Source organism: Synechococcus sp. BS56D (assembly GCF_004332405.1).
GTDB lineage: Bacteria > Cyanobacteriota > Cyanobacteriia > PCC-6307 > Cyanobiaceae > Synechococcus_C.
The window spans coordinates 372,769-425,721 of sequence record NZ_PHQU01000001.1 but is presented as its reverse complement, the minus strand read 5'-3'; the positions used below and the strand labels follow the sequence as shown (position 1 = coordinate 425,721).

Below are 52,953 nucleotides of genomic sequence, written 5' to 3'. Positions count from 1 at the left end.
CTTCGCCCACGGTGCGATCTTCTTCATCCGTGACTACGACCCCGAAGCCAACAAGGACAACGTCCTGGCCAGGATGCTCGAGCACAAGGAAGCGATCATCAGCCACCTGAGCTGGGTCTCCCTGTTCCTCGGTTTCCATACCCTCGGCCTCTACGTCCACAACGACGTGGTCGTGGCTTTCGGTACTCCTGAGAAGCAGATCCTGGTGGAGCCCGTCTTCGCTCAGTTCGTCCAGGCCGCTTCCGGCAAGGCGATCTATGGCTTCGACGTGCTGCTCTCCAACGCTGGCGGTGTGGCTGCCAACGCCAACGCTGCCTACATGGGCGGTTGGATGGATGCCATCAATAACGGTGGAAACGACCTGTTCCTTCCCATCGGTCCTGGTGACTTCCTGGTCCACCACGCCATCGCTCTTGGACTCCACACCACCACCCTGATCCTTGTGAAGGGTGCGCTGGACGCCCGTGGTTCCAAGTTGATGCCTGACAAGAAGGACTTCGGCTACTCCTTCCCCTGCGACGGCCCCGGCCGTGGCGGTACCTGCGACATCTCGGCCTGGGACGCCTTCTATCTGGCCGTCTTCTGGGCTCTGAACACCGTGGGTTGGCTCACCTTCTACTGGCACTGGAAGCACCTCGCCATCTGGCAGGGCAACGTGGCTCAGTTCAACGAGTCCAGCACCTATCTGATGGGTTGGTTCCGCGATTACCTGTGGCTCAACAGCTCGCAGCTGATCAACGGCTACAACCCCTTCGGCAGCAACAACCTCGCCGTCTGGGCCTGGATGTTCCTGTTCGGCCACCTGGTGTGGGCGACAGGCTTCATGTTCCTGATCTCCTGGCGTGGTTACTGGCAGGAGCTGATTGAGACCATCGTCTGGGCTCATCAGCGCACGCCTCTGGCCAACTTGGTTGGCTGGCGCGACAAGCCTGTGGCTCTGTCAATCGTTCAGGCCCGTGTGGTGGGTCTCGCCCACTTCACGATCGGCTACATCCTCACGTATGCCGCCTTCCTGATCGCCTCCACATCCGGCAAGTTCGGCTGATTGCTCAGCTGAATCCATCTGGATTCCCCAAGAGTCGTTCCTCGACCCCGCCCGGTTAACCGGGCGGGGTTTTTACTTGGGATCCAAAGTTGACGGGGCCTTGTGTGGTCGACAGTTACAGCGCTCTCATCGCTGAAGGCTTAGCGTCACGATCCTTTCGATCTCATCGATGACGAGTCAGTGGGAGAACTTTCTGCGCAATCTCGGTGAGTGGCATGGCACATTTGCGTCACTTGATTCTCAGCAGCGAGAGTTGTCTCGTACCAGTTCGATTCTCACCTTGGAACAGGGAGATGGTGAGCGCCTGGTGCGCTTTGGGTTGCAGCGCTGGGAGGATCCGTCGCTTTCCGGCTCGGCGGCTGATCGCGGCGCACCCACTAGCTCCATGCAGCAGGACTATCGAACACTGGGGCGTCAGGTTGTGTTCTTCCCTTCAGGCACGTTCTGCAAGGGGTCTCAGCAGCTTGCTCCTGGGACTGCTTTTGGTGGCGAATTCGGTTTTATCGACGCCGACCGGCGTCATCGCCTGGTGATTCTTTTTAGTGAGTCCGGAATATTTGAGCGATCTGTTCTGATTCGGGAGTTTCGAGCCGGAACTGATTCGCCTGAACGCCCATCCCTCTCGCCTGAGCAGCTGAGTGGTGAATGGCATGGCGAGGAGCTGACGATCACGGCGGACTGGCCTGAACCATCCCTGGCCTCTGTGCAGTCGTGCCTTGGAGTTCAGGATCTTGCTGGAGTCCGTTGGCTGCCCGATGGCGGTGCTTTTCGCGTGCCTGAGCAAGTTGGCCATCGCGCTTCTTTTTGCGTGGAAGCCTGGTGGATGCCGGCTGATGGACAGCTTGAGCAGTTGATCCGTCGCTATGACAGCACTGGTGCCTGGCAGTCAGTCACCCAGCGGCGTCTCCGTCGCTAGACCCCCTGAGCTGCTGAACAGGATGTCGAGAGTGCGCAGATAGGTGTGCAGGCCGGCATCTTGAATGGGAAGCACATAGGCATCGGCCCCGGATTCGTTGTGGTGCGAATGCCAGTAGCCGGGCGGTGTCACGAAGGAAGCCCCTTCAAGCCAATCCTCCCGATGGGGATTGAGAATCTTGCCATCATCATCCAGCTGCGTGCCGATCAGGGTGTAACAGCCTGGTTGGCAGGCCACGGCGAAATCAAGCGCAATGGATTGGTGGCGGTGTGGCTTCTGCTCCTGTCCCGCCGGCAGGATCCCCAGCATGGCCCAGAGTGTGGGGCTCACCGTGCGCGTTTGAGGGAAGGCGCTGTTGCCCAGGAGCACGCTCACCCGATTGGCCTTGGCACCGGAGGGACTTTCGGCGATTTCAGCTAGATGGCGCTGACTGTCGCGGTGGCTGTAGAAGGTTGGTTTAAACCGGCTTTCGCTTGGTGTGACTCCGAGATGACGCAACAGTGGTGCGTCGTGAACCCAGTAGATGGCAGCCTTGTGGGCGCAGGTGTGGATGGCGTCTCCGCCGGCCGGCAGCACAAGGATGTCGCCTTTGCTCCAGGCGAAGCGTTCACCACAGGCCGCGGTTTCTCCCTCGCCCTCGGCCACGAAGAACAACTGGCTGGTCGCTACGGCGGCGGTTCGCAACTCGCCTTGATCCAGGCGGATGAAGTTGGCACACAGAGACGGACCCGTGGCGGGGCCTGCGCAGCCCAGCTCCTCACTCAAATCCAGCGGCAGCACCGCGCTACCAGGCTCCTGGAAGAAGGCAGGTGAGAAGGATCGATAGGGCACCAACGCTGTCAGGCCACTGCGAATCGGGTTGGCGGCTTCGCCATAGGAGAAGAATTGCGCCTGCTCCGAGGAGGTGCGCTGGGTCGATGCACTGCTGACCATGACGGAGACACCACACGACAAGGAGGCCTACACCTTACGAATCGCTGCGCCCCGGTTCCGTATACATCGCGTCACTGTTGGGTGGCGATTCAGTCACATTTGGGCCTTGGCTCCGCGCTCCACTGGGCAGAGCCTGCGCAGTTGCTTCTCATGCCCCCTTCCCGCTGGCCATCGATCCCTCCCAAGCTCGAGTTGGTGCTTCTACTGGCTGCCGCCACCACTACGTACAACCTGGCCATGCAGATGCTGCCCAGTCAGCGCATCGACCTCGCGCAGGTCAGGCTTGATGAACCGGTTGCTGCCCCATCAAGGGTGGCAAAGGCTCCAGGCGTGAGCTCCGTTGTCCATTCCTCCAGGCCTAAGGAACGTCCGGACGCTGGTCCCTGCAGGGTTCCGCCCGGGGGTGGTCCTGCTCTGAATGCCCGCTTTGAGCCCTGCTGAGGATCATCCATCCAACTGCGGAGCAGTCTCCTGCCGCACTCCGCGCCAGCGCTTCAGCAGCAGATACATCGCCGGCACAACAAACAAGGAGAGCAGGGTGGACACGAGCAGGCCACTGAAGACCACCGTGCCGATGCTGATACGACTGGCGGAGCCAGTGCCGCTCGCCAGGAGCAGTGGCAGGAAGCCCGCCAGAGAGGTGACCGCCGTGAGCAGGATCGGTCGCATGCGGTTGATTGCGGCCCCTTCGATCGCATCAAGCAGAGCCATCCCCTGCTCCAGCCGCTGGTTGGCGAATTCCACGATCAGGATGCCGTTCTTGGCAGCCAGGCTCACCAGCACCAGCATTCCCATCTGCCCGTAAACATCGAGGGGCAGTCCGCGCAGCTTGAGGCCGATCAGTGCTCCAAGCAGGGCCATCGGCACCGTGAGCAGGATGATCAACGGATCGAGGAAGCTTTCGTAGAGACCGGCCAGCAGCAAATACACCACCAGAATCCCCAAGCTGAAGAGGATCCATGACACGTCTTCTGCCTTGGTTTCCTCCTTGGCTAAGCCCGTGAATGCCAAGCCAAGACTGGTGCCGCCCGTGCGCTCACTGATGTCTTGCAGTAGGTCGATCGCCTGACCGCTACTGACGCCATCGTTTGGAATCGCCGTGATGCTGATGGATCGGTTCTGGTTGTAGTGGTTGATGCTGTTGGCACCTTCGGCCGGCTTGAGTTGGGCCACGTTGGCGACCGAGACCAGATCTCCTTTGCGATTGCGCACCATCAGGCTGGTGAGATCTCCTGGATCACGGCGGTTGGCTGCATCGAGCTGCAGATAGATCGTGCGGATCTGCCCGCCTTCGAAGGTGTCATCGATGTAGCGGCCGCCGATGGCCGTGCCGATGTCCCGCAGGGTCCGCCCAACGGGTAGGTCGAGCGCTGCCATCTGGCTGCGGTCGATCTCCAGGCGCCAGCGCGGTGAGCTGGCATCGAAGCGGGTGCTCACCCGCTCGAAATCTCCAGTGGCCTCGGCAGCGCGGATGAAGCGCTGGGCCTGCTCCTCAAAGTCCGCCAGGCTGAGCTGGCCGGCGCTGCGATCAAGCAGCTCCAGCTGAAGGCCCGACTCACTACTGAAGCCACGCACTGTGGGGGGGGTGGTGACCACCACGCGGGCATCCTTGATGCGCCGTCGTAGGGCCCTGTTCAGGCGTTCCTTCACGGCTTCGCTGCTGTTCTCCGCCCCCGGTCGATCCTTCAGAGGCACCAGCCGCAGATAGAACGATCCCTTGTCTTCACCACTCTGTCCGAAGGATCGTCCCGCGTAGAAGTTGCCGGTGCGAATCAGCGGCTCGCCAGCCACCACCTGTCGGATCTGTTCCATCACCGCTTCGGTGCGCTCCAGGCTGGCTCCGTCTGGGAGGGTGAAGTAGCCACGCACCTGACCCTGATCTTCATCGGGGATGAAGGCGGTGGGCATCGTCGCCAGCCCAATCCCTGTGATCATCAGGCCCGCCAGCAGCAGGGCGATCACCATGCGTCCCCGGGGGAGCCAGATTGCCAACAGGCGTCCATAGCGCTCCTGCAGGTTGCTCATCCCTCCACGCAGGCTGGCGCTGAGCCGTTTAATCGGACCGGGCAGTCGGCCGCCACCGGGGCCGAGCACCCTGGCGCAGGCCATCGGGGTGAAGGTGAGTGCATTGAAAGTGGAGAACAGGATCGCGCCACTAATCGCCAATGCAATCGGCTGATAGAGGCGGCCGATGGAGCCAGGAATCAGCAGCACCGGCACGAAAACGGCCGCCAACACCAGCGAGGTGGCGATCACAGCACCGGCAAGTTCTGCCATCGCATCTTCTGCAGCCCCCTGTGGTTCTGCGCCTCGCTCAATGCGACCAGCGATGTCTTCACTCACCACGATCGCGTCATCGACCACGATGCCTGTGGCCAGCACCAGGCCAAAGAGGATCAGGCTGTTGAGGTTGGAACCGCTCAGTTTCACGATCACCAAACTGCCAACCAGGGCCACCGGCACGGCGATCCCAGGGATCATCGCTAGACGCCAGCGGCCAAGAAACAGCACCAACACCACCAGCACCAGCAGCACCGCATCCCTCAGGGTGTCGGTGGTGCGGTCGAGGTTGGCCTGAACCGTCTCGGCCACATCCACGATCACCTGCATGCTGAGCCCTGGGGGGAAGTTCTCCTGCAAACGGGTCAGCTCGGTTTGCACCGCTCGGCTCACCTCAAGAGCATTGGCACCGTCGCGCTGATAGATCCCCACAGCCACGGCACTCTCCCCCTGGAGATTCATGGCGCTGCTTCCGTAATTCTCTTTGCCGAGTTCCACCCGGCCCACATCCTTCAGTCGCACGAGCCCACCGGCGGCGGTGCGTTTCACGACCATGGCCTCGAAGTCAGCCTTGCTGAGTAGTCGGCCTTCCGCATCCACCGGAAGGCTCAACATCTGGCCGGCAGGAGCCGGCGCCTCGCCCAGGCTGCCCAGGGCGGCCAGCACGTTTTGCTCGGCCAGGGCTTCGGTGATGTCGTTGCTCGTGAGGTTGTATTGCTCGAGCTGTGCGGGGTTCAGCCACAGGCGGAAGGCCAGTTCGCTGCTACCGAAGACCCGGATATCGCCAACTCCCGGCGTGCTGCGCAGCGACTCACGCAGGGTCTGGTCCAGCCAGCCCCCTACGAAGGTGGGGGCATAAAGATCTTTGGGGGCACTGAAGCCAAGGATCAGCAGGATGTCATCCGACGATCTGCGCACGTTGAGCCCCTGGCGGGTCACGGCCTGCGGCAGTCGGCGATTCGCCAGGTTGACCTCGTTCTGAACCTTGATCGCATTGAGCTCCGGGTCTCCCCCTTCAAAGCGCAGAGAGATGCTTGCGCCTCCTTGGCGACTGCTGGAGCTCATGCTCTCGAGACCCTCTAGCCCGTTGAACTGTTTCTCGAGCACGGCGGTCACGCTCTGCTCCACCACCTCCGGCCCTGCGGCTGGGAAGGTGGCGCTGACACTCACGCGGGTGGGGGCAAGCTGGGGGAGATCCTCCAGTCCAAGACCCACCAGGGCAACAAGGCCGGCCAGCAACACCAACAGGCTGCACACGATCGTGAAGACAGGCCGGCGCAGAAACGGCTGTGAGATGGACCGCAAGGCAGCACCTGCTGCAGAAGCGCAACGATCTTGACAGCGAAAAGCCCCTGATGGAGGCCAAGACCTCCATCAGGGGCAATCAAGGAATGAACAGGGATGACTGGAAAGTCAGACTGATCTGATTAGCTGACGCTCCAGACGCCACCAGCGATGTTGACCAGGGGGGCAACGATGGCAGTGCCAGCCAGGAACCAGGCGAAGGCGGCACCGCCGCAACCACCCAGCCAGAAGCCGCTGGCGAACTCAGCCCAGCCGGCCTTCGTGAACAGATCGGCAGGGGGGTTGTCGATGGTCGCGTCGGCAGGCTGCACATTGGGGCCGTTGCCGGCGGTGCCGTAGATCGACAGGCAGACGGTCAGGATCGAGACCAGACCGATGGCAGCCAGCAGACCTGCGGTGGCGGCGTAGTCGGTGTTGCGCAGGGGGCCGCAGACGGCGAAGGGGCCGTAGAGGAAGAAACCATGGGCCATGCCCACTTCCAGGCCACGGCGGTTGGGGGACAGGGCCGGACGGTAGGCGGGCAGCGCGTTGAGGAAGGCCTTGGCGAAATAGCTGCTGTTCACCGGGGTGGCCAGGTTGCCGACGGTGGGATCGGCGACGGGGGTCACAGTCATGGGAGGAATCGGAATGACGGTTTGGGAAGCGAGCGGTGCGACTCAGTCGCGAGCTTCGATCACGTTGAAGAGCAGTGCCATGGCCACAGCCGGGCCCATGATTCCCACCAGGGGCACGAACACGGAGGGCATCCAGGCGGCGACGAAATCTCCAGTCATGGCGACGGCCTAAGCCAAAAAGGTCCGCCGTTACTGTAGGGATCGCTTTTCTTAGCGCCCGCCGCCGGCTTTCGCGGCGACATAAAAGTTCAATCCCCCGATGTCTCAGTTCTTTGCTGGTGGCGCTGCCATCGTTCTCGCGCTTCTGCTCTGGGGAATGGGCCGTCGGCCCCGCAAGACCCTGTTGCGAAGCACCGACGCGGCTGCCGTTGCCGCCCTTAATCGCGCTCAGGTGGAGCTTGTGCAACAGGCGCAGGCTGAGCTGGCGCCGGTGGGCCTCGATGGTGAGCCTTGGTCGCCGCCATCCACAACGGCGGAACGTCTGACCCTGGAAACCGAGCTACGCCGCCTGATTTCCGGTGACCCGGAGCAGCGGTTGGAGGCGGTGCGCCTTGCGGCCCTGTGGGGGCACAGTGCAGGACTGCCTGTGTTGCGGCGAGGGCTTCGCGATCCAGATCCACGCATCGTGGAAGCGGCTGCAGCGGCGATGGAGCGCCACCGCGGCGCTCCAGGGCGCCGCAGCGTTCAGCTGGCGCGCCCGCCGCGCAACGTGGCCCGGATGCGATAGATCGGCCGACCCTGGCTTTCGTGATACGTGCGGATCAGTAGCTCTGCCAGCAGGCCGAAGCAGAACAGCTGCACGCCCGTGAGCCCCAGCACCACCGCGAGGGTGAGCAGGGGGCGGTTGCCAATGTCCGCACCCATCAGCTTGATGGCCAGAAGGTAGGCGCTGGCCACAAGGCTGGCGGCGATCGCCACCAGGCCACCGAAGCCGAAGACATACATCGGTCGGGTGAGGAATCGCTTCATGAACCACACCGTCAGCAGGTCCATCAGCACGCGGAAGGTGCGGTCGATTCCGTATTTGCTGCTTCCGTACTGACGGGCGCGGTGGTTGACCTTCACCTCTGTGATCCGGGCTCCTTCAATGAAGGCCAGGGCGGGCAGGAAGCGGTGCAGCTCGCCATAGAGACGCATGTCGCTGAGCACTTCGCGGCGATAGGCCTTGAGTGAGCAGCCGTAGTCATGCAGGCGCACGCCTGTGACCCGCCCGATCAGGCGATTGGCGATTTTCGAGGGCAGCTTGCGTTGCAGTGCTGCATCTTGGCGCTGATGCCGCCAGCCGCTCACCAGGTCGAAGCCCTCGCGCAGGGTGGCGAGCAGCAGCGGGATATCGGCGGGATCGTTCTGGAGATCACCATCCAGACTCACGATCACTTCGCCGCGTGCCACGTCGAAGCCGGCTGCCATCGCTGCGGTTTGGCCATAGTTCTTGCGCAGCAGCACCCCCACAAGCTCTGGAATCTCCAGGCTCAGATCCTCCAGAACCTGGGCCGTGCCATCGCTGGATCCATCGTTGACCAGCACCAGCTCGAAGCGCTCGCCTGTGGGGCGTAGGGCCGTGAGCAGCTGCTCCACCAGCTCGGGCAGGCTTTCCTCTTCGTTGTAGAGAGGCACCACCACCGAGAGATCGAGCGGAGCCTCGCCCGCATCGAGGGCAGTGGCTGAGGGTGCGGCGCTGAGGGACATCCCGGTGCGGTTCGATGGGGGCAACCTAGATCGGGCTGCTAGGGCAGAGGCTGCTACGGCCGAGCCTGTGATCGTTGGGGCTGTTACGGCAATGAGGTTCCGTCGTGGCAGCGATGCACGCGGCCGGCCCCGCGCAGTTCCGCTCGGTAATGGCAGGCGACCGGGTGCTGATCACGGGGATGAATGCAGTCGCTGCCGATTCCGTTGCGGCCATGTTGCTGTCCTGAGCTGTGCCAGTAATGGCCTCCACCCCTATGAATGCCCACATGGGTGCAGCGCTGAGGTGTGCCGAAGAACAGCAGGTCCCCGGGGCGCAGCAGCCTGTCATCCCCGGGGCGCACGGCGACTGGCATGCAGAACCGCTCCTGCTGATAGGCGTCCCGTGGCAGCCAAATTCCGGCGCTTGCAAAGGCCGTTTGCACCAACCCTGAGCAGTCAAGATCTGGCCCGACCGTGCCACCCCAGAGATAGACATTCGGCCTGGCCGCAGCAGCGGTGACCCAGCTGAGCACTGCCGGCAGCCGGTGGACGATCGCCTTCTCATCGAGCAGCGTCGGTCTCCATGGGGCGCTGCTGCGGGCCTGGCCGACGATCTCTGTCAGCGCCATCCAGCAGGGATAGCCATCCTCCAGCAGCACAACGCGCAAGCGCCCAGGGTGGGCCTGTTCTGGGCTGTCCAGCACCCGGAATCGGCGGCCCGCCGCTGCTTGGGTCGCCAGACCATCGCCCGCAGCACGGGCGTAACCGTTAACGCTTCGCGTCAGTTGCCAGACGCTTCCTGCTTGGAGCAGTTCAGGGGCGAGTGGGGTGCCTAGGGTCGGCATGGATCAGCGGCCAGCTTCATGGCGTTCTACCGTCCCGACCCGGCGATGCAGGAGCATCTGTCCTCCCTCTTGCGCCGACTGGAGTCGGAGGGCCGGCCTGGACTCACTGAGCAGGTGGCCATCACTTGGGTGCGCTACGACCAGCAGGCTCCGGCTGCCGGCACTGGCCTCGGAGCGGCCTGGGCGGATCAGCGTCTCCTCTATCCCGCCAGTGTGGTGAAGCTGTTTTATGCGGTGGCGGCTGAGGATTGGCTGCAGCGCGATCTCCTGGTGGACAACGACGAATTGCGTCGGGCTCTGCGGGACATGATCGTGGACTCCGGCAACGACGCCACCGGTCTGGTCGTGGATCTGCTCACGGCTACCACCAGCGGCCCCACCTTGCGGGGGCAGGCCTGGAGCCAATGGCAGCAGCAGCGGCAGTTGGTCAACACCTGGCTGCAGACGATCGGATGGCCTGAGCTGGAACGCATCAACTGTTGCCAGAAAACCTGGAACGAAGGGCCCTATGGCCGCGAACGTGACTTCTACGGGGTCATGAATGACAATCGCAATGCCCTCAGCACTGCCGCTACGGCCAGGGTGCTGGAGGCTGTGATGACCGATGCGCTGCTGTCCCCTCCGGCCAGCCGTCGTTTACGCGATCTGCTGGAGCGTTCCCTCGATCTGGCCCAACGGGCCGCCGATCCTGAGAATCAGGTGGATGGATTCCTGGGGGAAGGGCTGCCTGCAGAGAGCAGGGTCTGGAGCAAGGCCGGCTGGATGAGTCAGGCCCGTCACGATGCCGCCTGGTGGAGCTTGCCTGATGCCTCACCGTCCCTCTTGGTGGTGTTCAGCGACGGCCAGGAGCGTGCGCAGGACACAACATTGCTTCCTGCTCTGGCAAGAGAGCTCGCAGCGTTTGCGATCGATTAAGTCAACGGAGAGGGAGGGATTCGAACCCTCGACAGAAGTTGCCTCCTGTAACTCCTTAGCAGGGAGCCGCTTTCAACCACTCAGCCACCTCTCCAGCGGCTCGCCCACCTTACCAAGGAGTGGGCCCAGAAGGTCAGATCACGACCCTTGGCAGACGGTGTTTGAAACCGCACAGCACCTCCCAAGGGATGGAGCCGCTTTGCTCACTCCAATCACGGGGGGTGATCCTCTCAGCACCGTCTTGGCCCAGCAAGGTCACCACGCTGCCGGCTTCCAGCTGGGGATGGTCGGTGGCATCGAGGATCAGTTGATCCATGGTGATCGCTCCAACCTGGGGTAGACGCCGACCCTGGTGCAGGGCGTCGATCCGACCCGAGAGCGCTCGGCTCACGCCATCGGCGTAGCCAATCGCCACCACGGCCAGTCGGCTGGGGCGCTGGGTGATGAAGCGATGCCCATAGCTGACCCCAACGCCGGCGGACACCTGGCGAATCAGCGTCACGCGTGCTTTGACTGCCATGGCCGGCTCCAGGGCTATGGCTCCATCCAGATGCGGGCTTGGGCAATGGCCATAGAGCGCCAGGCCAACGCGGACTAGGTCGTGATGGAGAGCCTGGCTGCGCAGCGTCCCGGCCGAGTTGGCGAGATGACGCAAGGGGCCGCCGGTGGGCAGGTGTTGCAGAACCGTTTCAAACCGTTGTTGCTGCAGGGCTGTGACCCGGTCACCGTCCCCTTCAGGCTCGCCATCGGCGAGGGCCAGGTGGCTGTAAACCCCGCTGAGTTGGATCTGATCCAGCTGCCCAATCGCCGCTGCCAGCCGTGGTCCTTCTTCCCAGTCGCAACCCAGGCGCGTCATTCCCGTATCCAGTTTCAGCTGGACACGGAAAGGACGCCCACTGCCACTGGCGAGGTTTTGGCAGAGCAGCGCTTCGCGCATGCTGCTCAGGGTTGGCATCAGTTGCCAGTGCAGGCAGGCTCGCAGCTCCTCCGGTTGGGTGAGGTTTCCCAGCACCAGAACGGGCTGATCCAGTCCGGCCTTCCTGAGTTCGATCCCTTCCTGCAGCGTGGCCACACCGAGCTGGCTGGCGCCGCCCACTAGGGCTGCACGGGCCACGGTGACGGCTCCATGGCCATAGCCATCGGCCTTCACGACCGCCATCAGCGCGCAGGATGGCAGCAGCAGGCCGCGAAGGGACCGGGCATTGGCTTCGATGGCCGCTGGTGATACCTCCAGCCAGGCCCTCTGACGGGGATCGGGCGCTTCCGTGTCCCGCAGGGGCGTCATTGGCTCGGTCGTGAAGGACACCTTGACAGGGGTTGGATGCCGATAGCATGCCTCTTAATCAGGGGGCTGGCATGAGCCAGGTTCTCGTTCTCAATGCGTCCTACGAGCCGCTGAATATCACCACCTGGCGTCGGGCCATGGTGATGTTGCTCAAAGGAAAGGCCGAGGGCCTGGAACATGACCCTGACCACTGCGTGCGTGCCGACCTGCTGGTGCCGACGGTCATCCGGTTGCGCCAGTTCGTGCGCGTTCCGTTCCGTCAGTTGCCGCTGACCCGCCGCAACCTGTTTCAGCGCGACAACCATTGCTGCCAATACTGCGGAAGCCGTGGCGATCAGCTTTCGATCGACCATGTTCTGCCCCGCAGTCGCGGTGGGGACGACACCTGGGAGAACGTGACCACCGCCTGTTTGCGCTGCAATGTGCGCAAGGGAAACCGCACTCCTCAGGAGGCGAACATGCCCCTGCGCCGGGTGCCGCGTCGGCCCTTGAGCAGCCTCAGCTTTGAGGCCACCCGTCAGATTGATTCAGGCCGTCGCAGCGAGTGGGCCAAATATGTGATCGGTGCCTGAGTCTCAGGCGTCCGTGTCGTCACTGAGGGCCTCGAGCTTGGCGCGCTGTTCCTCAGCGATGCAGGCGCCGATCACGTCTTCTAACTGACCCTCCAGCACCGGATCAAGACTGAAATTGCGCCCAAGCCTGTGGTCGGTCACTCGGTTGTCCTTGGCGTTGTAGGTGCGAATTTTTTCGCTGCGATCGCCTGTCCCCACCTGAGCCCTGCGGGCTGAGCTCTCCTTTGCGTTCGCTTCCGCCAGCTGTCGCTCATAAAGCTTGGCGCGCAGGATCTCCATGGCCCGTTCCCTGTTCTGAAGCTGGGAGCGCTCCTGGGTGCAGAACACCCGGATCCCAGTCGGTTTATGGAGCAGGTCCACGGCCGTTTCCACCTTGTTGACGTTCTGGCCGCCGGCTCCGCCTGAGCGCGCTGTGCTGATCTCAAGTTCGGTGGGATCGATCTGCACCTCCACCGGGTCCGCTTCTGGCATCACGGCCACAGTGGCGGTGGACGTGTGGACACGGCCCTGGGATTCGGTGGCGGGCACCCGCTGCACGCGATGGACCCCAGCTTCGAATTTCAGCTGGCTGAACACCGCATCCCCCTTGACCGAGAGGATGAGTTCCCGATAGCCGCCGAGATCGGCGATGTTGGCGCTGACCGGTTGCACGGTCCACTGCCGGCGGCTGCCATAGCGCTCATACATCCGAGCCAGATCGCCTGCCCAGAGGCAGGCCTCATCGCCGCCGGCACCGGCGCGAATCTCCAGCATCACGCTGCGCTCATCCCGTGGATCGCGGGGAAGCAACGCCAGGGTGACCCGTCTGACCAGCTCGTCATGGCGGTCCTGGAGGGCCTGCAGCTCCTGCTGAGCGAGCTCCTCCATGGCGGTATCGCCGCGGCTGTCCCGCAGGAGTGCACGGGTCTGATCGAGCTCCGCCTCGATCTGATTCAGGCTCGCGTAATCCTGCACCAGGGGTTCCAGTCGCGCGCGCTCCCTGGCGATCGTCTCCAGGCGTTTGGGATCTGCAGCCACATCTGGATCCGCCAGCTGACGCTCCAGGGTTCGGAAGCTGGTGCTGGCGGCTTCCAAGCGGCTGATCAGGGTTGAGCTGTCCATCCCCTCAGGCAGGCGGTGATCAAAAGACCCCCGACCTCAGACGCTTGTCCGGGGCCGGGGGTGGTGAATGCAGGTGTCATCAGACCCTGGACAGGGAGGCCTTGTTCAGGCGTCGGCAGCAGCTTCGTCCTTGCTGGCAGCATCGGATTTGGAGCTGTCAGCGGCTTTCTTTTCGCCAGCAGCCTGTCCGGCGCCACCCATGCCGTATTTGCGCATGAAGCGGTCCACACGGCCCTCGGTGTCGAGGATCTTCTGGGTTCCGGTGAAGAACGGATGATTGCCGCTCCAGACGTCGACGTGAATCTCCGGCTGGGTGGAGCCAGTGGTCATGACCACCTCTCCATTGCAGATCACCTTGGCGTCGGGATACCAGGTGGGATGAATCTCGGGCTTGGGCATGACAGGGATCAGCGCTTGGAGAACTGAGGAGCCTTGCGGGCTTTCTTGAGGCCGTACTTGCGACGTTCCTTGGCACGGGGGTCGCGGCTGAGGTGACCCTCAACTTTGAGGGGTTTGCGGTTGTCTGCCGACAGCTCGCAGAGGGCTCGGGCTGCACCCTGCTTGATGGCGTCGGCCTGACCGGTGAGGCCACCACCACGGACATTCACCAGCACGTCATATTCGGCGGTGAGGCCGAGGGTCTGCAGAGGAGCCTTGACGGCGGCGATGTAGGCCGGGTTGTAATTCAGATAATTGTCACCCGGGCGACCATTGATGGTGATCGTGCCGTTGCCGGGGACGAGGCGGACGCGGGCCACGGAGGTCTTGCGGCGACCAGTGCCCCAGTAGACGACGGAATTAGAAGTGCTCATTGGGCGGAAGCGGCGGGATCGAGCGCGAGGGGCTTGGGCTGCTGAGCGGCATGGGGATGCTCGCTGCCTTTGTAAACCTTGAGCTTGCGGAACAGCTGGCGGCCCAGAGCGTTGTGGGGAAGCATGCCCTTGATGGCTTTCTCCACGATGCGCTCAGGCAGGCGCTCCTGCAGGTGAGCGAAGGTTTCAACCTTCATGCCGCCCGGACGTCCGGAGTGACGGCGATACAGCTTCTGCTGGGGCTTGTTACCGCTGACACGCACCTTGTCGGCATTGATGACGACCACAAAATCGCCAGTGTCGAGGTGTGGGGTGTAGCAGGCCTTGGTCTTGCCGCGCAGGACAGATGCCACCTCGGTGGCGAGTCGGCCGAGGGTCTGATTCTCAGCGTCCACCAGATACCACTGGCGTTCGATCGAATCGATGGAGGGAACGGATGTCTTGTTCATCACGCCGGCATGCCGGTTCGGGTATGCCCCACCTGAGCTGGCGGAGCTGGGCAGATGGGATCAGATAGCGTCACCGCCCTCTGATCCGAGCTCAAACAAAGAGCTTACCTCGTCGTGGATTCCTCCCTGGAACAGGGCTGATTGCTGATGAGGTGGCGGGCCGTCCTGGCCGGTGCAGCGAACGAACACTGCTTCCGGAATGGTTCAGTGGCGTTCTGGCATGGAAGGAGGATCCGGTGGCGGATCGCTCGATGCCAGAAAATACCGCGGTTGGCAATCGTACCACCCACCCTCACTGAAGATTGCCTCGGCATAGCCAGCTCGCAGCAGGCAGAGGCCCTGGGATGGCGCGGCCTCTTTGACTTCGTGGCGACGCCGTTCCCGCCAGCGTTGTTCGAAGGCGGAAGGGCTGAGTCGATGTTCTCCCACTGCCACGAGTTGTGCGGTGAGCAGTCGCACCATTCCATAGAGAAACCCACTGGCCTGGATGTCCATGACCACCAGGTCCCCTTGCCGTTCCAGGTTCACATCCTGAATCGTGGTGCGGGCATGGGCGCGGCGGCTGCCGGCACGCATGAAGGCTGAAAAGTCATGCAGTCCCAGCATTCCCTCCAACGCCTGGGCCATCGCGCTCTCGTCGAGGCGCAGCTGGTAGCGGTGCCACGTCCAGGGGCTGAGGAACAGGTTCGGACGGCGCCCGTTGTAGATCGTGTAGCGATAGCGCCGGTAGGTGGCTGAGTGGCAGGCATGCCAGTCCAGAGGGCGTTCCACGGCTTCACGCACGCGGATGCTCTTGGGGAGGCGCCCATTGAGTGCCGGCGCCCAGCGGCTCGCAGGAATCGGTCCGCAGCAGTCGAAATGCACCACCTGGCCAGCGGCGTGAACTCCTGCATCGGTACGACCGGCAGCAACGGCCTGGATCGGGCGGAAGGGATCCAGCTCAGCGATCGCGTTCTCCAGGACCCCTTGCACGCTGGTGCCTTGGCGTTGCCGCTGCCATCCACAAAACAGGGAACCCTCGTACTGCACACTGATGGCGATCCGTTTCCGGATGGGGCCGTCAGAGACAGACGAGGGTTCGACAGTCGAGGGTTCGGAGATCAGCGCTGATGTCTGGATCAGACCAATTCGATGATCGCCATCTCGGCGTTGTCACCACGACGGGGCACCGTGCGGGTGATTCGGGTGTAGCCCCCGTTCCGGTCGCCGTAGCGATCCTGAGCCTTGTCGAACAGGGCATGAACGAGTTGCTTGTCAAAGATGTAGCCGATGGCGCGGCGGCGGGCTGCGAGGCTGCCGTCCTTGGCCAGCGTGATCATGCGCTCGGCCTCATCACGCAGGGCTTTGGCACGGGCCTTGGTGGTGGTCACACGACCCTCACGAATCAGCTGGGTGGTGAGGCCACGGAGCATGGCCTTGCGCTGGTCAGCCGGACGACCCAGCTGGGGAACTCGACATTGGTGACGCATGGTTCAGGTGCGGAGGTGGGACGAACGGATGGAATCAGGCGCTGGTGCGGCTCTGGGGGATCGAGATGCCGATGCGCTCGAGGGCTTCGATCACCTCATCGGCTGACTTGGAGCCGAAGTTCTTGATCTCAAGCAGGTCTTCGTAGCTGAAGCCCATGAGATCGGAGACGGAATTGACCTGGGCACGCTTCAGGCAGTTGTAGGCCCGAACCGAGAGGTTGAGTTCCTCGAGGGGGATCTGGGCCTCTGCGGATGGCTCGGGCTCGAGTCCGGGCTCCTCCACCATCGTGACCGTGGCCAGAGGCTGGAAGAGTTCGATCAGCTGGTTAGCCGCCTGAGCAATGGCGTCATCGGGAGTGATCGAACCGTCGGTGACCACCTCCATGCGCACCCGCTCACGAGCAGATCCACCTTCGGCAACGGCCGTTTCGTCGATGCTGAAGTTCACCCGTTGTACGGGCATGAACACGGCGTCGATCTGAAGCAGATCGATGGCACTGGTGTCTTCGTTGTGGCGGTCAACGGGGCGATAGCCGATGCCGCGCTCCACATGGACTTCCAGCTCGAGGCTGTGACCATCACTCACCGTTGCGATCGGTCGCTCCGGATCCACCACCTGCACCTGGGAGGAAAACTGCAGGTCACGGGCTTTCACTTCAGCGGGACCAGAGACAACAAGCCGACCGATTTCCAGCTCGCTGGTGCGGCTGTTGACGCTCAGCTGTTTGCAGTTCAGGAGGATGTCGAGAACGTCCTCTCGAACTCCGGGAACGGTGGCGTATTCATGGTTGACGCCGGCAATGCGTACCGCGGTGACGGCGCTGCCTTCCAGGCCTCCCATCAACACCCGACGCAGGGCATTGCCGAGGGTGGTTGCCTGGCCACGCTCCAGGGGACCGATGAGAAATACACCGGTCTGAGCGCGATCATCAGCGATCTGATGCTCGATACGGTCGATCTGGTATTGCAGCACGGTCTGTAGCGGGGAGGAGGGAAGGAAACCTGGGGGCGGAACGTCGCTCAGACGCGACGGCGCTTGGAACGGCGGCAGCCGTTGTGGGGAAGCGGCGTGACATCGCGGATCAGGGTGATCTCCAGTCCGGCCACTTGGAGGGCACGGATGGCGGTTTCACGGCCTGAACCGGGGCCACGCACCAGCACCTCGATCTGACGCATGCCCTGCTCGAGAGCACGGCGGGCGGCTGCTTCGGCAGCGGTCTGCGCTGCAAAAGGTGTGCCCTTGCGCGCGCCTTTGAAACCGCTCGCTCCAGCCGACGACCAGGAGATGACCTCGCCGGTGGTGTCGGTGATCGAAACGATCGTGTTGTTGAAGGTGCTTTGGATGTGTGCAACGCCGTTCGGGACGTTGCGCTTGGCCTTCTTGGGGCCTGATTTTTTGGCGGGTTTGGCCATGGGCTGGGGCCTGGAGGCGAATAGGGGGAGATGTCAGGGGCGGGCGTTCGTTGACGACGGGCGTCAGCGGCTTCGCCTTACTTCTTCTTGCCAGCGACGGTTTTGCGCGCGCCACGGCGGGTGCGGGCATTCGTGCGAGTGCGCTGGCCGCGCACAGGAAGACTCATGCGGTGGCGACGGCCACGGACGCAGCCGATGTCCTGCAGGCGCTTAAGGGCCATGCCCTCCTGACGCCTCAGATCACCTTCGATTGTGTAGGCCTCGGTGGCGCCGCGCAGTTTCTGCACATCGCCATCCTCCAGATCCTTGACGCGGATGTCAGGGTTGACACCGGTCTTGGACAGGATGGTCCGGGCCCGGGTGGGGCCGATTCCATAGATGTAGGTGAGGGCGACTTCGATCCGCTTGTCGCGGGGAATGTCGACGCCAGCAATCCTTGCCACTGAGCAATCAATCGAAGGGGGGACGGGGGCCGACGGTGTCGGCAGTTGAGGCGATGACCTGAGGGGGCTCTGCTGTCAGAGCTAAACCTCAGGTCCGGCAGCTGGGGATCAGCCCTGGCGCTGCTTGTGCTTGGGGTTGGTGCAGATGACCATGACCCGGCCGTGGCGGCGAATCACACGGCACTTGTCGCACATTTTCTTGACCGAGGCGCGCACCTTCATGGGGTGTGGCTCTCCAAAATTCCAAACAGCTAACCTATCACAGCGGGTCTATCAAGACCCTTGAAGCGCCTGTTCGATCCGCTCGGTGATCGCCTCGACGCTGCCCTGGGCCTCGACTGAGAGCAGTAAGCCCTGCTGGCGGTAGTGATCAATCAGTGGAGCGGTCTTCTCTCGATAGACCTCGAGTCTGTGGCGGATCACGTCTTCAGTGTCGTCAGCGCGGCCGCGGGCGAGCATTCGTTCAATGAGCACCGCGTCATCAAGCTCCAGAAGCACGACGGCTTCGAGGGGTTGCTTGAGTCCGTCGAGCAGTGGTGCCAGGGCCTCGGCCTGAACAACGGTGCGAGGAAAACCGTCAAGCAGCCAGCCCCCGCCATCCAGGCTGCCGAGCTGGGCCTTGACGATGGCGAGCACCAGGGTGTCGCTGACCAGTTCTCCCCTGTTCATGACCGCTTCGGCTTCCTTGCCCAGGTCGCTGCCGGCGGCTACCTCGGAACGGAGCAGATCTCCGGTGGAGAGGTGCTTCATGCCGTGGCTTGCGCAGAGGCGTGCGGCCTGGGTTCCCTTGCCGGCGCCGGGGGGGCCGAGGAAGAGGAGGCGGTTCTTCATGGCTGTAGTCGTGGGAAGAAGGGGATCAGGGAATCGGGGGTGTATCAGGCAAAAAGCACGTCGCCGTGCTCATTGCGTGTTTTTCGCGTATCGATAACGTGCCTATTGCCGCACAAGCCCTTCGTAGCGCTGGGAGATCACGTAGGTCTGAACTTGCTTGGCGGTGTCAATCGCCACGCCGACCAGAATCAGGAGCGAGGTGGCACCCAGGCCCTGGAAGGTCGTGACTCCTGTGGCTCGCTCCACCGCGGAAGGGATGATCGCAACCGCACCAAGGAAGAGGCCCCCCAGCAAGGTGAGTCGGTTTTGCACACCAGAGAGATAGGTCGCCGTGGCACTGCCTGGTCGCACCCCTGGAATCGCCACGCCTCCCTTTTTGAGATTGGAGGCGATATCGCTCGGATTCACGGTGAGCGAAGCGTAGAAATAGGCAAATCCCAGGATCAATGCGAAGAAGAGCAGGGCATAGGGCCAGGGATTCGGAGCGCCAGGGCTGAGGGCGCTGGAGGCGCGGATCAGCAGCGGATTCTTGGTGAAATTGGCGATGGTGATCGGCAAGAAGATCAGTGCTGAGGCAAAGATGATGGGCATCACGCCACCGGCATTGAGCTTCAGAGGCAAATAGCTCTGACGACTGGGGAGCAGGGCGGTGCCGCCCACCTGGCGCTTGGCGCTCACAATCGGCAGTCGTCGGGCGCCCTCCTGCACGAAAATGATGCCCACGATCGTGACCAGGAACACCAGCACCAGAACAATGATGCCCAGGACATCATTGCGGTCTCCGGTCTGAGCCTTTTCGATCGTGGCCCCGAGCGCCTGGGGCAGGGTGGCCACGATGTTCAGGAAAATCACAAGCGAGGCGCCCTGACCGATACCCCGTTCGGTGATGACCTCACTGATCCACATCACCACCATCGATCCCGTGACCAGTGCCAGGGCGGTCTGAACCACGAACACCGTCTCGCTGAGACCTTCGACTGCGTACTGGCGCAGGATCATTGCGAAGACGATGCTCTGCAGCAGTCCCCAGCCCAGAGCCACGTAGCGGGTGATCTGGGCGATTTTGCGTCGCCCGGCCTCGCCCTCATTCTTCTGAAGGTCCTCGAGTTGCGGCAGCGCCGCTGTCAGCAGCTGAAGGATGATCGAGGCATTGATGAAAGGCAGGATCCCCAGGGCGAAGACGCCCAGGGTGGAGATGCCTCCTCCGGTGAAGATGTCGAGGAAGCCGATCAGCTGGCCGCCTTGCTTCAGGAAGTCCTGGAAGGCCACCCGGTCGATGCCGGGCATGGGGATGTAAATCCCAAGGCGCACGAGCATCAACAGACCGAGGGTGGTGAGCACTCGACCGCGCAGCTCTTTGTTCTGCACCAGCTGGGTGATCACCTCTCCGGCGCTGGGATTGCGACCCCGACTGACGAGCATGGATGAATGGAAATGAAAGGGCTTGATGCCAAAAAGCCGTCCGCAGACCAGGGGACTGCGGACGGCTCAGACCTTAGATCTGCACTGGCGGATCCGTGAGGATTCAGTCGAGCAGTTCGCAGCTGCCGCCAGCGGCTTCAATCTTGGTGCGGGCGGAGGCGGTGAAGGCCGCAGCCTGAACGGTGAGTTTCACCTTCAGCTCACCATTGCCAAGGATCTTGAGCGGATGCTTGGGGCTGGTCACAACCCCTTCCTTGACCAGGGAGTCGAGGTTGACGGTGCTGCCGGCCTTGAGCTCATTGAGGGCAGATACGTTCACCACAGTGAAGAACTTTGGGTTCACCAGTGGGAAGTGCTTGAGCTTCGGTACCCGGCGGTAAAGGGGCATCTGGCCACCCTCGAAGCCGGGGCGGGTGGGTCGGCCGGAACGTGACTTCTGGCCGCGCATGCCGAAGCCGCAGCTGGCGCCCTGGCCGGCGGCGATGCCGCGACCCTTACGCAGTTTGCGGCGTCGGGCGCCGGCGTTGGCCTTGAGGTTGTCGAGTCGGAGAGTCATGGGGAATCAGGAGTAGATCTGCTCGAGGGAGATCCCCCGTTCCTTGGCGGTCTCCTTGTGGGTGCGGAGAGCCTCGAGGGCCACCATGGCAGCCCGCGCATTGTTGAGGGGAGTCTTGCTGCCCAGGCGCTTGGCAAGCACGTTCTTGATGCCGGCCAGTTCCAGCACGGTGCGGATCGAACCGCCCGCGATCACACCCGTACCAGGAGCGGCGGGGCGGATCAGCACGCTGGCGGCGCCATCGCGACCATTGGACAGGGTGGGAATGGAGTTGTGGCGGGTCAGAGGCACCTTCACCAGATGCTTCTTGCCATCGGCCACGCCCTTGCGAACGGCACCGATCACATCGCCGGCCTTGCCGACACCCACGCCGACCTGACCTTTCTCGTTGCCGACAACGACGATGGCTCGGAAGCTCATCTTCTTACCGCCCTTGACGGTCTTGGACACGCGGCGGATTTGAACCACGCGCTCCTGCCATTCGGAGTCACGCTCCTGGTTGCGGCGGTCGCCACGGCGTCCACCACCACGGCGATCACCGCGATCGCGGTCGCCACGGCCCCGGCGCTGCTCCTGCTGCCCTTCGGCGGCTGCAGGCACATCGGATGCTGCCGGGATGTCGTTGGGGTTGGTCTGGGTGTTGGGTTCGGTCATGGTGAGAGCAGGGTCAGAATTGCAGGCCCGCTTCCCGGGCGGCATCGGCAAGGGCTTTCACCCGTCCGTGGTACAGGTTGCCGCCGCGATCGAAGACCACCTGTTGGATCCCCTTGGCGAGGGCGCGTTTGGCCACCAGTTCGCCAACGGCGACGGAGGCATCGCAGCTTCCAGCGTTGGCTTTGAGACTGGTGCGCAGGTCCTTGTCGACAGTAGAGGCTGAGCAAAGGGTGCTCTGGGCCTCGTCGTCGATGACCTGGGCGTAGATGTGGTTGTTGGAGCGGAAAATCGCCAGCCGGGGACGCTCGGCGGAGCCGCTGATTTGGCGACGCAGGCGCCGGTGGCGCTTCTGGGTCTGTTGTTTGCGGGAAAGAGTCGACATGGTGGGAAATGCGGAAGGGGGTCTGGCAGGGGGTTACTTCTTGCCCGACTTGCCGGCCTTGCGCATGATGCGCTCGCCCGCATATTTGATGCCCTTGCCCTTGTAGGGCTCAGGTGGGCGGATGGCGCGGATCTTGGCGGCTTCATTGCCCACCAATTCCTTGTCGGTTCCGGAGACGGTGACGTTGGTGTTGTTCTCCACCGCAAAGGTGATTCCGTCGGGAGGAATCATTTCAACGGGGTGGCTGTAACCGGCACTCACCACAAGGTTCTTGCCTTTCACCTGGGCACGGTTGCCCACACCGACGATTTCCAGCTTCTTGCTGAATCCGGTGCTGACACCTTCGACCATGTTGGCCACCAGGGTGCGGCAGAGACCGTGACGCTCACGGGAGCGGCGCTTGTCGCTGCTGGGAGCCACCACCAGAGTGTTCTCCACCTGGCTAATGGTCACACCCTCAGGGAGGGTGCGCTTCAGTTCGCCCTTCGGGCCCTTCACGGTGACCGCGAGACCATCGAGGCTCACGCTCACCTTGTCGGGGATGGGGATGGGGGATTTACCGATACGAGACATGGTTCTGGCTCCGGATCAATAGACGTAGCAGAGCACTTCACCACCGACGCCCTGCTTGCGGGCATCGCGGTCGCTCATCACACCCTTGGATGTGGAGATGATCGCCACTCCAAGACCGCCCAACACTTTGGGGAGGCCACGGGTGTTCTTGTAGATGCGCAAGCCCGGCTTGCTCACACGCTGCATGGAGCGAATGGTGGGCTGACGGTGCTTGCCGCTGTACTTGAGTTCGAGCACAAGGTGCGTCTGCACGCCTTCGCCTTCTTCGCTGATTTCAGCGATGAAGCCTTCCTGCTGCAGCACCTTGGCGATGCTGCGGGACATCCGAGAGGCGGGAACTTTGGTGGTCTGATGACGTTTCTCACTCGCATTGCGAATGCGGGTGAGCATGTCGGAAATAGGGTCGTGGTTGGCCATAGTGGTTTCCGAGGGGGGCTCAGTTGCTGCGGAATGGCATTCCCATCTCGCGGAGGAGGGCCCGGCCCTCTTCATCCGTGCGGGCAGTGGTCACGATGGTGATGTCCATGCCCCTGATGGCGTCGATCTTGTCGAAGGAGATCTCAGGGAAGATGATCTGTTCCCTCACCCCCAGGGTGTAGTTGCCACGGCCGTCAAAGCTCTTGGGGCTCACACCGCGGAAATCGCGGATGCGGGGCAGAGCCAGATTGATCAGACGCTCCAGGAAGGCATACATGCGGTCTCCACGAAGGGTGACGGCACAGCCGATTGGCATGCCCTGACGGATCTTGAAGCCGGCGATGGCCTTCTTGGCACGGGTCACCACAACCTTCTGGCCGGTGATCTGCGCCAGTTCCGTCACGGAGGCCTCAAGGGACTTCGCGTTCTGGGCGGCTTCGCCGAGACCCCGGTTGACGGTGACTTTCACCACCTTGGGGACTTCGTGGATGTTGGAGAGACTCAGGTCTTTCAGCAATTTGGGCTGAATGGTCTCCCTGTAGCGCTGTTTGAGTGACATAGCTGGGGGATGAGGACTTCTGGGCTTGGTCAGAAGACGGGCCGGGTGATCAATCGATCACTTCGCCGGTTTTCTTGAGGCGGCGCTTCTTGGTGCCGTCTTTTTCGATCACCACTTCAACGCGGCTGGCGACCTTCTTTTCGGTGGAGTAGAGCATCACGTTGGAGGCATGCAGTGAGGCCTCTTCTGTGACGATCCGACCGCTTTCACCTTCCTGGGTGGGCTTGACGTGGCGGGTGCGCAGATTGATGCCCTGCACGATCACGCGGTTCTCGTTTGGCAGGGTGCGCAGCACCTCACCGGTCTTGCCCTTGTCTTTGCCGGTGATCACCTGAACGGTGTCACCTTTGCGCAGACGCATCTTGATGCGCTCGCTCGTGTTGGTTTTGGGAGTTGCGGTTGCCATCTCAGATCACCTCCGGAGCAAGGGAGACGATTTTGGTGAAGTTGCGCTCGCGCAATTCCCGAGCAACCGGTCCGAAGACGCGAGTGCCCCGCGGATTGTTGTCCGCGTTGATGATCACGGCCGCGTTGTCGTCGAAGCGGATCGAGTTACCCGTGTCGCGACGGAGGGTGTGCCTGGTGCGGACCACCACAGCCTTGACCACATCGGACTTCTTCACGCCCATGTTGGGCATGGCGTCTTTGACAGCGGCCACGATCACATCACCGACATGGGCGTAGCGACGGTTGCTGCCCAGCACGCGGATGCACTGGATGCGCTTGGCGCCGCTGTTATCAGCGACGGTCAAATAGGTTTCCTGCTGAATCATTTCGCGGCCTCCTCAGCCTTGGCGCTGTGGCTGAGCACTTCGGCGACAGCCCAGCGTTTGTGACGGCTCAGTGGGCGGGTTTCGGTGATCCGAACCCGGTCGCCGACGCGGCAGCTGTTGTCCTCGTCGTGAGCTTTGTAGCGAGTGGTGCGGCTGACCGTCTTCTGGTAGATGGGATGAGGGAAGCGGTTCTCCACCGCAACCACCACCGTTTTGTCCATCTTGTCGCTGACGACGGTGCCGACCCTTTCCTTGGTTGCCATGTCTGGTTCTCCTTAGGGGGTCAGGAAGCGGCGGAGCGCTGACGCTCCGCTTGCACCGTCAGCAGCTGGGCCAGCTTGATGCGGCTTTGCTTGAAGCGGTGCGTATTGCTCAGCTGCCGGGTGGCTTGCTGAAAGCGCAGATCAAACAGTTCCCGGCGAAGGCCGTCGATCTGCTCGTTGATGTCTGCGTCGGTGAGCTGGCGCAGCTCGGAAGCATTGGGGCGTGCCATGGTCAGGCCTCCACGGTTGCGGTGGACGCTGCCTTGGCATCGCTGCCAGCGGCGGCTTTCTCCTGGTCGTCCAGGGAGATGAACTTGGTTTTCACGGGCAGCTTGTACTGCGCCAGGCGCATGGCCTCCCGTGCAATCTCGGGGGTGATTTCGGCACCGCCCATCTCGAAGAGCACCCGGCCCGGCTTGATCACGGCCACCCAGAATTCTGGGTTGCCCTTACCGGAACCCATACGGGTTTCAGCGGGGCGCATCGTGATCGGTTTGTCGGGGAAGATCCGGATCCAGATCTTGCCGCCACGTTTGACGTGACGGGTCATGGCACGACGGCTGGCCTCGATCTGGCGCGAGGTGATCCAGCCACACTCCTGTGCCTGCAGCGCGAACTGACCAAAGGCAATGGTGTTGCCTCGGGTGGCGATGCCGCGCATGCGGCCGCGCTGCTGCTTACGGAATTTGACGCGTTTTGGACTCAGCATGGTTCAGGCCTCCTGTTCAACCCTCGTTAGAGCGGTCTTCGAACTGTTGGGGCCTGCGACCGGCCCGACGCCGTGGGGTTGCCCCCACAGGCAGTTGCTGCCGGGCCTCGTCGCCCAGCACTTCGCCTTTGAACACCCACACCTTGATGCCCAGCACCCCATAGGTGGTGCTGGCCACTTTGGTGGCGTAATCGATGTCGGCGCGAAGGGTGTGCAGTGGCACACGTCCTTCACGCGTCCATTCGGTTCGGGCGATCTCGGCGCCATTGAGGCGGCCGCTCACCTGGATCTTCAGGCCGAGCACACCAGCCCGCTGGGCCCGTTGCACGGCCATGCGGATGGTGCGACGGAACGCCACGCGCTTCTCGAGTTGCTGGGCGATGTACTCGGCCAGCAGGAAGGCATCAGCGTCGACACGCTCGACTTCAACCACGTTGATCCGCACCTGACGGCTCAGATCTCCGACGGTCTTTTGAATGCCACTACGCAGCTCTTCAATGCCGCTGCCCTGGCGGCCGACCAGCACGCCGGGGCGTGCTGTCTTGAGTTCAACCTCAAGCTGGTCGGCCTTTCGGGCGATCAGCACATCGCTGATGCCGGCAGCGCCGTATTTCTTGTGGATGAACTTGCGAATCCGATCGTCTTCTTGGAGAAGAGTCGGATAGCTCTTGCTGGAGGCGTACCAGCGGGACCGGTGCTCCTGGGTGATCCCCAGGCGTAAGCCGGTTGGATGGATTTTGTGTCCCATCAGTCGGTGTGCTCGGGGGTCAGGAGTCGGTCTGAGCTGCCACAGCAATGCTGATGTGGCAGGTCTGCTTCTTGATCGCGTAGGCGCGACCTTGGGCGCGGGGCCGATACCGCTTCATGGCAGGGCCCATGTCGGCACTGGCCTGGGAGATCACCAGGGAGGAGGGATCAAGGCCCAGGTTGTGCTCGGCATTGGCCACAGCCGACCGAAGCACCTTGGTGATCGGACCGGTGGAGCGATAGGGCATGAACTCGAGCATGATCAGCGCGTCGCGATAACTGCGGCCGCGGATCTGGTCGAGGACACGGCGCACCTTGGACACAGAGCCGCGGATGAAGCGACCGTGTGCCCGGGCGGTGGTGGCCGTTGGGGATGACGTGGTCATGGTCTCAGCGGCCTCCTTTCTTGTCTTTGATGTGGCCCTTGAAGGTGCGGGTGGGGGCGAATTCGCCCAGCTTGTGACCCACCATCTGCTCGGTCACAAAGACCGGCACGTGGGTTTTGCCGTTGTGAACGGCAATGGTGTGGCCGATCATCATCGGCAGGATGGTGGAGGCCCGAGACCACGTCTTGATCACCGACTTGTCGTCGGCGGCGTTTTGCTTTTCAACCTTGCGCAGCAGGCTGTCAGCAATGAAAGGGCCTTTTTTAAGTGAACGTCCCATGGCGGATTAGGCGAACGACAGATCGGTGAACAACATCAGGAGTCGCGTCCGCCACGGCTCCGCTTGGACGTCTTACGACGCTTGCGGAGGACGAACTTGTTACTCGGCTTGTTCCGCTTGCGGGTCTTGAGACCCAGGGCCGGCTTACCCCAAGGGGTGACAGGACCGGAGCGGCCGATCGGTGCCCGACCCTCACCACCACCGTGGGGGTGGTCGCAGGGGTTCATGACACTGCCGCGGACCTGAGGACGACGTCCCAGCCAGCGACGGCGACCTGCCTTGCCCAGGCTGGTGTTGCGGATCTCGGAGTTGCCCACTTCGCCGAGGGTGGCGTAGCACTCACGGCGGACCAGGCGCACCTCGGTAGAGGGCAATTTGAGGGCGACATAGTCGCCTTCTTTGGCCATCACCTGGGCACTGGCACCAGCGGTTCTCACCATCTGGCCACCGCGACCGGCATAGAGCTCGACGCAGTGAACACTGGAGCCGAGGGGAATGGCCGAGAGCGGCATTGCGTTGCCGTCCTCGATCGGTGCCTCAGGTCCTGAGACCACGGTCTGGCCGACCGTCACACCGGCCGGAGCCAGGATGTAGCGCTTCTCGCCATCGGCATAGAAGAGCAGGGCCAGCCGCGCATTGCGGTGGGGGTCGTAATGGATAGCGGCGACCTTGGCGGGCACGCCGTGCTTGTTGCGGCGGAAATCCACAACGCGATACAGACGCTTGTGGCCACCACCGCGATGGCGGCAGGTGATCACACCGCGGTTGTTGCGTCCCTTGCGACGGTGCTTGGCCACCACAAGGGAACGTTCCGGCTTGCGGCCGGTGACCTCACTGAAGTCGGTGACCACCCGGGTGCGGGTACCGGGGGTGTAGGGGCGGAAAGTACGAATTGCCATGACGTTTCAGACCCCTCAGGACTCAGGGAAGAGTTGGATGGAGTTGCCCTCGGCCAGGCGCACCACGGCCTTCTTCACCTGGGCACGCTTGCCGGCGAAGCGACCGACGCGACGGCTGCGCCGCGGCGGGTTCATGGTGCTGATGCCCGTGACCTTGACATCGAAGAGCTGCTCAACGGCAGCCTTGATGTCGGGCTTGGCTGCGCGGTGATCCACCTCAAAGGTGTACTGGTTGAGTTCCAGTGCGCGGGTGGCCTTTTCGGTGATCAGCGGGCGGCGGATCACATCGGCCAGACGTCCGGTGAAGCGCTCAGTCATCGCCGTAGACCTCCTGAATCGTTGCGAGTGCGTCCTCGCCCATCACCAGGGAGTTGGCGTTGAGAAGATCGAAGACGTTGAGTTGATCGGCGGCGATCAGCTTCACCTTCTCCAGGTTGCGCACCGAGCGGCGCACCACCTCAGAGGGGCTGGAAAGGATGATCAGCACCTTGGCTCCATCGGCAATGCCGAGGCGACCGAGTGCATCAGTGATCTCACGGGTTTTCGGTGCTTCCAGAGAGCTGCCGAAATCCTTCACCACCGTGAGGTCTTCGATGCGGGCCATCAGCGCAGTGCGCAAGGCCAGGCGACGCTCCTTGCGGTTCATCGCAAGGTTGTAGCTGCGGGGCTTCGGTCCGAAGACGATGCCGCCACCGGGACGCAGAGGCGTACGGATCGAACCCTGGCGGGCTCGGCCGGTGCCTTTTTGCTTGTAGGGCTTGCGACCGCCACCGCGGACTTCCGCCCGGGTGAGGGTGCTGGCGGTGCCCTGACGGCTGTGGGCCTGCTGACGCAGGACGGCACGGTGCATCAGGTCGAGGGCGGTGGTCTCCTTGGCCACCTTCAGGTCAAGGCTTGCCTTGCCGGCTTCCTTGCCCTGCCAGTCACGAACAACACAGTTGGCCATCACTTACCTCCGTTGGCGGGCTTGTCACCCACACGCTTGGCGGGCCGGATGTTGAGCAGGGAGCCCGGCTTGCCCGGGACGGAACCCTTCACCACCAGCAGATTGCGCTCGCTGTCGATCTTCAGAATCGTGAGCCCACGGGTGGTGATTTTTTTGCCGCCATAGCGGCCGGCCATGCGCTTGCCGGGGTAGATGCGGCCCGGTGTCGTGCCGGCGCCGGTCGAACCCGGTTCGCGGTGGTTCTTGGAACCGTGGGTCATAGGACCGCGGCTGAACCCGTGGCGCTTCTGATAACCGGCGAAACCGCGACCCATGGTGTCGCCGCTCACGTCCACCTTTTGGCCCGCTTCGAAATCACCAACGGTGATGGCACCACCGAGCTCGAGTCCGGCCACGTCATCGACGCGGTACTCGCTCAGGTGGCGCAGCAGATCCTCGCCGGATTTGGCGAGGTGACCCTTAGCGGGCTTATTGATCAGTTTTTCGCGGGTTTCGCCAAAACCGATCTGCACGGCGGCATAGCCATCCGTGTCATTTGTTTTGAGTTGGGTGATGCGGCAAGGGCCCGCCTCGATCAAGGTGACCGGGACGGCTCTGCCTTGCTCGTCGAAGAGCTGGGACATACCCAGCTTCTTCCCAAGGATGCCGATGGACATGGGGGGTAGAAACGCCAGCGTGGACAACCTCCATCCGAGAAGGAAGGGGGCCTGGAGGGCGCTGATCGAAGTAACGCAGTCATGGCCGGGAACGCGTCGCCTGAGGGGACGTGATCCGGAATGGGGCTAGCGAGCGAATCAGCTGGCTGGGACTTGTCCGGAAGTGACCGGTCAGTTTCCCGGCAACGTGCCCGAAGGCAGGGGTTGCACTGGCCTGGGGATCCGGCGCAATCGCCGGACCTGCTCTGTGAACTGGAGGCCCGGCTAGCGGACGGGCACAGAAACACGGAGCAAACAAAAAACTTACACCACGACGGTTCCCCCTCCCCTCAAGCCTCCTCCTGCTGCCAGACTCCCCAAAGCTGTTCTGGGTTCATGCCGCTGCTGCTCTCTGGACGGGGATTCCGCCGCGAGCTCGAGGCTGAGGGTTGCATGGCTGTCCATGCTCCTCTTGAAGGTGGTGCCGAGACGCGTTTGTTGCGTCGTTTGCGGGCAGCTGGTTATCGCACCCACATCACAACGGCGCGTGGCCTGGGTGATCCGGAGGTCTTTCTCTTCCAAAAGCATGGCGTTCGTCCGCCGCACCTCGGTCATCAGAGCGTTGGGCGCGGTGCCGCTGTCGGTGAGGTGCAGGAGGTCATGCCTCTGCTCGGTGAGCGCATGCTGGGCGATCAGCCTGTGGTGCTCTGGTTGCTTGAAGGGCAGGTCCTGTCTCGCTCCGAGCTGCTCTCCCTCTGCGCGCTCTGTCGACGGGAGCCGCGCTTGAAGGTGGTGGTGGAGATGGGTGGTGCCCGAGCTTTGCGTTGGCAGCCCATGACCCGTTTGCTGGGGGCCTGAGCCACCCCATGACCCTCGCTGCTGCGGGCGGCGATGCCGGTGAGCGAGCCCTGGCGCAGGGACGCTGGGTCAAGCTCATCTGCGGGGCCAGCAACACGGATTTGCCTTCGATCGCTGATCTGTGTGCGCTCTATGCCGTTGCCGGTGTGCACTGCGTGGATGTGGCCGCAGATCCTGCCGTCGTGCTCGCTGCACGGGAGGGTTTGGCCTGGGCTGAGGATCAGATCGGCAGTCGCCCATGGCTGATGGTGAGTGTCAGCGATGGCAGCGATGCCCATTTTCGTAAGGCCGAATTTGATCCGGGTCGCTGCCCTCCCGATTGCTCGCGGCCTTGCGAACGGGTTTGCCCAGCACTGGCGATTGATCAGTTTGTGGGGGTTCTCCCTGACCGCTGTTATGGCTGTGGTCGCTGTCTGCCCGCCTGTCCTCTAGCCCTGATCACGAGCCGCGATTCGATCATCGGACGCGACGACCTGGCCGCCCTGCTTCGGGAGCTGCGGCCCGATGCCGTTGAGATCCACACGGCCCCTGGTCGGATCGCTGCCTTTCAGGCAACTCTGGCGCCTGTGATGCAGGCGGAGGTGCCCTTTAAACGCTTGGCTGTCAGCTGTGGGCTGGAAGGCCATGGCCTCACGGTCGACGATCTGGCACGGGAGCTTTGGATGCGCCACGCCGTTCTGCGTGCCTGCGGCCAACGCCCTCTATGGCAGCTGGATGGTCGACCCATGTCGGGGGATGTGGGCAGCGGCACGGCCCGAGCCGCTGTGAAGCTGTGGCAGCAGTTGCTCCCGTTCGCTCCCCCCGGGCCGCTGCAGCTGGCCGGTGGCACCAATGAGGCCACGATCACCCAGCTGCCTGAGGGGGGTGACTCAGCACCGGCTGGGGTGGCCTTCGGAGGGAAAGCCCGCACCCTGGTGCAGCCATGGCTCCAGGAGGCGCAGCAGCGAGGGCGGAATTTGCGTGACTGGCCTGAGGGTTGGTCACGAGCACTGGCTAGCGCCCGCGCGTTGATTCGACCCTGGTTGCAGCGTCACACTGGTCCGGAAGCCTGCTAGAAGGCCTTCATGGCTGGGTGAATGGTGGTGGGCCGAGGCGCATGAGCACCGAGCGGATCACTGACGATCTTGATCGCTTGCTGGCTCTGTTGCCGGCTGAGGTGCAGGTTGCTCTGCAGACGGAATCCTCCCGCGAGCAGTTGCTTGAGGTGGTGCTCGATCTGGGTCGGGTGCCCGAAGCCCGATATCCGGGCCGCTCACTGCCTCTTGGGGAGCGTTGTTTGCTCAGGGACGATCTACAGGCGACGGTGGAGCGGCTTGGTCGGTTCGGTGCTGACAACAGGGCTGGGATTGAGCGCACCCTTCACCGCATCAGTGCGATCCGCAACCGTCGCGGCGACGTGGTGGGGCTCACCTGCAGGGTTGGTCGCGCTGTCTTTGGCACCGTGGCGATGGTGCGGGATCTGCTCGATAGCGGTCAGTCCCTCCTGCTGATGGGGCGTCCTGGTGTGGGCAAGACCACGGCCCTTCGGGAGATCGCCAGGGTGCTGGCCGATGAGCTGGAGAAGCGGGTGGTGGTCATCGACACCAGCAACGAGATCGCCGGCGATGGCGACATCCCGCATCCTGCGATCGGCCGGGCCCGACGCATGCAGGTGGCCCGTCCTGAGCTGCAACACCAGGTGATGATCGAAGCCGTGGAGAACCACATGCCCGAGGTCATCGTGATCGATGAGATCGGCACTGAACTGGAAGCGCAGGCGGCCCGCACCATTGCGGAACGGGGGGTGATGCTGGTGGCGACCGCCCACGGCAATGCCCTGGCGAACCTGATTAAAAATCCGACCCTCTGTGATCTGGTGGGCGGCATTGAATCGGTCACCCTTGGAGACGAGGAAGCGCGTCGGCGCCGCAGTCAGAAAACGGTGTTGGAGCGGGCGGCCGAGCCCACCTTCCCCCTGGCCGTTGAGATGCATAGCCGGCATCGCTGGGCGGTGCATGCCGATGTCGGTCGCACGGTGGATCTCCTGCTGCGGGGGCAGACCCCTCGGCCAGAAGAGAGGGAGCTCTCTTCTGATGGATCCGTGCGCCGATGCGATCCATTGCCTGACAAGGGCACCGGCCTTGCGGTGCGGCTTCGGCCACCTCGGGACCTTCGGGAGCCGCCACGGCTCGCCATGGTGCCGACGCCGGATCCCAGTCACGTCTCGGACCAACGACAGCCTGAACTGGTATCGGAACCAGCCTCAGACGCAGCCCGCGAAGCAGCCCACAAAGCCGCCTCGACGCCGGATGTTCTTCAGGTGATCTGCTGTGGTCTCACCCCCCGCCTGGTGGAGGAGGCCAGTCGTCGCCATCGCTGGCCCGTGCAGCTTGTGGACGATCTATCCGCGGCTGATGTGGTTCTCAGTGTTCGGCAAGGCTTGGGCCGTCAACCCGACCTGCGCCGCCAGGCCCGGGAGGCGCGGGTGCCGATTCTGGTGATCAAGGCCGACACCCTGCCTCAGGTGGAGCGGGCGCTCGAGCGTTTGCTCTCGCGCCGCCTTACTCCTGAAGCCCCCGCCTTGCCTGATGATCAGGCGGATGCTTTCGCCGCATTGGAGGAGTGTCGCCTGGCGGTCGAGCAGGTGGTTGTGCCCCAGGGGCGTCCTGTGGAACTCCTCCCTCGTAACGAGGAAGTTCGGCGCATGCAGGCCGATCTCATTGCTCGTTACCGCCTCCGTAGCGATGTGTTCGGCCAGGCGGATCAACAGCGACTGCGGGTGTTTCCGCCCTGATGACGGTCCCCTCAGCGTGCTTTTGCGGAGGGAATGGATTGACGAAGGTCACTCCGCTGTGGGTAACTATTCAAACGCCGTTCAGAGCTGCCGCGGGTAGCCACTGATTCGGAGTCAATGGGCCGTCGCCAAGTGGTAAGGCAGCGGGTTTTGGTCCCGCCATTCCTAGGTTCGAATCCTAGCGGCCCAGTTTTTCCGGTTCGATCGTGTCCAACTCCCCGTTGTTGGTCTTCGATTTCGATGGCGTGATCATCGATGGCATGGAGGAGTACTGGTGGGCTGCCAGGCAAGCCTCCATTCGTCTGATCGGCCCCGCAGCTGAAGCAGCGCTCCCTGTTGAGTTGCCCGCCCTGTTTCGCTCCAGTCGTCCCTGGGTTCATCACGGTTGGGAGATGGTCCTCCTCGCCGCTGAGCTGATGGATGCGGAGAGTCCCTTGCGGCGCCTCGGTGCCCCCCAGGACAGTGCTGACTATCTCCGTAGAACCGAGCGGTCGCTCGAGGCCCGAGGCTGGCAGCCCGCTGTGCTTCAGGAGGCGCTGGAGCAGGTGCGACGGGAGGCTGTCGCCAAGGACAGGACCTCCTGGTTGGCGTTGCATCGCCCGTTCCCTGGTGTGGTTGACCGGCTTCGCCGTTTTCAGTCGGAGGGTGTGGCTTGGTCTGTGCTCACGACCAAGGGCCGTGCCTTCGCCGCAGAGCTCCTTGACGCTCTCGATCTCCAGCCTGCTTTGCTGCATGGCCATGAAGATGGCAGTAAGCCGGAGGTGCTGCTCCAGCTGCGTGCCGTTCGCCGACTGCGAGGGTTCATCGAGGATCGCCGCGCCACCCTCGAAGCTGTGCATCGCACCCCCGGGCTGGACGATCTTCCCTGCTACCTGGTCAGCTGGGGATACCTGAAGCCCCAGGATCGCCATGGGTTGCCGGATGGAGTTCATTGGCTTGAGCCGGAGCTGTTTGCGTCCCCCTTGGCGAGCTGGCCCTGATTCGTTAACGTACATCTGTACTACATGGGACAGATGGCGTTTGGCAGGGCACTGAATGGTCTGTCTGGCGTCGGTCGTCCCGGTCGCAGCGCTTTCTGTGCTGTCCCGGCCCGTGGTCGTCAGCGCCCGTCAGCCCCTTACCGTTTCCATCCATGCCAGTCGACGTGAAATCCTCCCCGACCCCCGGTCCAGACTCTCGCCCCGGCGAGAGAGACAAAGCCCTCAATCTGGTGCTTGGCCAGATTGAGCGAAATTTCGGCAAGGGTTCGATCATGCGTCTGGGAGATGCCTCCCGGATGCGGGTCGAAACGATCCCCACCGGCGCACTCACCCTCGATCTCGCCCTTGGTGGTGGCTATCCGAAAGGACGGGTGGTCGAGGTCTACGGGCCGGAAAGCTCGGGTAAGACCACGCTGACCCTCCATGCGATTGCCGAGGTGCAGCGCCGCGGCGGTGTGGCGGCTTTTGTGGATGCGGAGCACGCTCTGGATCCGGTCTATGCAGCGTCTCTGGGCGTTGATATCGAGAATCTGCTGGTCTCTCAGCCGGATACCGGTGAGATGGCCCTAGAGATCGTCGATCAGCTCGTCCGCTCCGCCGCCGTCGATATCGTCGTCGTCGATTCCGTCGCCGCCCTGACGCCTCGGGCGGAGATCGAAGGGGAGATGGGCGATCTGGCTGTCGGCAGTCAGGCCAGGCTGATGAGCCAGGCGATGCGCAAGATCACCGGCAACATCGGCAAGTCCGGTTGCACGGTGATTTTCCTCAACCAGTTGCGCCTCAAGATCGGTGTCACCTACGGGAACCCTGAAACCACGACCGGTGGTAATGCTCTGAAGTTCTATGCCTCGGTGCGTTTGGATATTCGTCGTATCCAAACGCTCAAGCGCGGCACCGAGGAGTACGGCATCCGGGCCAAGGTCAAGGTGGCGAAGAACAAGGTTGCTCCTCCCTTCCGCATCGCCGAGTTCGACATCCTGTTTGGCCGCGGCATCAGCACCCTGGGCTGCCTGCTCGATTTGGCCGAAGAGACCGGCGTGGTGACCCGTAAGGGTGCTTGGTACAGCTACGAGGGCGACAACATCGGTCAGGGGCGTGACAACACCATCACCTGGCTTGAGCAGAACCCTGAGGCGAAGGATGCCATTGAGGTGCTTGTCCGTCAGAAGCTCACGGAGGGATCTGAGGTGACGGCCAACTCGATGCGTCCTCTTGCTGCTGCAGCCAGGAGTGCTTCGGCTGCTCCTAAGGCCTCCGCGACGGACGACAGCTCGGCGGCTTGATCGATCAGCGGGGGAGCGTCAGCTCCCCCGGTCTGCTCATCGCTGGACTGTCTTGACCGTCTCGTGAACGGACTCTTCAGACGGCTGCTGGAGGAACTGTGTCACCCTCTGCAGCTCCTGGATGGCCTCAGCGCCTTCCAGTTTCACCAGTTCGCGACCATTGCGGGATTCCACCCAGCTGATCCCGAAATCAGAGACCAGAAAACGCACCATGTGCTGGTCTCCAAGTTGGGCCACAAACGAGGCCCCATGGTCATCCCGGCCGTCGTCACAGACGTAGCAGGTGGCAGTGACTCCACGCTTCTTGAGGCTGGTGGCCAGAGCCTGGAGGCTCATCACCAAGTCCTTGACCACCGATCGATATTGCTGAGCAAGGCGAGGAAACATGGCGACCGCCAACCTGTCCCAATAATCTTAAATGTTTTCTTCAGGTTTCGCTGAACGCACTGTGTCCTGGGCTGCTGACGAAAGTCTGTGCGCAGGGTTGGACGAAACCGCTGCTTCGGCGTGATGCTCCTGGGCGAAGCCGTGCGGCGGTCCGCTGGGCAACAAGGGCATCGCGGGTCGCTCTCTACAGTGGCCCACGGCTCTCTCCTGCCGGTTGATGACGAAAGTTCTGGTTTCCGATCCCATTGATCAGGCAGGGATCGACATCCTTGGTCAGGTGGCCCAGGTTGATCAGCGCACTGGGCTTAGCGCTGAAGAACTCAAGGCGATTATTGGCGACTACGACGCCCTGATGATCCGCTCTGGCACCCAGGTGACCGCGGATGTGATCGCGGCCGCTGATCGTCTACGCATCATTGGCCGGGCCGGCGTTGGTGTTGACAACGTTGATGTGCCGGCCGCCACCCAGCGAGGGGTGCTGGTGGTGAACTCGCCGGAGGGCAACACCATTGCCGCAGCGGAGCACGCTCTGGCCCTGCTGCTTTCCCTGTCTCGCCACGTCCCTCAGGCCCATGCCTCGATGCGCAATGGCGCTTGGGACCGCAAGAAATACGTTGGCAACGAGCTCTACAAAAAAACGCTCGGTGTCGTCGGTCTGGGCAAGATCGGCTCCCATGTGGCCCGCGTGGCCAAGGCGATGGGGATGGATGTGATCGCTTTCGACCCGTTCATCTCCGCCGACCGCGCCCAGCAGATGCAGGTGCGCCTCACCCAGCTGGATGAGCTGTTTCGCAGCGCGGACTACATCACCCTGCATATCCCCCGGACTCCGGACACTGAAAACCTCGTCAACGCCGAGCTGCTGCGCAGCATGAAGTCCACCGCTCGCATCGTGAATTGCGCTCGCGGCGGCATCGTGGATGAGTCGGCCCTGGCAGAAGCGATCGACAACGGAGTGATTGCCGGAGCCGGTTTGGATGTCTTTGCCAGCGAGCCTCTCGCCGCTGACTCCCCTCTCCGGTCTGTGGAGCGAGGGCTGGTGCTGACGCCTCACCTGGGGGCATCCACGGAGGAGGCCCAGGAAAACGTGGCGATCGATGTGGCGGAGCAGATCCGTGATGTGCTGCTGGGGCTGCCGGCTCGCAGCGCCGTGAACATTCCCGGTCTGAGTGCCGAAATCATGGAGCGTCTTAAGCCCCATTTGCAGTTGGCGGAAACGCTGGGCCTGCTGGTCAGCCAGCTCTCAGGAGGGCAGGTTCAGGAGCTGGAGGTGCGGCTTCAAGGTGAGTTCGCCGAGCATCCTTCTCAGCCTCTCGTGGTTGCCGCTTTGAAGGGGCTTCTCTCGAGTGCCCTCGGCGATCGGATCAACTATGTGAATGCGGCGCTGGAGGCAAAGAGCCGGGGCATTCACGTTCTGGAGGTGAAGGACGATGCCAGCCGCGATTTTGCCGGTGGATCCCTTCAGCTCACCACCCGTGGCGGGCAGGGTGGCCACAGCGTGACCGGTGCCGTGTTTGCCGATGGTGATCTGAGGGTCACCAGCATTGATGAATTCCCGGTCAATGTGCCTCCGAGCCGTCACATGCTCTTCACCAGGCATCGGGATATGCCTGGAATCATTGGCCATCTCGGATCCCTGCTCGGCGAGCACAACGTGAATATCGCCTCCATGCAGGTGGGGCGCCGGATCGTGCGCGGTGACGCGGTGATGGTGCTCAGCATCGATGATCCGATCCCTCCCAGCCTTCTGGCCACCATTCATGCCATCAATGGCATTCAGGAAGCCCATCCCGTGACGCTCTGAGCGCAATCAACCCATGACAGGCTCCGCTCCTTTGCGCTGGTGGCGACTTTCGTTGCCACTGGCGCCTGAACTGGAGGAGTCACTCCTCTGGAAGCTCGACAGTCTCGGTCTGCATCGTCTGTCGGTGGAACATGCGCCGGAAACCCCCGATCGGCGCACTCTTCAGCTTTGGCTGCCGGCGCCGGAATGGCCCCTGGACGAGCGCGCTGCACTCATCGCTGCCCTAGAGCCTCTGGCTTCCACCTTCGGCCTTGCCCTCCCTCAGCCGAGTTGGGTTGAGCTCGACGATGAGGACTGGAGTCTCACCTGGAAGCAGCACTGGGAGCCCGATCCTGTGGGCCGTGGCTTGCTGATCCTGCCCGCTTGGCTTGAGGTGCCCCCGGAGCACGCCGATCGCCTCGTGCTGCGGATGGACCCAGGGAGTGCTTTTGGGACGGGCAGTCATCCCACCACCAGACTCTGCCTCGAAGCGCTGGAGGAGCAGCCTCCCCTGGGGTTGAGGGTGGCGGATCTCGGTTGTGGCAGCGGCATCCTGGGGCTCGCAGCCCTTGGCTTGGGCGCTGAGGCGGTGTTGGCGGTGGACACGGACAGCCTGGCTGTCAGGGCCACCAGCGATAACGCCAGCCTGAGCGGAGCGCTGGCTGAACGACTGGAGGTCCGTCAGGGGTCGGTGGAAACCCTTGAGCAGCTGCTGGAGGGGCAGCCAGCTGACTTGCTGCTTTGCAACATCCTGGCGCCAGTGATCGAAGCCCTGGCTCCCCGTTTTCAGGCCGTTCTGCGTCCGCAAGGCCGAGCGCTGCTGAGTGGCCTTCTGGTGGATCAGGCGGCACGGTTGACGGCGGTGCTGGACGATCTGGGCTGGCAGGTGACCGCTCAGACGGCCCAGGGGCGCTGGGGCTTGCTTGAGATCCGTCGACGCGTTGCCTAATAAGCCAGCCTTATCTGTTGGTCGCCGTTTGATTGGCCTTGGCGGAAATGCTTCAAGGAAGCGCCTGTCATTGGCCCAAGCCGATGTAGATAAGTGCGGTCCTGCGGATTCGATCTTTTCGGATCTTGCACACTCCAATCATCCATGGCTTCCTACAAGGTCACTCTGATCAGCGAGAGCGAAGGTCTGAACAAGACCATCGAGGTGCCCGACGATCAGTACATCCTCGACGCCGCTGAAGAGCAGGGCATCGATCTCCCCTATTCCTGCCGTGCAGGCGCTTGCTCCACCTGCGCAGGCAAGATCACCGCTGGCACCGTCGATCAGTCCGACCAGAGCTTCCTGGACGACGATCAGATCGAAGCCGGTTTCGTGCTGACCTGCGTGGCCTACCCCACCTCCGACTGCACCATCAAGACCCACGCCGAGGAAGAGCTCTACTGAGTCCGACCCTGCAATCGTTCGCCTTCCGAACGACTGTCCATCAGCCACCCCAAGGGGTGGCTTTTTGCTGGCAGCGTGTCAGCGTTTTCAAAGCCCGGGTCGTTGAATGACAGAGCTGCTTGAGCACGGCACGGTGCACACGAGCCCGGGGGGGCAATACAGCTTCCGGGTCATTGGCCCCTGCTGCCGTTTGTTTGACCGTGAAGAGCTTCCCTGGCCCTGCTGTCGCCTCGTCTGGCGCAGCAAGGAGCCCAGCTGGCGTCGGGTCGGCCGCCGCTTTGTGCCCGATCTTGCGGCCCGTCGCTGCCCCTCTTATGCCGTGGAGCTCTTGCAGCCCGGTTCCCGCCCGACGGCCACCGTCTTGACCCTCTTCTCCGTGCGGTTTAGTTCCGAGCTTCAGGAGTGGTGGTACAGCCGCCATCCACGGTCCCTCGATCCTGCCAATCTCTACCCGGCTCCAGCGGCGACAGAGGCATAAAAAACCGCCCCCTAGGGGGCGGTTCAACGACATCTCCTGGATGCCCGGTGATCGATCGGATCAGAAGTAGATCTTGCCGCCGCCCCACTGGTTCCCCTGCACCTTCGGGGCCACCAGGATGTAGCCCGCCATCAGGCGCAGGTCCTCATCGGTCAGGTCGCGCATCTGAACGAAGAGGTCGCTGCTGCGCATGCTGGGATGCACGTCAGCGATGCTGTACTCACCGTCGTAGGACGTGGGGTCCTTCATGTAGTCCACCAGGGCGTCGACGTTGTCGCGTGCCGGGGTGGCGAGGGCCAGGGTCTCGGGGTCAAGACCAACGTTGTGGTTGGTCTTGGTAATGCCACCGGCGTGGCAGGTGCCGCAGCTGGTGTTGAAGACTTTGCGGCCGGACTTGATCTCCTGTTCGCTGAACGTCACCAGATCGCCGTTGGCATCAGCGGGAACGGTGAGCGTTTCGGCATCCCACTGGGCTGCCAGAACCGGAGAGCTGAAGGCGAGACCGATCAGCACGGGCAGCACGAGCAGCAGCCGGCTCAGGGACCGTCGCAGGGAATTGAAAAGAGAGGCCATGGAGGACGCCAGGATCTGACGGGTACACCGCACCAGGTTCTTGTATCACGGGGGGCAGGCCATCCGCCCGGGTCAGAGCGCAGCTGATCATGAACTGTTGCAGCCGAGCCCTCAGTTCGTCGGGTTCACCTCGAGGGTGAGGAAGTCTTTGGCCAGGGTGGTCTCGGGAAAAATCGCCTGCGCCTCAGCGAGCAGGTCATCCGCGGTGATGGCGTTCCCAGGTGCGTAACGGGGGCTCAGATGGGTGAGCACAAGCTGCTTCACACCTGCTTCAGCAGCCGTTTGGGCGGCCATCGTGCTGGTGGAGTGCTGCCGCTGGAAGGCCATCTCCGCTTCGCTATGGGCGAAGGTCGCCTCATGGATGAGCAGGTCGGCGCCGCGGGCGAGCTCCACAGCCGCTTCGCTGAAGACGGTGTCGGTGCAATAAACCACGCTCACTCCGGGGCGATCCGGACCGCAGAGGGTGCGCCCGTCGATGCGGCGACCGTCCTCCAGGGTGACGGTCTCGCCCCGTTTGAGGGCCGCGTAGATCGGACCAGGGGGGATCTTCAATGCCTTGGCTTGATCCACATCGAATCGACCGGCGCGGGGTTTCTGTTCGATCCGATAGGCGTAAGCCGGTACCCGGTGGGTGAGGGGGGTCGCTCGAACCAGGATGTCGTCATCCTCGAGCACCAAGGTTCCCGCTTCGGCTGCCTCCTTCACACGATGGACCGCGAGTGGATATCCGATCCGGGTGGAGCTGGTGCGCAGCACTCCTTGCAGATAGGCCTCCAGGGGATCGGGGCCGTAGAGATCCACCCCAGAGCTGCTGCCGGCTAATCCCAGGCTGGCAAGCAGTCCTGGCAGTCCGAAGACATGGTCCCCATGCATATGGGTAACAAACACCCGCCGCAGTTGCGACAGCCTCAGGTCGCTGCGTAGGAACTGGTGCTGCGTGCCCTCGCCGCAGTCGAACAGCCAGAGCTCTGAGCGCTGGGGGAGCCGCAGGGCGACGGCGGAAACATTGCGGGCCCGGGTGGGAACACCGGAACTTGTCCCGAGGAAGGTGACCTGCACGGTCTGTTGCTCTCAACCTGCTGGTCTCATTCATTAAACCTGGCACCCCCCTGGATGGCTGCGCCCTTGCGCGGCACACTGGGCTGCCCTGGATGCCTTTGGTTGTGGTCAGGCTGCAGCCTCTTGTCTCCCTTGGCTTGTCATCGCTCGGGCTTTCCTCAGGCCTGCTGCTCTTGGGAGGCACTCACCAAGCGGTGGTGGCGGCCAGGGAGCCTGACATTCGCGTGTTGCTGCAGGAGAGCGAGCAGATCTCCCTGCGGGCTGATGCTGATCGTCCCTTTCGGTTAACCGGGCCGGATCTGGGCCGCATCGACCTGACGCGTTTACAGATCGAGCTCAGTTCTGGAGGGCTCAGCCTGGTGATGGAGGAGGCCGGTGCCCCGGCGGATCGACCGATGCGACGACGGCTTCCCACCTCCGCCCAGCTCCGTCTTGAAACGGACGATCCCCGCGGGCTCTGGCTGGGGAAGCGGCGCTATGGGGGCAGCTTGCGGCTTTTGGTTCACAAGGGCCGGATTGCGGTGGTGAATCACCTGGGGATTGAGGACTATCTCCCCAGTGTTGTGGGCAGTGAAATGCCCCAGGAGTGGCCGATGGCAGCCCTGCAGGCGCAGGCTGTTGCCGCTCGCACCTACGCCCTGCGTCAGCGGGGGCGAGCTGGGCTGTTTGATGTGCAGGCGACTGTGGCCAGCCAGGTGTATCGGGGGTTGGAATCGCAAACACCCCGCACGCTGGAGGCGGTGCAAAGCACCCGCTCGCTGGTGTTGGTGCATGCCGGCCAGTTGATCAATGCCGTTTTTCACAGCAGTTCCGGTGGTGCCACCGAAGCCAGTGGCGAGGTCTGGCGCTCCCAGCTGCCCTATCTGGTGAGTGTTCCCGATCACGATCAGCAGAGCCCGGTGCATCGCTGGGAGACGCGTTTCGATGCAGACCAGCTCCGCCGTGCGTTTCGAGAGACCGGTGGCGTGGAGCGCCTGGAGGTTCTGGAAAGCAGCACGACAGGACGGGTGCGGGCGCTACGGGTGCGTGGCCCGGTAGGGGTGCTTCGGATCAGTGGCAGCGAACTGCGGCAGCGCCTGGGGCTGAAGAGCACGATGGTGGAGTTCAACTGGCTGGCTGCTGGGGAGGGGGAGGGGGAACCCTCACCCTCGACACCGCCCTCGCAGTTGTCTTCCCGCTGGGTTGGGTTTCTGGTGGATCCCGATGGTGATGGGATCTCCGAGCAGCTGTCGCCCCCTCCTCCCCTCCCGCAGCAGCTGCGTCTGCGTCGTCGTCCTCAGCCGGTGCTGGAAGTTCGCGGTCGTGGGTACGGCCACGGTGTGGGCATGAGTCAGTGGGGGGCTCGGGCGCTGGCGGAGCAGGGGGCTGAATTTCGGCAGATCTTGCAGCACTACTACCAAGGTGTGGAGATTCGGCCCTTCCGCCCCAGTTACGATCCGGCGGTGGCACGCCTACCTCAACTCGAGCCAGCCTGGAGGGGCTGATCACGTCGCGCTGCCCCGTGCCCATGGATCCTTTCAGGCTCATCACCCGGTCGGATTCAGCCCTCTTGATGGAGGACTTGGTGGATCACTGGGAGCATCGGCTGCGGGAGCGTCTGGCTGAGCCCGCTCCGCAGCCGATGGGGCTGGCCACAGGTCGAACCATGGACCCCTTTTATCGGCTGTTGGTGCAGCGCCTGCGCTCATGGCCCCAGAAGGATTTCGAGCGGTTGCGGCAGGGCTGGCTCAGCTTCAACCTTGATGAATACGTCGGTCTGCCTGCTGCTGCAGAGACCAGTTTTGCCGCCACCATGCGGCGGCACCTGGGAGAGCCACTGGCACTCCGAAGCGATCAGCTCCGCTTGCCGGATGGGGCGGCGTCTGATCCTGAGGCGGAGGCCGAGCGTTACGCCAGTGCGCTGCAGATGGCTGGGGGCCTAGGGATTCAGCTGCTCGGTCTCGGCATCAATGGCCATGTGGGATTTAATGAGCCCCCCTGCAGCGATGCGGTGCGCTGTCGGGTTGTGCAGCTGAGTGATGCCACCCGTCGCCAGAATGCGGAGGACTTCGCCACTGATCCGCAGGGGGTTCCCCCGCAGGCGATCACCATCGGGCTGGGCGAGATCCTGGCGGCTGGCGAGGTGCATCTGGTGGTGACCGGTGCGGCCAAGGCCGCCATCCTGCAGAAGGTGCTCTGTGCAGAGCCCACGCCGGCGGTGCCGGCGAGCTGGTTGCGGCAGCATCCCCGTCTCTGGGTATGGGCTGACGCTGAGGCCTTGGCGCTGGTCAGAGCGACAGCGATGCCTGAAGCGCCTCAGGAAGTTCCAGGTTTGTACTGACGCTGCTGACGTCATCAAGGTTGTCCAGGACCTCCAGCAGCTTCAGGCACTGTCTGGCGGTGTCCTCATCGTCCACAGGAGCAGCGGTGAGGGGATGCCAGCAGTGCTCCCACTCGAGCACGGTCCAGCCCTGATCCCTTAGCCCATCCTGCAAGGCCTCGAGACTTTCGAAGCCGCCGTGGACCACCGCCTGGTTCTCTCCCTCCAGCTGGTAGCCCTCAGCATCGAGTTCGAGGAGTGCCTCGAGGAGCGTCTCTTCCGACAGCGTGTCTGCCTGGATGCGCACGTCGCTGCGGTGGTCGAAGAGATAGCTGACGCAGCCCGACTCCCCAAGGTTGCCGCCGTTCTTGCTGAAGGCCAGGCGTAGGTCGGCGGCGGTGCGGTTGCGGTTGTCCGTGAGCGCCTCCACCAGTACAGCCACACCTCCTGGGGCATAGCCCTCGTAGCGGATGGCTTCCAGCTGGTTCGCTGCTCCTCCCTGGCCTGATCCTTTGGCGATCGCCCGTTCGATGTTGGCGGCAGGCACTCCTGCGGCCTTGGCCTTGGCGATCGCAGTGCGCAGCTGGAAGTTGCCAGCTGGATCAGCGCCGCTGCGGGCGGCCACTGTGATTTCGCGACCGATGCGGGTGAAAACGGCACCGCGCTTGGCATCCACCACTGCTTTGGTGCGTTTGATCTGGGCCCATTTGCTGTGGCCGGCCATCGCTTGCCTGTTTGCGTGTCCCCTGGCTGTGCAGGGTACCGAGCCCATGGCGTGAACTCATCCCCGGGCGTCGAAGACCACCTTTGGGCGGAGGCTTCCCGGTTCCTCGTGCAAACCGAGGCCGATCATGCGGCCCTCGCCATCGAGGACGACCACCGGTCCTGCGCTCATCTCGGGTTGGAGGCTGAGGCGCCGCCCACAGCGCCAGTCTTCCACCTCCGACTCGGAGGCGATTCGCTGCGGTCGATCGGCCAGGGGCTGCTGCGGTGGGATCAGCTCGGCAGTCCACTCCCCATCCGCTAAGGGAACCGCTTGTTCGATTCGAAATCCCATGGCCTGCACCCGACGCAGGCTTGCCAGGCATCCACCGCAACCCAGTCGCTCGCCAAGGTCACGGGCGAGGGAGCGGATGTAGGTACCGGCGGAGCAGTGCACCTCCAGCTCCAGAACGCCGCATGCGGAATCCCAACGCAACAGTTCCAGACGGTGGATCGTGACCGGCCGGGGCGGCAGATCCATCCACTCACCTCGCCGGGCCCTGGCATGGGCGCGCTCCCCATCGACATGCACGGCGGACACCTGAGGCGGGCGCTGATCAATGGCCCCCCTGAAGTTCTCAAGCTGAACGTCTAGCTCAGGGATGCTGAGCTGGGGCCAGGGCTGATCCTCCAGGAGCTCTCCTTCCAGGTCATCCGTCGTGGTGCGTCGTCCCAGCTGGATCGATCCGCGGTAAGTCTTCTCTCCAGCGAGGTAGGGCAACAGCCGGGTGGCTTGTCCGACGGCGATTGGTAGGACCCCGGTCACCGCTGGATCGAGGGTGCCGCCATGGCCGACCCGGCGGGTTCCCAGCTGGCGACGCAGGCGGGAAACGCAGGCATGGGAGGTGAGTCCCGCCGGCTTGTCAATCACCACAAACCCAAGGGGGCCTTCCACGCCAACCTGCTCGACGGCACGTCAATGAATGTGGCATCCAGGCCCGGCGTTTAGGTTGCTCCCACCAGATCCATTGCCCATGCAGCCGGTCAGCAGAGCTACCTCGATCGATGTGGCTGCTTTTCTTGCCGACGGCTTTGATCTACGCCGCCATCTCGCTCGTCAGCTCAACTGCTCGCTGGAGGAGTTGGAAGCCCGTCTGCCCGTTGGTAAGGACGATCTCGCCGCCCTACATCCCGGGGCCTTCCAGCCAGAGGATGCAGCCTCTTTTTATGAAGACACCGTCGGCACGGGCCATCTGCTGGAGCTGGCCGCCTGGCACCTAAGCAGCGCCGATTACATCGCCGATACCCTCCGGCTCCAGCAGCAGTTTGCCCGCGGTCGGGTGCTGGATTTCGGTGGTGGCATCGGCACCCATGCCCTTGCAGCGGCAGCCCTGCCGCAGGTTGATCACGTCTGGTTCGTGGATCTCAATCCCCACAACCGGGCGTTTGTTGCAGCCCGTGCGGCCTCCCTAGGGCTCGCCGATCGCCTGTCGGTGCACCGTGCCCTCAGCGACTGCACCGCCCAGGATGGCGACCCATCGCGATCAGGGCCGCTGCAATTCGACACGGTTGTCTGCCTTGATGTTTTGGAGCATCTGCCGGATCCTTCCGCTCAATTGCTGGAGTTTCACGGGCTGATGGCGCCGGGCGCCACCGCACTGCTCAATTGGTATTTCTTCAAGGGGCATGAAGGCGAATATCCCTTCCACTTCGATGATCCACAGCTAGTGGAGCGTTTCTTCCGCACCCTGCAGTCTCGTTTTATCGAGGTGTTTCACCCTTGGCTGATCACAACGAGGGCTTACCGTCCGGCCTGAGTCACTCCAACGATCCACGATGCAACGCCCATCCGGCTCAGGTCAGTGGCTGCTTCGTCTGATCGTGATCAAAAAAGTTCTGATTGCCTTGCTCCTCTTGCTGGTGAGCATGGCAGCCCTGGCGGGCAGTCGGGAGTTTGATCAGATCTCCCATTTCGCTGAGATCTGGGGAGCCTCCAACCGTGAGCTGCTTGTGCAAGCGGCCGATCAGGCCCAAATGCTCGGTCCAACACGGTTGGGACGCCTGGCCGTTGTAAGTGGCTTTTACGCCGCCTTGATCCTGATGGCTGCATGGGCCACCTGGGTGGGGCGGCATTGGGGCGAATGGCTTCTGGTGGCTGTGTTCGTGATGGCCTTGCCCCTTGAAATCAGGCATGTGTTGCATGAGCAAAGCCCCAGAACCGTGTTGGTTCTGGGGCTCACGCTGGTCGGTCTGCTGCTGACGCTGCGCCAGGCAACCGCTGGATTCAGTTGGCGGCAGCGACGCTGATGCGCTTGCGGTTGCGCAGGCCGCGACGGATGGTCTCGAAGGTCACGATGCCATCGGTGAGGGCGAAGAGGGTGTCGTCCTTGCCCTGACCCACGTTGAGGCCGGGGAGCACGGAGGTGCCGCGCTGACGGATCAGGATCGAGCCAGCCGTGACGGTTTCGCCGCCATAGGCCTTGACTCCAAGACGCTTGGAATTGGAGTCGCGGCCGTTACGAGTGGAGCCTGTGCCTTTCTTATGTGCCATGGGGAAGTCGGAATGTGGTTCGGGCGTTGATGGGATCGGTCAGCTGATGGCCTTGCCGCCAACGGAGATGGACTGGACCATCACCCGGGTGAGCTCCTGCCTGTGACCATTCTTGCGACGGGTCTTCTTCTTGGGGCGCATCTTGTAGACGATCACCTTGGGGCCGCGGCGATGGTCCATCACCTTGAGCTCCACGGAGGCGTTCTTCACATAGGGCTGGCCAAGGGTTGTGCCCTTGGAATCCTTCACGAGTAGAACGTTCTCGAGGGTGACGGTGTCGTCCACCGCAGCTTGAAGCCGGTCCAGATCGTAATAACGATTGGGCTGCAGCCAGAACTGCTGGCCGGAGGCCTCGACAATCGCGTAGGTCTCGTTGCTGGGGTCTGCCATGGGCTGGAAGTGACGCGGCCAGGCTCGATGTCCAACGGTCCCCATTGCTGGGAAAGATCGGACTTCGATTGGGCCTGTACCGCAATCGAAAGACAAACAAAGATACTCGCCCTTCGAAGCGCTCTTCGTCAAGATTCAGCATATGGACCCCTGTTCCGCTGGATGACCGGCCCGGCCCTCACCATTGCTCTGCTGCTGAGGACGCCCAAGCTGATTGAGGCCAGCCGCCAGTGGTTGCCGGAGAATCGCTACACGCCGGTGGATCTTGGCCTCGATGGCGGAGCCGTCGATGTGGAGTCGGTGCTGGAGAGGCAGCGAGAAGCCGTCGATGCGGTAGTGATCGAGCAGTCGCTGCTCACCGGGGAGGTGCGCGAATCACTGCTCCGGGCGGGATTGCTGTTCCCCGCCGTGGTGGTGGGCGAGGTGATGGGCCACGTGGATTACCACCCGGAAGAGGTGCATCTGCCGGTCGATCAGCTTGAGCAGCTCGGTTACAACGTTGATGCCGCCATTTCCCGGTTTCTGCGCCAGGGCCAGAAGGATGACCGCCAGGGTGGTGGTGCCGTTGATGTCGAAGGTGGCGAAGCGGTGGAGGCCAGTGCTTGGCGTCTGTCCAGTCGACTTCAGGAGCGGCTCGGTTACCTAGGTGTCTTCTATAAGCGGGATCCTTCCCGCTTCCTCAGCCATCTCCCCCCGGATGAACAGGCGGAACTGCTCAAGTCGCTGCAGCGCACCTACCGGGATCTTCTGCTCAGTTACTTCCGCGATCCGGCGGCAGCGAACCAGGCCCTCGAGAGCTTTGTGAACACGGCCTTTTTCGGTGATCTGCCGATCACCCGCGCCGTGGAGATTCATATGAACCTCATTGACGACTTCTGGAAGCAGCTCAGACTTGAAGGGCACAAAAACGATTTCCTTCAGGACTATCGACTGGCCCTGCTGGACGTGATGGCGCACCTCTGTGAGATGTATCGACGTTCGATCCCTCCAGATGTGCCCCTTGTTTCCACGGCAGCCCTCCAGCGCAAGGACACAGTTGTTGCCACCGATCGGGAGGTGTCGCCATGAGCCCACGCAAGACCTACATCCTCAAGCTCTACGTCGCCGGGAACACGCCCAATTCCATGCGGGCGCTCAAAACCCTGCGCAACATCCTTGAGACCGAGTTTCAGGGGGTTTATGCCCTCAAAGTGATTGATGTGCTCAAGAATCCGCAGCTCGCGGAAGAGGACAAGATCCTGGCCACGCCAACGCTGTCCAAGATCCTTCCGCCTCCGGTTCGAAGGATCATCGGTGACCTCTCCGACCGCGAACGGGTGCTGATCGGTCTAGACCTGCTCTATGACGAACTCTCCGACAGCGGGCTGACCTCCACGTTGATGGATGCGTTGGAAGATGCCGACACAGACAGCACAGATTCTTAAGCGGGGCTGTGTTGATGCGGGTGAACCGCTGAAATCTCTTTAGCGTTCCAACAGAACGTCGGCGTCATGCAGATCTCCAGCTCCAGCAGCTCACCCCAGATGCAGGTGCAGAAGCTCCCGACAGGGATCGAGGGCTTCGATGACGTCTGCCAGGGAGGCTTGCCGATTGGGCGCAGCACCCTGATCAGCGGCACCTCCGGCACCGGTAAGACGGTGTTTTCCCTCCACTTCCTCCACAACGGCATCGCCCATTTCGACGAGCCGGGGATCTTCGTCACCTTTGAGGAATCTCCCCTCGATATCCTCCGCAACGCGGCCAGCTTCGGTTGGAATCTCCAGGAGATGGTTGAGCAGGACAAGCTGTTCATCCTCGATGCCTCCCCTGATCCCGATGGGCAGGATGTGGCCGGCAGCTTCGACCTCTCTGGTCTGATCGAGCGGATTCATTACGCAATCCGCAAGTACAAGGCGAAACGGGTGGCGATCGACTCGATCACTGCGGTGTTCCAGCAATACGACGCCGTGTTCGTGGTGCGTCGTGAGATCTTCCGCCTGATCGCACGGCTCAAAGAGATTGGTGTCACCACGGTGATGACCACCGAGCGGATCGATGAATACGGTCCAATTGCTCGCTACGGGGTGGAGGAATTTGTCTCTGACAACGTGGTGATCCTCCGCAACGTGCTCGAGGGGGAACGGCGTCGCCGCACCGTGGAGATCCTCAAATTGCGTGGCACGACCCACATGAAGGGAGAGTTCCCCTTCACGATGGGTGCCCACGGCATCAGCATCTTCCCGCTCGGAGCGATGCGACTGACCCAGCGCTCCTCAAACGTGAGGTTGAGCTCCGGGGTTCCTCGTCTCGATGAGATGTGCGGCGGCGGATTCTTCAAGGATTCGATCATCCTTGCCACCGGTGCCACGGGCACCGGTAAGACCCTGCTGGTTTCGAAGTTCATCGAGGACGCATGCAGGAATAAGGAGCGGGCGATTCTGTTCGCCTATGAGGAGTCGCGGGCGCAGTTGCTGCGTAACGCCACGAGTTGGGGCATTGATTTCGAGCAGATGGAGCAGGACGGGCTGCTCAAGATCATCTGTGCCTATCCCGAATCCACAGGCCTGGAGGACCACCTTCAGATCATCAAAACGGAGATCAGTCAGTTCAAGCCCTCACGGATGGCGATCGATTCCCTTTCGGCCCTGGCCCGAGGTGTGAGTCACAACGCCTTCAGGCAGTTTGTGATCGGCGTGACCGGCTATGCCAAACAGGAGGAAATCGCCGGCTTCTTCACCAACACCTCCGAGGAGTTCATGGGAAGCCATTCGATCACCGACTCCCATATCTCCACGATTACCGACACGATCCTGCTGCTGCAGTACGTGGAGATCCGTGGCGAGATGGCTCGTGCTTTGAACGTGTTCAAGATGCGCGGTTCTTGGCATGACAAGGGCATCCGCGAGTTTGTGATCACCGGAAACGGACCTCAAATCAAGGATTCCTTCTCCAACTTCGAGCGGATCATCTCCGGTGTGCCCCATCGGGTCACCACGGACGAACGCAGTGAGCTCTCCAGGATCGTTCGCGGTGTGACCTCAGACGAATGAGGGCGGCCGGCTCTGAACATTGCCCTGGACGCTGACACCCTCAGGCGCTCAGCTCTTCCTGCAGCTCCAGCTCCTGCAAGCGGTTTTGTCGATCCGACTGCAGTTGCAGTTCAGCCTCATCGCTCTGGGCTAATGCCAAATCGAACCAGAAGGTTGTGCCCACCTCCGGTTCGCTCACCATCCGAATCGTGCTGCCGTGCTTCTCGATGATGCCGCGCACGATCGATAGCCCCAGGCCGGTGCCGACCTCTGAATGCACAGCATTCTCGACGCGATAGAAGCGGTCGAAGATCTTCTGCTGATCAGCGGCGTCGATGCCGCAGCCGGTGTCGGCTACTTCGATCCTCACCCGCGGAAGGGGGGAGACCAGCTCGCAGTGGGGGGCCGGCTCGTCATTGCGAACAGCCTCGTCCTGACCTACCGCCTTCACCAGGGCCGCTGAAGTCGAACTCGGCAGTTCAGAGACAAAGCAGCTGTCGGGCCAGGTGTAAGCCCGCAAGGCCAGAGTTCCACCCTTGCGGGAGAACTTCAGGGCATTGCCGACCAGATTGTCGAGCACCTGCAGGAGCAGATCCCAGTTGCCGAGGATGTCAGGCAATTCCATCGGTAGATCAAGCTCCAGCTTCACCTCCTTGTCGTCGGCATTCAGTCGGTAATTGCGCAGGGTCTGCTCGAGCGCCGGGCTGAGTGCCATCGGTTCGAACTGAACGGGCCGATTGGATTCCAGTTTTGAGAGGTCAAGCACGTCGTTGACCAGGCGGGTCAGCCGGTCGGTTTCGGCGTTGGCTACCCCTAGGAACTCGATTTTCTCCTCGTCGGTGAGCTGATCGCCCATGTCATAGAGCGTCTCCACATAGCTCTTGATGTTGAACAGGGGAGTACGCAGTTCATGGGAGACGTTGCTGATGAATCGACTCTGAGCTGCATTCAGCTCCACCTCACGGGTGAGGTCTTGAAGGGTCACGGCGATGCCCTTGAGGGATTCGCCACTGGCATCCCGCACCGACTGGAGCACGATGCGCAGCGTGCGGGCCGGTTCCTCGATGCTTCGGCGTAGATCCTCGCTGTCGCTGATGCCGTTGATCAGTGAATCGAGGGCACTGTGCAGTTCGATCGCCAACAGGTGAGGCAGTTCATCCAGAAGATCCCGGCCTTCGAGCTTGCGTCCTTCCCATCGGAACAACCGGCGCGCGGTGGGGTTGGCGAGCACGATTCGCCCCTCCGCATCCAGCAGGATTGCACCGTCGGCCATGGTGGCGATCAGGGAGGCCTGCTTCACCTGAGCAGCGGTGAGTTCTTCGATGTTGGCGGCGTCGTAAGCCTGTAGTTGGGACGCCATGGCATTGAAGCCATCGAGTAGTTCGCCCAGTTCACCGCCCACGGGCAGGGCAATGCGGGCCTGGAAGTCTCCGGAGGCAATGGAGCGCACCCCGCGCAGCAGCTCCTTGACCGGTCGGGTGATTGTGAGCGCGTTGAACACGGCGCCAAGGATCACCAGAACCCAGATGGAGATGAACACCGCGACCGTGACCTCTCGGGTGAGGGCCGCGCTGGCCAGGGCGGTTTCATTGGGATTCACCCCCAGGGCCAGAACCCCGAGATAGCGACCATCGCGCAGCAGGGGCACGAACACATCGGTGACCTGTCCCTGGGGGGTGAGGTGCTGTCGTACGAGTGGGTTTTGGGGGCGATTACGCAATTCGGCCGGCAGTTCGAGTCGTCTGCTCAGTCGCAGTTCACTGACGGGATCGTTGCTGCTGCCGCTGATCGGGATGCCCAGGTAGACGATGCCGTCCGGATCGGCGAAGAAGATGTAGCGAAGACTTTGGCTGGAGCGCCAGAACTGTTCGGCCACGTTGGCCAGTTCCCGATCGCGCCCTTCCGCTACCAGTTCGCTCACATTGCCGGCCAGGAGTAGGCCTAGATCGCGGGCGTAACGGGTGTCATTGCGTACCGCATCCCGTTGAATCCCATTCAGGGCAAAAAAAGTAATGCCCGTCATCATCAGGCTCACCACCAGGGTGGCGATGGCCAAGAGCTTGGTTTGGAGGCTGAACTCCGCCCACCAAAGGCGGATGCTCTGCCACCATCCCGACGCTGGTGGTTCGGTGCCGTTGGCGGCTGAAGAGCTGCTGGCCATCCCGCAGGCGCGCGTCGGCTGAGCCTAGGACTGACGCACCTGGTGGCCGATGTCCCGTCGGAACTGCATGCCATCGAAGGCGATGCGATCTAGGGCCTGGTAGGCGGCAGCAAAAGCCGTGTCGAAGTCATCCCCCTGAGCCGTCATCGTCAGCACCCGACCGCCGGCGGTAAGGAGTTGGCCCTCGGCGCTGCGACTGGTGCCTGCATGGAACAGTTGCTGTGACTCAGTTGGCGTCAGCCTGTCCTCGATGGGATCCCCTTTTCTGGGGGAATCCGGATAGCCGGCTGCGGCAGCCACCACGCAGACGGAGCAGCGATTGCTGATCTTGAGCTCAGGGGCCAGGTCCAGTCGGCCGAGGGCACAGGCCTGCAGCACCCTGGCCAGTTCCGGACCCATGAGTGGCATCAGCGTTTGGCATTCCGGATCGCCAAAGCGGCAGTTGAATTCGATCACCTGGGGGCCATCAGCGGTGAGCATCAGCCCTGCGTAAATCACGCCCCGGTAGTTGATGCCTCGGGCACGCAGGGCCCCGAGGGTGGGCTCCAGCACCAGTCGCCGCACCTCCTCAAGACCAGCAGCATCCAGGAGGGGTGCGGGGGCATAGGCGCCCATGCCTCCGGTGTTGGGCCCCTGGTCGCCTTCCAGCAGGCGTTTGTGGTCCTGGGCGGGGGGAAGGATCAAGAGGCGCTCCCCGTCGCAAAGGGCGAAGACGGACACTTCCGGCCCCTGCAGTCGCTCTTCCAGCACCAGTCGTTCTCCGGCGGATCCGAACCGGCCGTTGAAGGCATCACGGATGGCCGCGGCGGTGGCTTCCACCGTGTCGGCAACCGTCACACCCTTTCCGGCGGCAAGGCCATCGGCCTTGACCACCAGAGGCCTTTGCAGGCTGGCCAGCACCTCCATCCCCTCCTCTTCGCTGGCGACGGCCCAGTGCCCTGCGGTGGGGACCCCGGCCTCCTGCATCAGCTGTTTGGCCCAGGCTTTGCTCGCCTCGAGCTGGGCGCCGGTGCCGCTGGGACCGAACACCGCCAGCCCCGCCTCCCGAAGGCTGTCGGCCAGGCCGGCCGCCAATGGGGCCTCGGGGCCGATCACCACCAGGTCGATCGCCTCGTCGCGGCAGAGGGTTAGAAGCCCGGAGCTATCGGTCTCTGCGATGGCTTGTTTGCGGCCGAAGG

68 protein-coding genes and 2 tRNA genes (2 of these 70 cut by a window edge) are annotated in these 52,953 nt (G+C 62.8%); 23 read left to right on the top strand and 47 right to left on the bottom strand.

What is annotated here, in order from left to right; all coding sequences use genetic code 11:
- A protein-coding gene (gene psaB, locus CWE17_RS02480) for a photosystem I core protein PsaB (RefSeq protein ID WP_131454751.1) crosses the window boundary here: on the top strand, positions 1–1,045 show its final stretch. The gene continues 1,166 nt to the left of window position 1, outside the view; only the last 1,045 of its 2,211 coding nucleotides appear in the window; its start codon lies off the left edge, out of view; the stop codon is at positions 1,043–1,045.
- Positions 1,046–1,214: 169 nt separating this feature from the next.
- Entirely contained in the window at positions 1,215–1,961 is a 747-nt protein-coding gene (locus CWE17_RS02475; protein WP_131454750.1) for a DUF3598 family protein, read from the top strand.
- Here the strand turns inward: CWE17_RS02475 and CWE17_RS02470 are convergent.
- Positions 1,932–2,894 (bottom strand): cupin, encoded by a 963-nt coding sequence (locus CWE17_RS02470; RefSeq protein WP_131454749.1) that lies wholly within the window; start codon positions 2,892–2,894, stop codon positions 1,932–1,934. The two genes, CWE17_RS02475 and CWE17_RS02470, sit on opposite strands and share 30 nt — an antisense overlap.
- Before the next feature lie 150 nt (positions 2,895–3,044).
- On the opposite strand from CWE17_RS02470, the gene CWE17_RS02465 reads away from it, so the two are divergent.
- On the top strand, positions 3,045–3,335 hold the full coding sequence (locus CWE17_RS02465; RefSeq protein WP_131454748.1) for a hypothetical protein: 291 nt from the start codon (positions 3,045–3,047) through the stop codon (positions 3,333–3,335).
- Between the two features lie 3 nt (positions 3,336–3,338).
- On the opposite strand, the gene CWE17_RS02460 is transcribed toward CWE17_RS02465, so the two are convergent.
- The 3 genes from CWE17_RS02460 to CWE17_RS02450 form a co-directional block, all read right to left on the bottom strand.
- Positions 3,339–6,479 (bottom strand): efflux RND transporter permease subunit, encoded by a 3,141-nt coding sequence (locus tag CWE17_RS02460; protein WP_131454747.1) that lies wholly within the window; start codon positions 6,477–6,479, stop codon positions 3,339–3,341.
- A gap of 122 nt (positions 6,480–6,601) precedes the next feature.
- A complete protein-coding gene (locus CWE17_RS02455) occupies positions 6,602–7,093 on the bottom strand; it encodes a photosystem I reaction center subunit XI (protein ID WP_131454746.1) in 492 nt (163 codons plus the stop codon).
- Between the two features lie 42 nt (positions 7,094–7,135).
- Entirely contained in the window at positions 7,136–7,252 is a 117-nt protein-coding gene (locus CWE17_RS02450; RefSeq protein ID WP_131454745.1) for a photosystem I reaction center subunit VIII, read from the bottom strand.
- A gap of 100 nt (positions 7,253–7,352) precedes the next feature.
- Between CWE17_RS02450 and CWE17_RS02445 the strand changes: the two genes are divergently transcribed.
- Entirely contained in the window at positions 7,353–7,820 is a 468-nt protein-coding gene (locus CWE17_RS02445; protein WP_131454744.1) for a HEAT repeat domain-containing protein, read from the top strand.
- On the opposite strand, the gene CWE17_RS02440 is transcribed toward CWE17_RS02445, so the two are convergent.
- A complete protein-coding gene (locus tag CWE17_RS02440; RefSeq protein WP_131454743.1) occupies positions 7,778–8,782 on the bottom strand; it encodes a glycosyltransferase family 2 protein in 1,005 nt (334 codons plus the stop codon). The genes CWE17_RS02445 and CWE17_RS02440 overlap by 43 nt on opposite strands.
- A gap of 83 nt (positions 8,783–8,865) precedes the next feature.
- On the bottom strand, positions 8,866–9,606 hold the full coding sequence (locus CWE17_RS02435; RefSeq protein WP_131454742.1) for a C40 family peptidase: 741 nt from the start codon (positions 9,604–9,606) through the stop codon (positions 8,866–8,868).
- Positions 9,607–9,624: 18 nt separating this feature from the next.
- Here CWE17_RS02435 and CWE17_RS02430 point away from each other — a divergent pair, with 18 nt between their 5' ends.
- On the top strand, positions 9,625–10,521 hold the full coding sequence (locus CWE17_RS02430) for a serine hydrolase (protein ID WP_131454741.1): 897 nt from the start codon (positions 9,625–9,627) through the stop codon (positions 10,519–10,521).
- A gap of 5 nt (positions 10,522–10,526) precedes the next feature.
- On the opposite strand, the gene CWE17_RS02425 is transcribed toward CWE17_RS02430, so the two are convergent.
- Both CWE17_RS02425 and alr read right to left on the bottom strand, forming a co-directional pair.
- Positions 10,527–10,615: transfer RNA gene (locus tag CWE17_RS02425), tRNA-Ser, on the bottom strand.
- A gap of 39 nt (positions 10,616–10,654) precedes the next feature.
- Positions 10,655–11,806: an alanine racemase gene (gene alr / locus CWE17_RS02420; RefSeq protein WP_131454740.1), complete on the bottom strand. Its 1,152-nt coding sequence runs from the start codon at positions 11,804–11,806 to the stop codon at positions 10,655–10,657.
- A gap of 71 nt (positions 11,807–11,877) precedes the next feature.
- Here alr and CWE17_RS02415 point away from each other — a divergent pair, with 71 nt between their 5' ends.
- Positions 11,878–12,378: an HNH endonuclease gene (locus CWE17_RS02415; RefSeq protein WP_131454739.1), complete on the top strand. Its 501-nt coding sequence runs from the start codon at positions 11,878–11,880 to the stop codon at positions 12,376–12,378.
- A 3-nt stretch (positions 12,379–12,381) separates the two neighbouring features.
- Here CWE17_RS02415 and prfA read toward each other — a convergent pair whose 3' ends face one another.
- The 30 genes from prfA to rplC form a co-directional block, all read right to left on the bottom strand.
- Positions 12,382–13,479: a peptide chain release factor 1 gene (prfA, locus tag CWE17_RS02410; protein ID WP_131454738.1), complete on the bottom strand. Its 1,098-nt coding sequence runs from the start codon at positions 13,477–13,479 to the stop codon at positions 12,382–12,384.
- A gap of 105 nt (positions 13,480–13,584) precedes the next feature.
- Positions 13,585–13,878, bottom strand: coding sequence for a 50S ribosomal protein L31 (gene rpmE / locus CWE17_RS02405; RefSeq protein WP_131454737.1), 294 nt, complete (start codon positions 13,876–13,878; stop codon positions 13,585–13,587).
- Positions 13,879–13,886: 8 nt separating this feature from the next.
- Entirely contained in the window at positions 13,887–14,291 is a 405-nt protein-coding gene (gene rpsI, locus CWE17_RS02400) for a 30S ribosomal protein S9 (protein ID WP_131454736.1), read from the bottom strand.
- A complete protein-coding gene (gene rplM / locus CWE17_RS02395) occupies positions 14,288–14,740 on the bottom strand; it encodes a 50S ribosomal protein L13 (protein ID WP_131454735.1) in 453 nt (150 codons plus the stop codon). Before rplM ends, rpsI begins: the two co-directional genes overlap by 4 nt.
- A 204-nt stretch (positions 14,741–14,944) precedes the next feature.
- Positions 14,945–15,844, bottom strand: coding sequence for a tRNA pseudouridine(38-40) synthase TruA (gene truA, locus CWE17_RS02390; protein WP_370318264.1), 900 nt, complete (start codon positions 15,842–15,844; stop codon positions 14,945–14,947).
- Between the two features lie 14 nt (positions 15,845–15,858).
- Positions 15,859–16,209 carry a 50S ribosomal protein L17 gene (gene rplQ / locus CWE17_RS02385; protein WP_131454733.1) on the bottom strand — a complete coding sequence of 117 codons (351 nt, stop codon included), beginning with the start codon at positions 16,207–16,209 and terminating at the stop codon, positions 15,859–15,861.
- A 34-nt stretch (positions 16,210–16,243) separates the two neighbouring features.
- Entirely contained in the window at positions 16,244–17,182 is a 939-nt protein-coding gene (locus CWE17_RS02380) for a DNA-directed RNA polymerase subunit alpha (protein WP_131454732.1), read from the bottom strand.
- Positions 17,183–17,229: 47 nt separating this feature from the next.
- Entirely contained in the window at positions 17,230–17,622 is a 393-nt protein-coding gene (rpsK, locus tag CWE17_RS02375; protein WP_006854807.1) for a 30S ribosomal protein S11, read from the bottom strand.
- Positions 17,623–17,699: 77 nt separating this feature from the next.
- Positions 17,700–18,065, bottom strand: coding sequence for a 30S ribosomal protein S13 (gene rpsM, locus CWE17_RS02370; protein ID WP_131454731.1), 366 nt, complete (start codon positions 18,063–18,065; stop codon positions 17,700–17,702).
- A gap of 108 nt (positions 18,066–18,173) precedes the next feature.
- Entirely contained in the window at positions 18,174–18,287 is a 114-nt protein-coding gene (gene rpmJ, locus CWE17_RS02365; RefSeq protein WP_006173336.1) for a 50S ribosomal protein L36, read from the bottom strand.
- Between the two features lie 51 nt (positions 18,288–18,338).
- Positions 18,339–18,896 carry an adenylate kinase gene (locus tag CWE17_RS02360; RefSeq protein ID WP_131454730.1) on the bottom strand — a complete coding sequence of 186 codons (558 nt, stop codon included), beginning with the start codon at positions 18,894–18,896 and terminating at the stop codon, positions 18,339–18,341.
- Between the two features lie 102 nt (positions 18,897–18,998).
- Positions 18,999–20,318, bottom strand: coding sequence for a preprotein translocase subunit SecY (secY, locus tag CWE17_RS02355; RefSeq protein WP_131454729.1), 1,320 nt, complete (start codon positions 20,316–20,318; stop codon positions 18,999–19,001).
- Positions 20,319–20,421: 103 nt separating this feature from the next.
- Entirely contained in the window at positions 20,422–20,874 is a 453-nt protein-coding gene (gene rplO / locus CWE17_RS02350) for a 50S ribosomal protein L15 (RefSeq protein WP_131454728.1), read from the bottom strand.
- Positions 20,875–20,880: 6 nt separating this feature from the next.
- Positions 20,881–21,528, bottom strand: coding sequence for a 30S ribosomal protein S5 (rpsE, locus tag CWE17_RS02345; RefSeq protein WP_131454727.1), 648 nt, complete (start codon positions 21,526–21,528; stop codon positions 20,881–20,883).
- A gap of 13 nt (positions 21,529–21,541) precedes the next feature.
- Positions 21,542–21,910, bottom strand: a complete 369-nt coding sequence (gene rplR / locus CWE17_RS02340; protein ID WP_131454726.1) for a 50S ribosomal protein L18 — start codon at positions 21,908–21,910, stop codon at positions 21,542–21,544.
- 33 nt (positions 21,911–21,943) lie between these two features.
- Positions 21,944–22,483 carry a 50S ribosomal protein L6 gene (gene rplF, locus CWE17_RS02335; RefSeq protein WP_131454725.1) on the bottom strand — a complete coding sequence of 180 codons (540 nt, stop codon included), beginning with the start codon at positions 22,481–22,483 and terminating at the stop codon, positions 21,944–21,946.
- Positions 22,484–22,498: 15 nt separating this feature from the next.
- Positions 22,499–22,900: a 30S ribosomal protein S8 gene (gene rpsH / locus CWE17_RS02330; RefSeq protein ID WP_131454724.1), complete on the bottom strand. Its 402-nt coding sequence runs from the start codon at positions 22,898–22,900 to the stop codon at positions 22,499–22,501.
- Between the two features lie 19 nt (positions 22,901–22,919).
- Positions 22,920–23,459, bottom strand: coding sequence for a 50S ribosomal protein L5 (rplE, locus tag CWE17_RS02325; protein ID WP_131454723.1), 540 nt, complete (start codon positions 23,457–23,459; stop codon positions 22,920–22,922).
- A gap of 49 nt (positions 23,460–23,508) precedes the next feature.
- The gene (rplX, locus tag CWE17_RS02320) at positions 23,509–23,865 is read right to left on the bottom strand and encodes a 50S ribosomal protein L24 (RefSeq protein ID WP_131454722.1); all 357 of its coding nucleotides are present in this window, start codon (positions 23,863–23,865) and stop codon (positions 23,509–23,511) included.
- A gap of 1 nt (position 23,866) precedes the next feature.
- Positions 23,867–24,232, bottom strand: coding sequence for a 50S ribosomal protein L14 (gene rplN / locus CWE17_RS02315; RefSeq protein ID WP_131454721.1), 366 nt, complete (start codon positions 24,230–24,232; stop codon positions 23,867–23,869).
- Positions 24,229–24,495 carry a 30S ribosomal protein S17 gene (rpsQ, locus tag CWE17_RS02310; protein ID WP_131454720.1) on the bottom strand — a complete coding sequence of 89 codons (267 nt, stop codon included), beginning with the start codon at positions 24,493–24,495 and terminating at the stop codon, positions 24,229–24,231. The genes rplN and rpsQ overlap by 4 nt, the downstream gene beginning before the upstream one ends.
- Before the next feature lie 20 nt (positions 24,496–24,515).
- Positions 24,516–24,725 carry a 50S ribosomal protein L29 gene (rpmC, locus tag CWE17_RS02305; RefSeq protein ID WP_131454719.1) on the bottom strand — a complete coding sequence of 70 codons (210 nt, stop codon included), beginning with the start codon at positions 24,723–24,725 and terminating at the stop codon, positions 24,516–24,518.
- 2 nt (positions 24,726–24,727) lie between these two features.
- The gene (gene rplP / locus CWE17_RS02300; protein WP_131454718.1) at positions 24,728–25,204 is read right to left on the bottom strand and encodes a 50S ribosomal protein L16; all 477 of its coding nucleotides are present in this window, start codon (positions 25,202–25,204) and stop codon (positions 24,728–24,730) included.
- A gap of 16 nt (positions 25,205–25,220) precedes the next feature.
- Positions 25,221–25,952 (bottom strand): 30S ribosomal protein S3, encoded by a 732-nt coding sequence (rpsC, locus tag CWE17_RS02295; RefSeq protein ID WP_131454717.1) that lies wholly within the window; start codon positions 25,950–25,952, stop codon positions 25,221–25,223.
- A gap of 19 nt (positions 25,953–25,971) precedes the next feature.
- Positions 25,972–26,337 carry a 50S ribosomal protein L22 gene (gene rplV, locus CWE17_RS02290; RefSeq protein WP_131454716.1) on the bottom strand — a complete coding sequence of 122 codons (366 nt, stop codon included), beginning with the start codon at positions 26,335–26,337 and terminating at the stop codon, positions 25,972–25,974.
- Positions 26,338–26,341: 4 nt separating this feature from the next.
- The gene (rpsS, locus tag CWE17_RS02285) at positions 26,342–26,617 is read right to left on the bottom strand and encodes a 30S ribosomal protein S19 (RefSeq protein WP_006042208.1); all 276 of its coding nucleotides are present in this window, start codon (positions 26,615–26,617) and stop codon (positions 26,342–26,344) included.
- Between the two features lie 35 nt (positions 26,618–26,652).
- Positions 26,653–27,516: a 50S ribosomal protein L2 gene (rplB, locus tag CWE17_RS02280; RefSeq protein ID WP_131454715.1), complete on the bottom strand. Its 864-nt coding sequence runs from the start codon at positions 27,514–27,516 to the stop codon at positions 26,653–26,655.
- Positions 27,517–27,531: 15 nt separating this feature from the next.
- Complete coding sequence (locus CWE17_RS02275; RefSeq protein WP_131454714.1) at positions 27,532–27,834, bottom strand: 50S ribosomal protein L23; 303 nt, start codon at positions 27,832–27,834, stop codon at positions 27,532–27,534.
- Complete coding sequence (rplD, locus tag CWE17_RS02270) at positions 27,827–28,462, bottom strand: 50S ribosomal protein L4 (protein WP_131454713.1); 636 nt, start codon at positions 28,460–28,462, stop codon at positions 27,827–27,829. Before rplD ends, CWE17_RS02275 begins: the two co-directional genes overlap by 8 nt.
- Positions 28,462–29,118, bottom strand: coding sequence for a 50S ribosomal protein L3 (rplC, locus tag CWE17_RS02265; protein WP_131454712.1), 657 nt, complete (start codon positions 29,116–29,118; stop codon positions 28,462–28,464). The genes rplD and rplC overlap by 1 nt, the downstream gene beginning before the upstream one ends.
- A 375-nt stretch (positions 29,119–29,493) precedes the next feature.
- On the opposite strand from rplC, the gene CWE17_RS02260 reads away from it, so the two are divergent.
- From CWE17_RS02260 to recA, 6 genes are all read left to right on the top strand, one after another.
- Complete coding sequence (locus CWE17_RS02260; protein WP_131454711.1) at positions 29,494–29,955, top strand: NAD(P)H-quinone oxidoreductase subunit N; 462 nt, start codon at positions 29,494–29,496, stop codon at positions 29,953–29,955.
- Positions 29,956–29,963: 8 nt separating this feature from the next.
- Complete coding sequence (locus CWE17_RS02255; protein ID WP_131454710.1) at positions 29,964–31,010, top strand: LdpA C-terminal domain-containing domain; 1,047 nt, start codon at positions 29,964–29,966, stop codon at positions 31,008–31,010.
- Positions 31,011–31,051: 41 nt separating this feature from the next.
- Positions 31,052–32,728 carry an AAA family ATPase gene (locus CWE17_RS02250; protein ID WP_131454709.1) on the top strand — a complete coding sequence of 559 codons (1,677 nt, stop codon included), beginning with the start codon at positions 31,052–31,054 and terminating at the stop codon, positions 32,726–32,728.
- Between the two features lie 118 nt (positions 32,729–32,846).
- Positions 32,847–32,918 (top strand) — tRNA-Gln (locus CWE17_RS02245).
- Positions 32,919–32,934: 16 nt separating this feature from the next.
- A complete protein-coding gene (locus tag CWE17_RS02240) occupies positions 32,935–33,708 on the top strand; it encodes an HAD family hydrolase (protein ID WP_131454708.1) in 774 nt (257 codons plus the stop codon).
- 152 nt (positions 33,709–33,860) lie between these two features.
- Positions 33,861–34,991, top strand: coding sequence for a recombinase RecA (gene recA / locus CWE17_RS02235; RefSeq protein WP_131454707.1), 1,131 nt, complete (start codon positions 33,861–33,863; stop codon positions 34,989–34,991).
- Between the two features lie 36 nt (positions 34,992–35,027).
- Here the strand turns inward: recA and CWE17_RS02230 are convergent, their stop codons facing one another.
- Positions 35,028–35,378 carry a DUF1815 family protein gene (locus CWE17_RS02230; RefSeq protein WP_131454706.1) on the bottom strand — a complete coding sequence of 117 codons (351 nt, stop codon included), beginning with the start codon at positions 35,376–35,378 and terminating at the stop codon, positions 35,028–35,030.
- A gap of 217 nt (positions 35,379–35,595) precedes the next feature.
- Here CWE17_RS02230 and serA point away from each other — a divergent pair, with 217 nt between their 5' ends.
- The 4 genes from serA to CWE17_RS02210 all read left to right on the top strand — a co-directional run bounded on the left by serA (position 35,596) and on the right by CWE17_RS02210 (position 39,032).
- On the top strand, positions 35,596–37,182 hold the full coding sequence (serA, locus tag CWE17_RS02225) for a phosphoglycerate dehydrogenase (protein WP_131454705.1): 1,587 nt from the start codon (positions 35,596–35,598) through the stop codon (positions 37,180–37,182).
- Between the two features lie 13 nt (positions 37,183–37,195).
- A complete protein-coding gene (gene prmA / locus CWE17_RS02220; protein ID WP_131454704.1) occupies positions 37,196–38,110 on the top strand; it encodes a 50S ribosomal protein L11 methyltransferase in 915 nt (304 codons plus the stop codon).
- A gap of 144 nt (positions 38,111–38,254) precedes the next feature.
- A complete protein-coding gene (locus CWE17_RS02215; RefSeq protein ID WP_131454703.1) occupies positions 38,255–38,554 on the top strand; it encodes a ferredoxin in 300 nt (99 codons plus the stop codon).
- A gap of 106 nt (positions 38,555–38,660) precedes the next feature.
- Positions 38,661–39,032, top strand: a complete 372-nt coding sequence (locus CWE17_RS02210) for a hypothetical protein (protein ID WP_131454702.1) — start codon at positions 38,661–38,663, stop codon at positions 39,030–39,032.
- A gap of 60 nt (positions 39,033–39,092) precedes the next feature.
- On the opposite strand, the gene psbV is transcribed toward CWE17_RS02210, so the two are convergent.
- Both psbV and CWE17_RS02200 read right to left on the bottom strand, forming a co-directional pair.
- Positions 39,093–39,605 (bottom strand): photosystem II cytochrome c-550, encoded by a 513-nt coding sequence (psbV, locus tag CWE17_RS02205; protein ID WP_221625470.1) that lies wholly within the window; start codon positions 39,603–39,605, stop codon positions 39,093–39,095.
- Positions 39,606–39,716: 111 nt separating this feature from the next.
- Positions 39,717–40,664: a ribonuclease Z gene (locus CWE17_RS02200; protein WP_131454700.1), complete on the bottom strand. Its 948-nt coding sequence runs from the start codon at positions 40,662–40,664 to the stop codon at positions 39,717–39,719.
- A 137-nt stretch (positions 40,665–40,801) separates the two neighbouring features.
- Between CWE17_RS02200 and CWE17_RS02195 the strand changes: the two genes are divergently transcribed.
- Positions 40,802–42,148 carry a SpoIID/LytB domain-containing protein gene (locus tag CWE17_RS02195; protein WP_240789201.1) on the top strand — a complete coding sequence of 449 codons (1,347 nt, stop codon included), beginning with the start codon at positions 40,802–40,804 and terminating at the stop codon, positions 42,146–42,148.
- 23 nt (positions 42,149–42,171) lie between these two features.
- The gene (locus CWE17_RS02190) at positions 42,172–42,984 is read left to right on the top strand and encodes a glucosamine-6-phosphate deaminase (protein WP_240789217.1); all 813 of its coding nucleotides are present in this window, start codon (positions 42,172–42,174) and stop codon (positions 42,982–42,984) included.
- Here CWE17_RS02190 and CWE17_RS02185 read toward each other — a convergent pair.
- Positions 42,932–43,687, bottom strand: a complete 756-nt coding sequence (locus CWE17_RS02185; RefSeq protein WP_131454698.1) for a YebC/PmpR family DNA-binding transcriptional regulator — start codon at positions 43,685–43,687, stop codon at positions 42,932–42,934. The two genes, CWE17_RS02190 and CWE17_RS02185, sit on opposite strands and share 53 nt — an antisense overlap.
- A gap of 57 nt (positions 43,688–43,744) precedes the next feature.
- A complete protein-coding gene (gene truB, locus CWE17_RS02180; RefSeq protein WP_131454697.1) occupies positions 43,745–44,620 on the bottom strand; it encodes a tRNA pseudouridine(55) synthase TruB in 876 nt (291 codons plus the stop codon).
- Between the two features lie 79 nt (positions 44,621–44,699).
- On the opposite strand from truB, the gene CWE17_RS02175 reads away from it, so the two are divergent.
- Both CWE17_RS02175 and CWE17_RS02170 read left to right on the top strand, forming a co-directional pair.
- Positions 44,700–45,482 carry a bifunctional 2-polyprenyl-6-hydroxyphenol methylase/3-demethylubiquinol 3-O-methyltransferase UbiG gene (locus CWE17_RS02175; protein WP_131454696.1) on the top strand — a complete coding sequence of 261 codons (783 nt, stop codon included), beginning with the start codon at positions 44,700–44,702 and terminating at the stop codon, positions 45,480–45,482.
- 19 nt (positions 45,483–45,501) lie between these two features.
- Positions 45,502–45,972 carry a DUF2127 domain-containing protein gene (locus CWE17_RS02170; RefSeq protein ID WP_131454695.1) on the top strand — a complete coding sequence of 157 codons (471 nt, stop codon included), beginning with the start codon at positions 45,502–45,504 and terminating at the stop codon, positions 45,970–45,972.
- Here the strand turns inward: CWE17_RS02170 and rpmA are convergent.
- Both rpmA and rplU read right to left on the bottom strand, forming a co-directional pair.
- Positions 45,950–46,216, bottom strand: coding sequence for a 50S ribosomal protein L27 (rpmA, locus tag CWE17_RS02165; RefSeq protein ID WP_131454694.1), 267 nt, complete (start codon positions 46,214–46,216; stop codon positions 45,950–45,952). The genes CWE17_RS02170 and rpmA overlap by 23 nt on opposite strands.
- A 39-nt stretch (positions 46,217–46,255) precedes the next feature.
- On the bottom strand, positions 46,256–46,606 hold the full coding sequence (rplU, locus tag CWE17_RS02160; protein WP_131454693.1) for a 50S ribosomal protein L21: 351 nt from the start codon (positions 46,604–46,606) through the stop codon (positions 46,256–46,258).
- Positions 46,607–46,768: 162 nt separating this feature from the next.
- On the opposite strand from rplU, the gene CWE17_RS02155 reads away from it, so the two are divergent.
- The 3 genes from CWE17_RS02155 (at position 46,769) to kaiC (ending at position 49,635) form a co-directional block, all read left to right on the top strand.
- The gene (locus CWE17_RS02155) at positions 46,769–47,674 is read left to right on the top strand and encodes a circadian clock protein KaiA (protein ID WP_131454692.1); all 906 of its coding nucleotides are present in this window, start codon (positions 46,769–46,771) and stop codon (positions 47,672–47,674) included.
- Positions 47,671–48,030, top strand: a complete 360-nt coding sequence (kaiB, locus tag CWE17_RS02150) for a circadian clock protein KaiB (RefSeq protein ID WP_131454691.1) — start codon at positions 47,671–47,673, stop codon at positions 48,028–48,030. The genes CWE17_RS02155 and kaiB overlap by 4 nt, the downstream gene beginning before the upstream one ends.
- A 66-nt stretch (positions 48,031–48,096) precedes the next feature.
- Positions 48,097–49,635, top strand: a complete 1,539-nt coding sequence (gene kaiC / locus CWE17_RS02145) for a circadian clock protein KaiC (RefSeq protein ID WP_131454690.1) — start codon at positions 48,097–48,099, stop codon at positions 49,633–49,635.
- 40 nt (positions 49,636–49,675) lie between these two features.
- On the opposite strand, the gene CWE17_RS02140 is transcribed toward kaiC, so the two are convergent.
- Both CWE17_RS02140 and purD read right to left on the bottom strand, forming a co-directional pair.
- Positions 49,676–51,775: an ATP-binding protein gene (locus CWE17_RS02140; RefSeq protein ID WP_131454689.1), complete on the bottom strand. Its 2,100-nt coding sequence runs from the start codon at positions 51,773–51,775 to the stop codon at positions 49,676–49,678.
- Between the two features lie 24 nt (positions 51,776–51,799).
- A protein-coding gene (gene purD / locus CWE17_RS02135) for a phosphoribosylamine--glycine ligase (protein WP_131454688.1) crosses the window boundary here: on the bottom strand, positions 51,800–52,953 show its 3' portion. It continues 151 nt past the right edge of the window; the window shows 1,154 of its 1,305 coding nt (coding positions 152–1,305); its start codon lies beyond the right edge, outside the window — the gene reads right to left on this strand; it ends in the stop codon at positions 51,800–51,802.

Coding starts and splice junctions, on each gene's coding strand:
- CWE17_RS02475 (WP_131454750.1), top strand. CDS start 1,215: ATGACGAGTCAGTGGGAGAACTTTCTGCGCAATCTCGGTGAGTGGCAT.
- CWE17_RS02470 (WP_131454749.1), bottom strand. CDS start 2,894: ATGGTCAGCAGTGCATCGACCCAGCGCACCTCCTCGGAGCAGGCGCAA.
- CWE17_RS02465 (WP_131454748.1), top strand. CDS start 3,045: ATGCCCCCTTCCCGCTGGCCATCGATCCCTCCCAAGCTCGAGTTGGTG.
- CWE17_RS02455 (WP_131454746.1), bottom strand. CDS start 7,093: ATGACTGTGACCCCCGTCGCCGATCCCACCGTCGGCAACCTGGCCACC.
- CWE17_RS02450 (WP_131454745.1), bottom strand. CDS start 7,252: ATGACTGGAGATTTCGTCGCCGCCTGGATGCCCTCCGTGTTCGTGCCC.
- CWE17_RS02445 (WP_131454744.1), top strand. CDS start 7,353: ATGTCTCAGTTCTTTGCTGGTGGCGCTGCCATCGTTCTCGCGCTTCTG.
- CWE17_RS02440 (WP_131454743.1), bottom strand. CDS start 8,782: ATGTCCCTCAGCGCCGCACCCTCAGCCACTGCCCTCGATGCGGGCGAG.
- CWE17_RS02435 (WP_131454742.1), bottom strand. CDS start 9,606: ATGCCGACCCTAGGCACCCCACTCGCCCCTGAACTGCTCCAAGCAGGA.
- CWE17_RS02430 (WP_131454741.1), top strand. CDS start 9,625: ATGGCGTTCTACCGTCCCGACCCGGCGATGCAGGAGCATCTGTCCTCC.
- alr (WP_131454740.1), bottom strand. CDS start 11,806: ATGACGCCCCTGCGGGACACGGAAGCGCCCGATCCCCGTCAGAGGGCC.
- CWE17_RS02415 (WP_131454739.1), top strand. CDS start 11,878: ATGAGCCAGGTTCTCGTTCTCAATGCGTCCTACGAGCCGCTGAATATC.
- prfA (WP_131454738.1), bottom strand. CDS start 13,479: ATGGACAGCTCAACCCTGATCAGCCGCTTGGAAGCCGCCAGCACCAGC.
- rpmE (WP_131454737.1), bottom strand. CDS start 13,878: ATGCCCAAGCCCGAGATTCATCCCACCTGGTATCCCGACGCCAAGGTG.
- rpsI (WP_131454736.1), bottom strand. CDS start 14,291: ATGAGCACTTCTAATTCCGTCGTCTACTGGGGCACTGGTCGCCGCAAG.
- rplM (WP_131454735.1), bottom strand. CDS start 14,740: ATGAACAAGACATCCGTTCCCTCCATCGATTCGATCGAACGCCAGTGG.
- rplQ (WP_131454733.1), bottom strand. CDS start 16,209: ATGCGTCACCAATGTCGAGTTCCCCAGCTGGGTCGTCCGGCTGACCAG.
- rpsK (WP_006854807.1), bottom strand. CDS start 17,622: ATGGCCAAACCCGCCAAAAAATCAGGCCCCAAGAAGGCCAAGCGCAAC.
- rpmJ (WP_006173336.1), bottom strand. CDS start 18,287: ATGAAGGTGCGCGCCTCGGTCAAGAAAATGTGCGACAAGTGCCGTGTG.
- CWE17_RS02360 (WP_131454730.1), bottom strand. CDS start 18,896: ATGAAGAACCGCCTCCTCTTCCTCGGCCCCCCCGGCGCCGGCAAGGGA.
- secY (WP_131454729.1), bottom strand. CDS start 20,318: ATGCTCGTCAGTCGGGGTCGCAATCCCAGCGCCGGAGAGGTGATCACC.
- rplO (WP_131454728.1), bottom strand. CDS start 20,874: ATGACTCTCCGACTCGACAACCTCAAGGCCAACGCCGGCGCCCGACGC.
- rpsE (WP_131454727.1), bottom strand. CDS start 21,528: ATGACCGAACCCAACACCCAGACCAACCCCAACGACATCCCGGCAGCA.
- rplR (WP_131454726.1), bottom strand. CDS start 21,910: ATGTCGACTCTTTCCCGCAAACAACAGACCCAGAAGCGCCACCGGCGC.
- rplF (WP_131454725.1), bottom strand. CDS start 22,483: ATGTCTCGTATCGGTAAATCCCCCATCCCCATCCCCGACAAGGTGAGC.
- rpsH (WP_131454724.1), bottom strand. CDS start 22,900: ATGGCCAACCACGACCCTATTTCCGACATGCTCACCCGCATTCGCAAT.
- rplE (WP_131454723.1), bottom strand. CDS start 23,459: ATGTCACTCAAACAGCGCTACAGGGAGACCATTCAGCCCAAATTGCTG.
- rplX (WP_131454722.1), bottom strand. CDS start 23,865: ATGGCAACCGCAACTCCCAAAACCAACACGAGCGAGCGCATCAAGATG.
- rplN (WP_131454721.1), bottom strand. CDS start 24,232: ATGATTCAGCAGGAAACCTATTTGACCGTCGCTGATAACAGCGGCGCC.
- rpsQ (WP_131454720.1), bottom strand. CDS start 24,495: ATGGCAACCAAGGAAAGGGTCGGCACCGTCGTCAGCGACAAGATGGAC.
- rpmC (WP_131454719.1), bottom strand. CDS start 24,725: ATGGCACGCCCCAATGCTTCCGAGCTGCGCCAGCTCACCGACGCAGAC.
- rplP (WP_131454718.1), bottom strand. CDS start 25,204: ATGCTGAGTCCAAAACGCGTCAAATTCCGTAAGCAGCAGCGCGGCCGC.
- rpsC (WP_131454717.1), bottom strand. CDS start 25,952: ATGGGACACAAAATCCATCCAACCGGCTTACGCCTGGGGATCACCCAG.
- rplV (WP_131454716.1), bottom strand. CDS start 26,337: ATGACCACGTCATCCCCAACGGCCACCACCGCCCGGGCACACGGTCGC.
- rpsS (WP_006042208.1), bottom strand. CDS start 26,617: ATGGGACGTTCACTTAAAAAAGGCCCTTTCATTGCTGACAGCCTGCTG.
- rplB (WP_131454715.1), bottom strand. CDS start 27,516: ATGGCAATTCGTACTTTCCGCCCCTACACCCCCGGTACCCGCACCCGG.
- CWE17_RS02275 (WP_131454714.1), bottom strand. CDS start 27,834: ATGACTGAGCGCTTCACCGGACGTCTGGCCGATGTGATCCGCCGCCCG.
- rplD (WP_131454713.1), bottom strand. CDS start 28,462: ATGGCCAACTGTGTTGTTCGTGACTGGCAGGGCAAGGAAGCCGGCAAG.
- rplC (WP_131454712.1), bottom strand. CDS start 29,118: ATGTCCATCGGCATCCTTGGGAAGAAGCTGGGTATGTCCCAGCTCTTC.
- CWE17_RS02260 (WP_131454711.1), top strand. CDS start 29,494: ATGCCGCTGCTGCTCTCTGGACGGGGATTCCGCCGCGAGCTCGAGGCT.
- CWE17_RS02255 (WP_131454710.1), top strand. CDS start 29,964: ATGACCCTCGCTGCTGCGGGCGGCGATGCCGGTGAGCGAGCCCTGGCG.
- CWE17_RS02250 (WP_131454709.1), top strand. CDS start 31,052: ATGAGCACCGAGCGGATCACTGACGATCTTGATCGCTTGCTGGCTCTG.
- recA (WP_131454707.1), top strand. CDS start 33,861: ATGCCAGTCGACGTGAAATCCTCCCCGACCCCCGGTCCAGACTCTCGC.
- CWE17_RS02230 (WP_131454706.1), bottom strand. CDS start 35,378: ATGTTTCCTCGCCTTGCTCAGCAATATCGATCGGTGGTCAAGGACTTG.
- serA (WP_131454705.1), top strand. CDS start 35,596: ATGACGAAAGTTCTGGTTTCCGATCCCATTGATCAGGCAGGGATCGAC.
- prmA (WP_131454704.1), top strand. CDS start 37,196: ATGACAGGCTCCGCTCCTTTGCGCTGGTGGCGACTTTCGTTGCCACTG.
- CWE17_RS02215 (WP_131454703.1), top strand. CDS start 38,255: ATGGCTTCCTACAAGGTCACTCTGATCAGCGAGAGCGAAGGTCTGAAC.
- CWE17_RS02210 (WP_131454702.1), top strand. CDS start 38,661: ATGACAGAGCTGCTTGAGCACGGCACGGTGCACACGAGCCCGGGGGGG.
- psbV (WP_221625470.1), bottom strand. CDS start 39,605: ATGGCCTCTCTTTTCAATTCCCTGCGACGGTCCCTGAGCCGGCTGCTG.
- CWE17_RS02190 (WP_240789217.1), top strand. CDS start 42,172: ATGGATCCTTTCAGGCTCATCACCCGGTCGGATTCAGCCCTCTTGATG.
- CWE17_RS02185 (WP_131454698.1), bottom strand. CDS start 43,687: ATGGCCGGCCACAGCAAATGGGCCCAGATCAAACGCACCAAAGCAGTG.
- CWE17_RS02175 (WP_131454696.1), top strand. CDS start 44,700: ATGCAGCCGGTCAGCAGAGCTACCTCGATCGATGTGGCTGCTTTTCTT.
- CWE17_RS02170 (WP_131454695.1), top strand. CDS start 45,502: ATGCAACGCCCATCCGGCTCAGGTCAGTGGCTGCTTCGTCTGATCGTG.
- rpmA (WP_131454694.1), bottom strand. CDS start 46,216: ATGGCACATAAGAAAGGCACAGGCTCCACTCGTAACGGCCGCGACTCC.
- rplU (WP_131454693.1), bottom strand. CDS start 46,606: ATGGCAGACCCCAGCAACGAGACCTACGCGATTGTCGAGGCCTCCGGC.
- CWE17_RS02155 (WP_131454692.1), top strand. CDS start 46,769: ATGACCGGCCCGGCCCTCACCATTGCTCTGCTGCTGAGGACGCCCAAG.
- kaiB (WP_131454691.1), top strand. CDS start 47,671: ATGAGCCCACGCAAGACCTACATCCTCAAGCTCTACGTCGCCGGGAAC.
- kaiC (WP_131454690.1), top strand. CDS start 48,097: ATGCAGATCTCCAGCTCCAGCAGCTCACCCCAGATGCAGGTGCAGAAG.
- CWE17_RS02140 (WP_131454689.1), bottom strand. CDS start 51,775: ATGGCCAGCAGCTCTTCAGCCGCCAACGGCACCGAACCACCAGCGTCG.